Here is a 56806-nt window from a genome sequence, read left to right as displayed (position 1 = left end):
CACGAAGCCCGCCCACGGCGAGCTCACCCTCGACACGGCGACCGGGGCCATCACCTACACGCCGGCCGACGGTTTCTCGGGCACGGACTCGTTCCGCTACACGGCGACGGACACCGCCGGTGCGCCGACCACCGCCACGGTGACCATCACGGTCAACCCGACGATCGCGAACGACGCCACGACGACCGACGCCGGAACCCCGGTGAACGTCGACGTGCAGCACAACGACCGCGGCTCGGACCTGGTCACCACGATCGTCACCGGTCCGGCGAACGGCACCGCCGTGGTGGCCGAGGACGGCACCGTCGACTACACGCCGACCGCTGGCTTCTCCGGCACCGACTCGTTCACCTACACGGTGACCGACGGCTCGAAGGTCACCACTGGCCCGGCGACGGTCACCGTCACGGTCAAGCCGGTCGCGAACGGCGACACCGTGTCGACGAAGTCCGGCGAGGCGATGACCATCGCACCCGCGACGCTGACGAAGAACGACGCGGGCACCGGCCTGACCGTCACCGACGCGGCTGCCGTGCCGGACGCCGACGGCACCACGCACGGCGACGTCACGATCGACCCGGCCACCGGCACGATCACGTACACGCCGAAGCCCGGGTTCTCCGGCACCGACACCGTCACGTACACGGTGCGGGACGGCTCCGGCCAGACCACGACCGGCACGATCACGGTGGTCGTCGGCCCGAAGGCGGCTGCCGACACCGCGACCGCCACAGCCGGCTCGCCCCTGACCGTGGGCGGGGACGGGGACGACCGCGCGGGCGTGCTCGCCAACGACGCGGGCACGAAGCTCACCGCAACGGTCGACGAGGAGCCGACGAACGGTGACCTCGAGCTGGCGGCGGACGGGTCGTACACGTACACCCCGGAGGACGGCTTCTCGGGCACGGACACCTTCACGTACACGGCGAAGGACCCCTCCGGCGGGACGACCACGGGCGTCGTGACCATCACGGTCACGCCCGGCACCGAACCCGACGAGATCACGGTCAAGGCAGGCGGCAGCACGACGGTCACCTCGGCCGACCTGACCGGCAACGACCACGGCACCGGGCTGTCCGTGCTCGACATCCCCGTCGACGCGAGCGGCGAGCACGGCACCGCGACCCGCAACGAGGACGGCACCGTCACGTACACGCCGAAGCCGGGCTTCTCGGGCACCGACGAGTTCACGTACACGGTCACCGACCGCAACGGCCTCACGAACACCGGCACGGTCTCCGTCACCGTCACCCCCGTCACGGCGGGCGGCTCGACCACGGCCGACGCCGACGGCACGACCACGGTCCCGGCCGACAAGGGCGTGCTCGACGGCGCGACCGGCACCGACCTGCAGGTCACCGACAACACCAAGCCGTCGCACGGTGACGTCGTCGTCGACAAGGACGGCGGCTACACCTACACGCCCAAGCCCGGGTACTCCGGTCCGGACTCGTTCGACTACACCGTCACCGACGGCGCCGGGGGCACCACCACGGGCACCGTGACGATCGTCGTCGCCCCGAAGGCCGTCGCCGACACCGCGACCACCACCGCCTCGACCCCGGTCGACGTCGTGGTCACGGGCAACGACTCCGGCACGAAGCTCGCCGTCACCGCGGTGACCGAGCCCGGGCACGGCGCCGCGGCGATCACCGGGACCGGCACCGTCACCTACACGCCGACCGACGGCTTCTCCGGCACGGACACCTTCACCTACACGGTGACCGACCCGACCGGCGGCACCGCGAAGGCGACCGTCACCGTGACGGTCACACCCGTCGCGGTCGCAGACGCCCTGCACACCACCGCCGGCAGGGCACTGCCGATCACCGGGACCACCCTGACGGGCAACGACCACGGCACCACGCTCACGGTCACCGGCCACGGTCCCGCCGCGCACGGCGCCGTGACCGAGGGCACCGAGCCCGGATCGCTCGTCTACACGCCGAAGAAGGGCTTCTCCGGCACGGACACCTTCACCTACACCGTCACCGACGGCTCCGGTCAGACCACGACGGCGTCCGTGACGGTCCTCGTCGGCATCGCCGCCGTCGACCAGTGGCACACCATGCCGACCAACCAGGTGATGCGCGCGTCCACCGCCACCGGCGTCCTCGTCGGTGACTCCGGTTCCGGCCTGTGGGCATCGATGGAGACGAAGCCGCAGCACGGGCGACTCGCGCTGGCGAAGAACGGGTCGTACGTCTACACGCCGCCGGCGGACTGGTCCGGCCGTGACTGGTTCACCTACGCGGCGAACGACGCCGAGGGACACACCGCCCTCGCGCTCGTCGTCATCGACGTCACCCCGACGGCAGTGGACGACAAGGCCGCCACGACGGCGGGCAAGCCGGTCACCGTCGCGGGCCCCGGCGTGCTCGGCAACGACCACGGCACCGACCTGACGGTCGTGACCTCCGGCACGGCGAAGCACGGCACGGTCTCGGTCGCCGCGGACGGCACGTTCGTCTACACCCCGGCGAAGGGCTTCTCCGGCACCGACACCGTGACCTACCGGGCGCAGGACGCCTCCGGTCAGCGGGTCGACGCCACCGTCACCGTCACCGTCGGCATCGACGCGACGAAGGACGCCGGTCACACCTTCGCCGGCACCCCGGTCACGCGTGACGCCGCCCACGGTCTGCTCGCGAACGACCAGGGCACCGGCCTCACCGCCGCCCTGGACCGGAAGCCGGCCCACGGCACGGTGACCGTCCAGCGCACCGGTGCGTACGTCTACACCCCGGCCGACGGCTTCACCGGCACGGACACCTTCACCTACACGGTGACGGACGGCTCGGGGCAGACCACCACCGCCACCGCGACGATGACGGTCGTCGCCGCCGCGGTCGCGACGGACGACTCCGCCACCGGGATCGTCGGTCACGAGGTCACGATCGACCCGCTCGACAACGACTCCGGCACCGGCGGCGCCGCCTTCGAGACGGCGACGCTGCACCTGATCGACCCGAAGACGGGCAAGCCCGTCGACACGGTGGTCGTCGACGGCGAGGGCACCTGGACCGTCGGTCACGGACAGGTCGTCTTCACCCCGGCAGCGGGTCACACCGGCACCCTGTTCGTCGGCTACACCGTCACCGACACCGAGGGCCAGACCGTCACGGCGACCATCACGGTCACCTACCCGACGGGCGTCGCCGCCGCGGTCCACGTCGCGGAGCTCGCGTTCACCGGCACCACCGGCCTGGTCGGCCTGGGCCTCGGAGCGCTCGCCCTGATCCTGGCCGGTGTCCTGCTCTCGATGCGTCGGCGCACCGCCGACGAAGCAGCGGCGCCGGGCATCCGACGCAGCGCGCGTCCGTAACACCGGGATCGACCGGGAGGCCCGGATCACGTCAGCCGACAGGCGCACGTGATCCGGGCCTCCCGTCTTCCTGCCCCGGTCGCGTGCGCGCCCGGCCGCGCGTCGACCCGCCGGCTACGCCACGGGTTCGATGAGCTGCGGACCGTCGTTCTTCACGCTGTTCACGGTGCGCGCGACCTCGTACTGTTCCAGGCCTGCCGCGACCGCCAGCGACTCGTGGTCGAGGAGCGCCAGCAGGTCGTCGGTGCCGAGCCCGCCGGCGTCGCCGCGCAGCCAGTCGTCGTAGCCGTCGGGCGTGAGGAACGCCGGCATGCGGTCGTGCACCTCGCCCGGGGCCACGTGGGCGTCCCGCGTGATGATCGCCAGCGACAACCGCCACTTGTCCGGGTCGCCCTCGGGCTTCGTCGGGTCGGGCCAGGCGCTCACGATCCCGGCCATCGCCAGGGCACCGCCGGGTTCGTGGACGAAGTGCGGTTCCTTGCCGTCCTCGCGCACGACCCACTCGTAGTAGCCCTGCGCGGGCACGATGCACCGGTTCGTCGCGAAGGCCCGCTTGAACATGCCGCTCGTCGCGACCGTCTCGATGCGGGCGTTGATCGGCTTCGGGCGTTGCTTCTGGAAGTCCTTCGCCCAGCTCGGCACGAAGCCCCAGCTGATCTGCGGCAGCTCTCGTTCGCCGTGCCGCTGGCGGACGGCGTACACGGGGTCGGTCGGGGCCACGTTCCAGCTCGGAGCGAGGCCGGCGTGCACCTCGCCGGTGTCCTCGTCGACGTGCTCGGTCCGGGCCGCGAGCTCACCCATGAGCTCGGGCAACAGATCAGCCGTGGTGTCGGAGACGACGAACCTTCCACACATGCGCCCAGTGTGCCCGTCGCCGCCGACAGTCGCGCGGGCGGTGCTGTTCCCGTGCCCCGTATCCCCGCTTCGTGAGCAGAAATGGTCGGGTCCCGTCACGCCACCCGACCATTTCTGCTCACGAAGTCGGGCCGGCGGGGACCTCGAGAGGCTGCGCGGCGAACACGGCTCAGTCGCCCGGCAGCGAGAGCTTGCTGCCCTTCGGTGTGCCGGGCCGGCCGCGGGCGGGCGGAGTCGGCGGGACGGGCGGGAGGGCCTGGGCCTCGACGCGGAGCTGCTCCTGACGGCCGAGGGTGCGGATGCCCCCGATGGCGGTGACGGCACCGCTCGCCGGGATGAGGATCCAGACCGCGGAGAGCCCGATGATGTCGTCGTTCGTCGAGATCGTCAAGACGTTGAGCAGCACGGTCGCGAGGAACGCGAGCGCCCACCCTCCCAGCAGCAGGTACCCGCGGAACGCTGCCCGGACCAGCAGGTCGCGGGTCTCGGGCATCCTGTCCAGGACGGCGTCACGGTGCTTCGGGTCGAGCGGGGGAGGACTGCGCCGGTAGTAGCGGGCGATGGCCTCTTGGGTGCGCCAGCCGATGCCCGGGATCGGCGGGACGTTCCAACCCTTCGGTCCGATCGGTACGAAGCACGCGCCGATGAGTCCGATGCCGGAGGCGAACAGCACTGCCACCACGATCGCAGCGGCGACGGGGACGGAGCCGTCGTCGAAGATCAGTCCGAGAATGACGAGTCCCGCCAGTGCGACGACGGCCACGATCCCGCCGACGAGCACGATGCGACGGCGGCGCTGCACGCTGACGAGAGCGGGCAGCCGCTCCCGGTACACCTGCCACCCGATCCCGAACACGTGTCATGTCTACCCGCGCGCGACGCGGAGTGGCTCGGCCGGTCGGTACTTCGTGAGCAGAAATGGTCGAGTGCGCCCGCGCGACCCGACCATTTCTGCTCACGAAGTGCGCCGCCGGGCACCCCCCGGACACGCCCGGCGGCACCGGCGTGCGCGGCCGCCCGGTCCCGGTACCCCGGGCACGCGCAGCACACGTCCAGGTAGTCGCGATGACCTCGGCTCCATGAGTCTCGACATCGTCTACACCGCAGCCGCCCACGCCACCGGAGGCGGCCGCGACGGGCACGTCCGCAGCGAGGACGACCGGCTCGACCTGGACACCCGCCCGCCCAAGGAGATGGGTGGCAGCGGCGAGGGCACCAACCCCGAGCAGCTGTTCGCCGCCGGGTACGCCGCGTGCTTCCTCGGCGCCCTGCACGCTGCGGGCAAGGAGCTCGACCTCGACACCACCGGTGCCGAGGTCTCCGCCGAGGTCGGCATCGGCGGCACCGGCAACGGCGCCTTCGGCCTGGCGGTCGAGCTCGACGTCTACGCCCCGGCCGCGCCGCAGGAGCAGCGCCAGCGCCTGGCCGAGCGTGCGCACGAGATCTGCCCGTACTCGAACGCCACCCGCGGCAACATCACCGTCACGCTGTCGATCGTCGACTAGCGTTCCGGCGTGGTCACCGACGAGACGCGCTGCCCCTGCCTGAGCGGCAACCCCTACGGCGAGTGCTGCGGCCCCCTGCACGGCGGCGCGGCCGCGCCGACCGCGGAGCGCCTGATGCGCTCCCGCTTCAGCGCGTTCGCACTGGGCCTGCCCGAGTACCTGCTGCTCACCTGGCACCCGCGCACCCGACCGGCGGGTCTCCAGTTGGACCCGTCCCAGCGCTGGACCCGGTTGGACGTCTTGACGACGACCTCGGGAGGCCCGTTCGACTCCCGGGGCACGGTCGCGTTCCGCGCGTGGTGGCGTTCCGACGACGAGCGCGGCACTCTCGAGGAGACGAGCGAGTTCGTCCGCGAGCAGGGACGATGGTTCTACGTGGACGGGGTCGTCGCCTGACGGCTCCGCACCGCGCCAGCTGACAGGAGTCGACATGCCCGAACGCGACCTCACCCGCTTCGGCGACCGGACCACGGCTGCCGAGGTCGTCGACGGCCTCGACCTGACGGGGCGCACGGCGATCGTCACCGGTGCTGCGTCCGGCATCGGTGTGGAGACCGCCCGAGCACTCGCCGGAGCCGGGGCACGCGTGACGCTCGCCGTGCGGGACGTCGACGCCGGCCGACGGGTGGCGGACGACATCGCCCGGACGACGGGGGCGGACGCACCGGCCGTCGTCGAGCTGCACCTGGACCGCCCGGCCTCCGTCGAGGCCTTCACCGCAGCGTGGTCGGGGCCGCTCGACGTGCTCGTCGCCAACGCGGGCATCATGGACGCGCCCGAGTCGTACACGCCCGCCGGGTGGGAGTCGCAGTTCGCGACGAACCACCTCGGGCACTTCGCCCTCGCGCTCGGGCTGCACGACGCACTGGCCGCCTCGGGTTCGGCACGGATCGTCTCGGTGTCGTCGAGCGGACACGGCGGTTCGCCGGTCGTGTTCGACGACCTGTTCTTCCGCCGACGTCGCTACGAGCCCGGGCTCGCGTACGGGCAGTCGAAGACCGCCAACGTGCTGTTCGCCGTCGCTGCCGGCCGACGGTGGGCCGCCGACGGCATCACCGCGAACGCCCTGATGCCCGGCGGGATCTGGACCGGGCTGCAGAAGCACTGGGACCCGGAGGTCCTGGCGGCCACGAAGATCGCCGCGGCCGACGCGGTGAAGTCCCCGGAGCAGGGAGCCGCGACCTCGGTCCTGCTCGCCACCGCACCCGAACTCGACGGGGTCACTGGTCGCTACTTCGAGGACTGCCACGAAGCAGCGGTGGTGGAGCGGATCGAGGACGGCCTGCACGGCGTGCTGCCCTGGGCGCTCGACCCGAACCAGGCCGACCGGCTGTGGGACGTGTCCGTCGCCTTGCTCGACGCCGAGGCGCGGTCCCGCGGCTGACCGCGGGGCGCCGGCGTCGGCTAGCTGCTGATGACGGCGGGCAGGCCGACGGCGGTGCGCATCGAACGGCGAACGGCGGCCTCGTCGGGGAGGAGTTCGTCCTCGTCACCGGTCAGGAAGAAACGGATCTGCCCGATGGCCTGCTCGGTGAGCATGTCGAGGCCGTTCAGCACCCTGCCGCCGGCATCGGCCCAGCGCGACGCGGCGGCGGTCGGCCACGGCTCGTAGGCGACGTCGAACAGCACGGCGTCCGACCCCGACGGCACCAGCTCGAGCGGGTCGGCCGCGCCGCCGGGCAGCGTCGACAGGACGAACCCGTGGCGGGTGCCGGGCAGGTCGGTGAGCGGCAGGACCTCGAGCGAGACGCCGAGCCGCACGGCCAGCTCCACGAGCGCGCCGGCCTTCGCGGTGTCGCGCAGGAACACCCGCACGAGCGACGCCCCGAGCCGCACCGCCGCCGTGAGGGCGCTCGCCGCGGTCGCCCCGCCACCGAGGATCGTCGCCTCGCCGGGCAGGTGTCCGAGGGCCTCGACCGGGCGGACGAGTCCCTGGACGTCGGTGTTGGCGCCCGCGCGGACGACGGCGGACCCCTCGCGTCGGAACGCGACCGTGTTCGCGACCCCGAGCTCGTCGACGAGCGGGGTCGTGCGGTCCAGGAGCGGCAGCACCTCGCGCTTGAGCGGCATCGTGAGACTCAGCCCGCGCCACTCGGGACCCAGCCCCGCGACGAACGCGTCGAGCCCGCCGGACGCGACCTCGTGCCTCCCGTACGACCACCCCAGCCCGAGTGCGGCGTAGGCCGCTTCGTGGAGCGTGGGGGAGAGCGAATGCGCGATGGGGGAGCCGAGCACCGCGAGGCGCGTGCGGTCTGGATCTGGGGCGGCCACGATCACCCAGCCTATCCAGCTGATTTCCTGTACGCCCCGTTAGGTTAGGCTACCCTTCGTGATCCGCTCATCCCTTCGTCTCCGACGTGTCCTCGCCGCTGCGGCTGCCGTCGTCGCAGCCTCCCTCGTCCTCGCCGGCTGTGCCTCCGGCTCCGGTTCGTCCGAGTCGTCCTCGGCGTCGTCGTCCGACGGTGCCTTCCCGGTGTCCATCACCACGGCACTCGGCACCACGACGATCGACTCGCAGCCCAAGCGCGTCGTCGCACTCGGCTGGGGCGACGCCGAGACGGCCCTCGAACTCGGCGTGCAGCCGGTCGGTGCGAGCGACTGGCTCGCCTTCGGTGGCGACGGCGTCGGCCCGTGGCTCAAGGACGCCTACACGAAGTCGCCGAAGATCATCCAGACGCTCGAGCCCAGCTACGAGGACATCCTCAAGCTGAACCCGGACCTGATCCTCGACGTGAAGTCGTCGGGTGACAAGGACCGCTACGACAAGCTGTCCGCGATCGCGCCGACCGTCGCGATCCCGAAGGGCGGCGAGAACTACCTCGCCTCGACCGAGCAGCAGACCACGATGATCGCGAAGGCACTCGGCAAGGAGTCCGAGGGCAAGAAGCTGCTCTCCGACCTCGACGACGCCTACGCCGCGGCCCGCAAGGCCCACCCGGACTTCGAGGGCAAGTCCGCCGTCGTCGGCGCGTACAGCTCCGAGGGCTTCGGCGCGTACGCCTCCACCGACAGCCGCTCGTCGTTCATGAAGAACCTCGGGTTCACGATCCCGTCGGCCATCGACAAGGAGGCCGGCAAGGCGTTCTCCGTCACGCTGTCCGACGAGAACCTCGACCTGCTCGACGCGGACCTGACCCTGGTGCTGCCGATCTACGTCGACGCGTCGAAGGCCGAGTCGGACCCGCTGTTCCAGAAGGTGCCGTCGGTCGAGGCCGGCCACTACATCGTGTTCGACGACAAAGACGTGTCGTCGGCGTTCTCGATGGGCACGACCGCTGCGATCGAGTGGGCGCTCGACAAGCTGCCCGCGCAGTTCGAGGACAAGCTCGGCTGACCTGGACTGACCTGTCCTCCACCGCGAAAGCGACAGGGTGCCGCCGATGTTCGGCGGCACCCTGTCGCTTTCGCGGGGTGTTCGGGGCTGACGGTGTGGTCGGAACGACTCAGACCGGGAAGCTCGAGCCGAGCAGCGCGAACAGCAGGGCGATCAGGGGGAGCGTGCCCTGTTTGAACGCCGAGTTGAGGTACTTGCGGCCGGAGCCGACCAGGATCACCGCGGCGCCGAGCATGCTCGCGGTCGAGAACACCACGAGGGTCCAGCCGGTCACGGTGTTGCCCGCGAGCACCAGCACGACACCGAGGATCGCCCCGATCGCCAGGAACAGGTTGTAGAACCCCTGGTTGAACGCGAGGGAGCGGGTCGCGTCGGCCTCGGTCTCGGACGCGATGCCGAACACCTTGCGGGCGCGTGGACTCGTCCAGATGATGGATTCGAGGAACCAGATGTACACGTGGACGAGGCCAGCGAGGACCGCACACACGCCCGAGATCACGAGCAAGACCGACATGTGCTCATTCTCGCAGGCGTCGGCAGGGTTCGGCTGCGCGTCCGCCAGTAGGCTCGGGGCATGAGCGACGACGTCACCCCGCCCGAGCCCGAAGCGACGGCCGTCGCCGAACTCCGGAGCATTCGGCAGAGCATCGACAACATCGACGCCGCCGTCATCCACATGCTCGCCGAGCGCTTCAAGTACACGCAGCGGGTGGGGCACCTGAAGGCCGAATCGGGCATGCCCGCCGCGGACCCGGACCGCGAACAGGTCCAGGTCGCACGGCTCCGGAGCCTCGCCGCCGAGGCGCACCTCGACCCCGCCTTCGCCGAGAAGTTCCTCAACTTCATCGTCGCCGAGGTCATCCACCACCACGAGCGCATCGCCGGACGCGACGAATGAGCGTCGACCTGCCGACCCTCCTCGTCGGTTCCTACACGGCCACCGGTGGCGGGAACGCGACCGGTATCTCCCTGGTCGACGGCGGCGCTGCCCGCGCGGGCGCTCGTACCGTCGCGGTGCTCGACGATCCCTCGTTCCTCGCCGTTTCGGGCGACCGTGTCTACGCCGTGTCCGAGACGAACGAGGGCGGCGTCTCCGCCTTCCGGCTGCAGAACGGCGCGCTCGAACACCTGTGGGACGCCTCCGCCGGCGGTGACGCCCCGTGCCACGTGCGGGTCGACCCGTCCGGGGCGCTCGTCGTCACCAACTACGTCTCCGGCACGGTGACCGCCATCTCGCTCGCGGCGGCCGAGTCGTTCTCCGCCTCGGTGCTCGCGAGCGACGGCGTCGTCCTGCCCGCCGACGGCGTGCACGGACAGACCGACCGGCTCGCCGTCCCCGCCTCCGCGATCGCGGTCGCGACGCTCCCCGCCGGCACCGGCCCGGTGCAGGACCGGCAGGACGCGCCGCACGCCCACCAGTCCGTGGCGACGCCGGACGGCACCGTGCTCGTCGCGGACCTCGGCGGCGACGCGCTGCACGAGTTCCGCGTGGCCGTGTCGGCCGATGGCGTTCCCACGATCGAGCCGTTGCGCGTGCACCACGTGGCGGCCGGTGTCGGTCCGCGGCACCTGGCCTGGTACGCAGGCGACCTGTTCGTCGCCGGTGAGCTCGACGGCGCGGTCCACCGACTCCGCCGCGATGAGTCCGGATCACTCGTCACGATCGCCTCGACCCCGACGTTCGAGGGAGCGGTGGGGGAGTCGCTCCTCAGCCACATCGAGGTCGACGACGCCGGACTCGTGACCGTCGCCGTCCGTGGCCGCGACCGGATCGTGGTGCTCGACGCTGCCGACGGTGGGCTCGCGCTCATCGGGTCCGCGTCGTGCGGCGGCGCCTGGCCACGGCACTTCGCCCGGGTGCCCGGGTACGTGCTCGTCGCCAACGAACGGTCGGACGCCATCGCCGTGCTGCCGGTCGGTACGGACGGCGTGCCGGGCGAGGCCGTCGAGCAGATCGCCGTCGGCACCCCGGCCTGCATCGTCACGCTCTGAGCGCCCGAGCGCCCGAGCGCCTGAGCGCCTGAGCGCCTGAGCGTCTGAGCGTCTGACGGCTGCGTGCGGTTGCCTGCCCGACGCCGGTTCGGCGCGGGCGGGTCTAGCGCTCGATCAGGTTCTCGAACGGGCGACCGTCGGCCAGCGCGGCGACCTGTCGGCGCATCAGTTCGATCGACCGTGGGACGCTCAGGTCGGTGTTGCCCCCGACGTGCGGCGTCAGCACCGTGTTCGGGGTCGTCCACAGCGGGTGGCCGTCCGTGAGGGGCTCCGGGTCGGTGACGTCGAGTGCCGCGAACAGCCGCTCGGACTGCAGCTCCGCCACGAGTGCATCGGTGTCGACGACCTTGCCGCGGGCGACGTTCACCACCAGGGCGCCGTCGGGGAGGGCAGCCAGGAGCTCGGCGTCGACCAGCCGTTCGGTCTCGTCCGTCAGCGGCGCGATGAGCACCAGGACATCCGTCGTCGGCGCCAGTTCCAGCAGCTCATCGAACGCGTGCACGTGGCGGCCGTCCTGCTCGCGAGCGGTGCGCGCCACCACCGTGACCTCGGTGCGGAACGCCTGGAAGCGGGTGGCGATCCCGGAGCCGATCGCGCCGTACCCGACGACCGTGACCCGGCGGTCGGCCAGCGAGCGGGTCTCCCGGGCGTCCCAGACGCCGTTCGCGCGGTCGGCCTGGAACGCCGAGATCTCCCGCAGCGAGGTCAGCGCCAACCCGACGGCGAGCTCGGCGGTCTCGTCGTCGTGGATGCCCCGACCGTTCGCCAGCTGGGCGTGACCGGGCACGTGCGGCACCGCGTGCTCGTAGCCGGCGCTCGGGAGCTGCAGGAGCTCGAGCGCCGGCAGGTCGTGCACGAACTGCCAGCGGTGCCGTCCACCGAAGTAGAACGGCAGGAACGTGATGGCGACGTCGTCCGGGCGACCGTACGGCGCCTCGACGTCCCACACGTCCAGCTCGATGCCGTCCGGCACGGGGCCGAACCGGTCGACGAGTTCCGCGAAGGGCAGGGTGACGATGGGCACGCGGTGTCCGCCGGGCCTAGGAGTCCGTGCGCGGCGAGAAGGCACCGTCGGAGTCGAGCGGCCCGCGGCCGACGTACCCCTCGGTGACGTCCTCGACGATCACGTCGCCGAAGCGGGCCGGCAGCGTCGCGTTGTGGGTGCTGCGGAGCTCGTCCAGCGTCGCCGTGAACGCACCCTGGACCTCGAGCGCGTTCGACGTGGCGTCGGTCACGCCGATGCGCAGGACCGGGAAGCCCCGGCCGTCGCACAGGCCCTGGAAGCGGACGTCGTCCTCGCGCCGGACGGTCACGATGACGCGACCGGTCGACTCGGAGAACAGCGCGGTCGCCGTGTCGACGCCGTCGCGCGATTCGAGCTCGTCGAGCACCACGCGGGCACCGAGACCGAAGCGGAGCACCGACTCGGCGAGCGACTGGCCGAGGCCACCGTCCGCCAGGTCGTGCGCGCTCGTCAGCAGCTGCTCGCCGCTCGCGGCGAAGAGCAGCTCGGCGAGCTCCTTCTCGCGTCCGAGGTCCACTGCCGGCGGACGACCGCCGAGGTGTCCGTGCACCGTGCCGGCCCAGGCCGACCCGTCGAGCTCGAGGCTCGTCGTGCCGAGCAGGTAGATGTTGTGGCCGTCGTCCTGCCAGCCCGACGGGACGCGCTTGGCGACGTCGTCGATGACACCGAGCACACCGACGACCGGGGTCGGGTGGATCGGGGTGGTGCCGGTCTGGTTGTAGAACGACACGTTGCCGCCGGTGACCGGGATGCCGAGCTCCATGCAGCCGTCGGCCAGGCCCTCGACCGCCTCGGAGAACTGCCACATGACCTCGGGGTTCTCGGGGGAGCCGAAGTTCAGGCAGTCGGTGACCGCGGCGGGGACGGCACCGGTGACGGCGACGTTCCGGTACGCCTCGGCCAGGGCCAGGCGCGCACCCTGCTTCGGGTCGAGCTGGCAGTAGCGGCCGTTGGCGTCGGTCGCGATCGCGACACCGAGCCCGGTCTCCTCGTCGACGCGGATCATGCCGCCGTCGTCGGGGAAGGAGAGCGCGGTGTTGCCGAGCACGTAGGTGTCGTACTGGTTCGTGACCCAGTTCTTCGACGACAGGTTCGGCGAACCGAGCAGGCTGAGGAACTGCGCCTTGAGCGCGGGGCCGTCGGCCGGCCGGTCGAGCGAGGCAGCGGTGTCGGCCTGCAGCGCGTCGATCCAGGTCGGGTAGGCGACCGGGCGGTCGTAGACCGGGCCGTCGACGGCGACGGTGCGCGGGTCGACGTTCACGATCTCCTGGCCCTGCCAGTCGATGACGAGACGGCCGGTGCCGGTGACCTCGCCCAGGACGCTGGTCTCGACCTCCCACTTGCCGACGACGCTCAGGAACTCGTCGAGCTTGTCGGGGCGGACGACCGCCATCATGCGCTCCTGGCTCTCCGACATCAGGATCTCCTCGGCCGTGAGCGTGGGGTCGCGCAGCAGGACGTCGTCGAGCGAGATGTGCATGCCGCCGTCGCCGTTGCTCGCGAGCTCGGACGTGGCGCAGGAGATGCCCGCGGCGCCGAGGTCCTGGATGCCCTCGACCAGTTCCTTCTGGAACAGCTCGAGGCAGCACTCGATCAGGACCTTCTCGGCGAAGGGGTCACCGACCTGGACGGCGGGACGCTTGGTCGGGCCGCCCTCGGTGAAGGTGTCGGACGCCAGGATCGATGCGCCGCCGATGCCGTCGCCACCGGTGCGGGCACCGAACAGCACGACCTTGTTGCCGGCGCCGGACGCGTTCGCCAGGTGCAGGTCCTCGTGCCGCAGGACACCGACCGCCAGGGCGTTGACCAGCGGGTTGCCCTGGTACACCGGGTCGAAGTACGTCTCGCCGCCGATGTTCGGCAGGCCGAGGCAGTTGCCGTAGAACGAGATGCCGCCGACGACGCCGTGCACGACGCGTGCGGTGTCCTCGTGGTCGATCGCGCCGAAGCGGAGCTGGTCCATGACGGCGACCGGGCGTGCACCCATCGAGATGATGTCGCGGACGATGCCGCCGACACCGGTCGCGGCGCCCTGGTACGGCTCGACGTAGGACGGGTGGTTGTGCGACTCGACCTTGAAGGTCACCGCCCAGCCGTTCCCGACGTCGACGACACCGGCGTTCTCGCCCATGCCCACCATCAGGTTCTTCGTCATCTCCGGCGTGACCTTCTTGCCGAACTGACGGAGGTAGTTCTTCGAGGACTTGTAGGAGCAGTGCTCGGACCACATGACGGAGTACATCGCCAGCTCGCCCGAGGTGGGGCGGCGGCCGAGGATCTCCTTGATGCGGGCGTACTCGTCCGGCTTCAGGCCGAGCGCGTCGTACGGCTGGTCCTTGTCGGGAGTCGCCGCGGCATCCTGCACGGTGTCGGGCTTCGGGCGCACGTAAGTCGTCACGGTGTTGTCGTTCCCTGTCACTGGAGTCGCGGTCGTCACTTGACGAGCGTCGACTCGATCACGGAGGTGAAGAAGGTGAGGCCGTCCGTGCCGGAGGCCATGGCAGCGGCGGTGTCCGGGCCGAAGCCGGGCTCGGTCGCGTGCTCGGGGTGCGGCATCAGGCCCACGACGTTGCCGCGCTCGTTCGAGACGCCGGCGATGTCGTCGATCGAACCGTTCGGGTTCACGCCCACGTAGCGGAACACGACCTGGCCGTTGTCCTCGATGCGCTTGATCTCGTCGGCGTCGGCGACGAACCGGCCGTCGGCGTTCTTGAGCGGGATCGTGATCTCCTGCTGCGCGGTGAACCCCGAGGTCCAGGCCGTCGAGGTGGTCTCGACGCGGAGCTTCTGGTCGCGGCGGATGAACTGCTGGTGCGCGTTGCGGGTGTGCGCCCCGGGGACCAGACGGGCCTCGGCCAGCATCTGGAAGCCGTTGCAGATGCCGAGCACGGGCATGCCCTTGCCGGCGGCGTCGATGACCTCGGCCATGATCGGCGCCTTCGCGGCGATCGCACCGGCGCGCAGGTAGTCGCCGTACGAGAACCCGCCGGGCAGCACGATCGCGTCGACGCCCTGCAGGTCGTGGTCGCCGTGCCAGAGGGCGACGGGGTCGGCGCCGGCGAGACGGACCGCGCGCTGGGCGTCGCGGTCGTCGAGCGAGCCGGGGAAGGTGATGACGCCGATGCGCATCCGGGTCACTGGCCTTCGACGGTCACGGAGACGACGTCCTCGATGACCGCGTTCGAGAAGACGTCGGCGGCGATGTCGCGGACCTCGGCCAGCTTGGCGTCGTCGACGGGGCCGTCGACGGTCACCTCGAAACGCTTGCCGATGCGGACGTTGGTCAGGTCGGCCTTGCCCAGGCGCGCGAGGGCGTTGCCCACCGCCTTGCCCTGGGGGTCGAGGATCTCAGCCTTGGGCATGACCTCGACGACGATCGTTGGCACGTGTTCTCTCCAGCACTTCAGGGGTGGGGGGACGCGACCAGTCTACGGGGCGCGCGCGACACGCCGGGACGGATCCGGGCCTCCTGTGGAGGGGAAACTGTGCGTTTGCTCACGTGTGTTCCACTCCGTATATTCGAAGTCGAATAGTCCAGTCCGAAGACTGCCGCATCGATCAGCCAGGAGGCACGGATGGCGTCGCTCACACCGCTCGCATTCGCCGCGCTCGACCTGCTGAACGAGGCGCCGATGCACCCGTACGAGATGTTCCAGACGATGCTCCACCGGCAGGAGGAGCGGAACGTCAAGGTCCGCCCGGGCACCCTGTACCACCAGGTCGGCCGCCTAGCCGAACTCGGGTTCGCCCAGGTCGTGGGCACCGACCGCGACGGCAACCGTCCGGAGCGCACCACCTACACGATCACCGACGCCGGCCGCGCAGCGCTCGCCGACGGCCTCCGCCGCATGGTGGCCGAGCCCGCCGACGAGTACCCGGAGTTCCACCTGGCGCTCTCCGTCCTCGAGAACCTGCCGCAGGCCGAGGCGGTCGATGCCGTCCGGGCACGGATCGTCGCGCTCGAACGGGAGCGCGACGACTACGACGAGGCGCTCCAGCGCGTGCACGCCAAGCAGCTCACCGAGCGCTACTGGCTCGACGTGTCGTACGTCCGTGCGATGCTCGCCGCGCAGATCGAGTGGCTCAGCACCACCGTCGACCGCATCGCCAGCGGCGACCTCCCCTGGGACGGCCCGGCCGTCCCCGCAGACACTGACTTCCCCACGAACAGCAAGGACACCACTCGATGACCACCGTCACGCCTCCGCGGACGACCGAGAAGAAGCCGTGGCCCGCCCTCTGGGCGCTCGTCGTCGGCTTCTTCATGATCCTCGTCGACTCGACCATCGTGTCGGTCGCCACCCCCACCATCGCCCAGAAGCTCGACGCGGACATCAACGCCGTGATCTGGGTGACGAGCGCGTACCTGCTCGCCTACGCCGTGCCGCTGCTCATCACGGGCCGGCTCGGTGACCGCTTCGGCCCGAAGGTCATGTACCAGATCGGCCTCGTGGTCTTCACGCTGGCCAGCCTGTGGTGCGGCCTGGCCGGCTCGATCGAGGTGCTCATCGTCGCCCGCGTCGTGCAGGGCCTCGGCGCCGCGATGATGAGCCCGCAGACGATGTCCGTCATCACGCGCATCTTCCCGCCGCAGAAGCGCGGCGCGGCGATGGGTCTCTGGGGCGCCGTCGCCGGTGTCGCCTCGCTCGTCGGCCCGATCGTCGGCGGCCTGCTCGTCGACGGCTTCGGGTGGGAGTGGATCTTCTTCGTGAACGTCCCCGTGGGTGTCGTCGCGTTCGTCCTGGCGCAGCGCTTCGTGCCGTCGTTCGACCGCCACGGCCACCGCTTCGACTACCTCGGGATCTTCCTGTCCGCGGTCGGTCTGTTCCTGCTCGTGTTCGGCATCCAAGAGGGCGAGACCTACGACTGGGGCACCATCGCCGGCCCGATCTCGGTGTGGGGCCTGATCATCGCCGGCCTGGTCGTCCTCGCCGGGTTCGTGGTCTGGCAGGGTACGCAGAAGGGCGAGCCGCTGCTGCCCCTCGGCCTGTTCAAGGACCGCAACTTCACGCTCGCCAACGTCGCCATCACGGCCGTCGGTGTCGCGATCGCCTCGTTCGCCCTGCCGATCATGCTCTGGGCGCAGGACGTCCTGCGCTTCTCGCCGACCCAGGCTGCGCTGCTCCTCGTGCCGCAGGCCGTGCTGTCCGCCGGCCTCGCCCCGCTCGTCGGCAAGAACCTCAACCGCTGGAACCCGCGCTGGGTCGCCGCGTTCGGCCTCGCCTGCTTCTCGGCCGGGCTGTTCTGGTTCGGCGCCCTGCTGTCGTCGAGCGCCGACTGGGGATGGGTGCTCCTGCCGAGCGCGCTCCTCGGCATCGCGAACGCCTGCATGTGGGGCCCGCTGTCCGTCTCGGCGACCCGCAACCTGCCGCCGAAGCTGGCCGGTGCCGGCTCGGGCGTCTACAACACCACGCGGCAGATCGGTGCGGTCCTCGGGTCGGCCGGCATCGCCGCGCTGATGGAGGCCCGGATCACCGCGAACTTCCCGTCCTCGACCGGCGGGGTGTCCGCGGGCGGAGCCGAGCAGCAGGTCGGCGCACTGCCGGGTGCACTGCTCGAGCCGTTCTCGCGGGCCATGGGCGAGTCGCTGTTCCTGCCGGCGATCGTGCTCATCGCGGCGATCGTGGCGGCGCTGTTCCTGGCGAAGCCGAAGCAGACCGTCGCCTGGCAGCAGACCGGTGGCGTGACCACTCAGCCGGGCGCCGAGGGCACTGCCCCGACCGAGGGCGACGCGAAGCCGACCGCGCACGGTGCGCACGCTGCGGCCGCTGCTCCGGCGACGCCCGAGGCCGAGCTCGCGGGCATCGACCACCACGGCAAGCACGCCGACGCCTGACCCGCGCCGACCACACGGGCCCCGGGCTGCTCACACGAGCGGCCCGGGGCTCGCGTGCGTCCGGGGTCGCGGCGTGGTCGTTGCGGCCGCGGGGTTGCGACACCGTCGATGTCGTACGACAACGGTCTTGTCGCTGCCCCGCGTCGGCAGCGGTTGCGGCCGCGGGGGTGCGACACCGTCGATGTCGTACGACGTCGACGATGTCGTTCCGGGTCAGCGCCGCCGCCGCCCGCCCCGCGCTCACCCGCGGCGCCGCAGGTGCGCCCGCGTCAGCTCGTCGATCTGCTCGTCGGTCAGGGCGTCGACGGCGTGGGCCTCGCGGCGGTCGGTCCGCTGCCACCGGATGAACAGCGAGATGAGCACGGGGATGTCCGCCACCTCGGCGATGAACCACAGCAGGTCGCCCGCCAGGTGCTGATCGCGCAGCGGGGACGGGAACCACGGCTGCCCGACCGCCTGCACCACCGAGCCGTCGAGCACGTGGTTCGTGATCCGCAGCACGATGCCCGGCACCGCGTCGATCATCAGCTCGACGAACGCGAGCAGGAACTCCGCGGTGACGAACGTCGACGACCGCAGCACCCCGGGCTCGGACAGCGGGGCGAGCAGTCCGAAGCCGAGCGCCGGCACCGTCACCGTGATGACGACGGCCCAGACGGACGATTCCCGCAGCGTCGCCGCGAACGGTGTCAGCAACAGGCCGAACAGGACGAGGGCGACCAGCGGCGCGACGATCGCGTTGCCGAGCAGGCGCACTGGACGCGACCGCATGGCGGCGTCGGCGGCGTGCGCGAGGTGATCCGGGCCTCCTGTCCGGAGCAACGACACGGGCGCACCGAGCGCGGCGAAGGTGGGGACCGCGAAGAAGAGCAGGGCGGACCGCAGGACGAACGCCCACCGCAGCTGCTGGTCGTACACGCCGACGATGCCGAACTGCAGGATGCCGAACAACGCCAGCGCCGCGACGAAGGCGAGGGTGCGCCACCAGGGCCAGTGTGCGCCGCGACGTGCGGCGCCGACCACCCACCAGCCGTAGGCGACCGTGGCGACGACGATCATCACCGCTGACAGGGGGTCGAACCGCCAGGTGCTCCAGAACTCGGGTGTCGACGGCGTCGGGTGCCTCCTGCGGATCGGCCTCGTGCCATCCTCTGCCCGGCGTGTGTGCCGGGGCAGACCCGAGCGGCTCCGATCGGTGAGAACCGGTTCAGATCCGGGTGACGCCCCTGGCCGGCGTGGTCCGCGAGAGCAACCACACCCCGATCGGCACCGCGACGGCGCCGATGACCGCGACCCCGAACGACAGGTGCAGCTGCATCACGAGGAACGCCGGACCGATCGTGCAGACCGCCGCGACGGCGACGACGGGCCACGACGGACGGTCGGCCGAGGGCAGCAGGCGGGGGAGCGGGCGGTCGAACCAGCGCAGCGCCCGAGCGACCCCGAGCGCGACGGCGAGCACCACGACCACTGCGACGACGCGGGACGCCCACCACGGACCGGAGCCCGGCGTCGGGAACGGCAACCCGACCAGCAGGGCGACCCCGTTCAGCGCGATGAAGAGCGGCAGGTGCCAGAGGTAGATGGTCATGCCGTCCCGACCGAGCACGAACACGGCGCCGAGCGCGGCCCGGGTGCGCATCAGGCGGGTGAGCGGGGCGTGCACGAGCTGGACCAGGCAGGCCTGTGCGATCGCGAGGAACGCCAGCGGGAGCATCGGCGGGTTGAGGTCCTGCAGCATGTCCGGTGCCCACAGCCCGATCGAGGTCATCGGGACGAGCAGGGCGTAGGCGGCGACCGCCACCGCGAGCAGGAGCGCCTTCGACCGCCGCGCGAACCAGCCGCCGGCCCAGAGGAACCCGAGCTGCTGGGCGAAGAGCCACACCGGTCCGAGGTTGAGCAGTCCGACCTCGGCGACCCCGGTGGCCAGGCGGACCGCGTCGACCGCTCCGGCGAGCAGCAGCAGGACGCCGAGGGTGGCCCACGGTGCCCGCTCGTGCAGGCGCATCATCAGTGGCACGCAGCACTGCGTGATGCCGTACGCGGCGAGGAACCAGAGCGGCGAACCGATGCCGAACGCGACCTCGGCGAGGAGGTCCGGCGGGGTGCCGGCGGCCGTCGCCACCCCGAGCCCGAGTGCGAGGAACACGAACAGCGGGACCGCCGGCCGGAACAGGCGCACCAGCCGGGTGGCCAGGTAGTCGCGCGCGGGGCTCGGTGCACCGCGGGCGACGGTGCTGCGCCAGCCGGTCGCGCTCGCGAAGCCGCCGACCACGAAGAAGAGGGGCATCACCTGCCCGACCCAGGTGGCGGCGACGTACCACGGGAGCTCCTGCAGGGGGCTCGTCACCCGCACCCCCTGGTCGTCGGCGGCGACGCCGACCATCGTGACGTGCACGATGACGACGAGGACGACGCAGGCCGTCCGGATGAGGTCGACGACCAGGTCCCGCTTCGCGATGATCCCCCGGACGTCCGGTGCACTGTTCGCCTGTTCAGGCAGACCTTGGCTCGTGGACATGTCCGGACGCTAGCGTGCGGAACGGTCGGTCCAGGGTCGCCCCAGCTGATCGCGACCGGATCGTGACACTTCGTATTCCGGTAGCGGCATGCGTCCTCGCGCTGACCGCCGGCAGAAGCTCGTGTACAGTGGCCACGTTGTCTTGATTCCTGCAAAAGAAAGGCTCAGCATGGACGCCGACGCCGATCTGCTCCGCACCTCGGGCCTCCGGGTGACGACACCGCGACTCGCGGTACTGCGCGCGACCGAGTCGATGCCGCACGCCACCGCCGACGACATCGTCACGGCACTCACCGCCGAACTCCCGACGACCAGCCACCAGGCCGTCTACGGGGTCCTCGCCGCACTCACCGGCGTCGGGCTCGTCCGACGCATCGAGCCGGCAGGCAGCCCCGCGCGCTACGAGCGACGGACCGGGGACAACCACCACCACATCGTCTGCACGCTGTGCGGCGCGATCGAGGACGTCGACTGCGCCGTCGGACACTCGCCCTGTCTGACCCCGTCGGACGCGCACGGCTTCGCCGTCACCACCGCCGAGGTCACCTACTGGGGCATCTGCGAGCGCTGCGCCGCGGCCGAGCGCGACGACGCAGGCGCAGAGGCGCCCAGCCCAGGCGCAGACGCGCCCGGCACAGGCGCAGGCGCAGGCGCCCCCGACGCAGGCGCAAGCGCAGTCGCCCCCGACGCCCCGCGCGTCCCCTGAACCACCCGAGCACCCCTGACCGAACCAACCGTTCCACCCAAGGAGGAACCGTGTCCGACCAGAACACGACCGGCACCCCGTCCGGCACCCCCACCACCACGACCAACTCCGGCGCTCCCGTCTCGAGCGACGAGCACTCGATGGGCGTCGGGGCCGACGGCCCCCTCGCGCTGCACGACCACTACCTGGTCGAGAAGCTCGCCCAGTTCAACCGCGAGCGCGTGCCGGAGCGCGTCGTCCACGCGAAGGGCGGCGGAGCGTTCGGTACCTTCACCGTCACGCAGGACATCAGCAAGTACACCCGCGCCGCGTTCCTGCAGCCGGGCCAGCAGACCGAGATGCTCACGCGCTTCTCGTCCGTCGCTGGCGAGCAGGGTTCGCCCGACACGTGGCGCGACCCCCGCGGCTTCGCGCTGAAGTTCTACACGTCCGAGGGCAACTACGACCTCGTCGGCAACAACACCCCGGTCTTCTTCATCCGCGACGGCATCAAGTTCCCCGACTTCATCCGCTCGCAGAAGCGTCTGCCCGGATCGCACCTGCGCGACCACGACATGCAGTGGGACTTCTGGACCCTGTCGCCCGAGTCGGCGCACCAGGTCACTTGGCTCATGGGTGACCGTGGCCTGCCGGCGAGCTGGCGCGAGATGGACGGCTTCGGGTCGCACACGTACCAGTGGATCAACGCTGAGGGTGAGCGCTTCTGGGTGAAGTACCACTTCCTGACCGAGCAGGGCCACAAGACCCTGACGCAGGAGGACGCCGACCGCATCGCCGGTGAGGACGCGGACTTCCACATCCGTGACCTGCACGCCGCGATCGAGCGTGGCGACTTCCCGCGCTGGACGCTCAAGGTGCAGATCATGCCCTACGCGGACGCCGAGTCGTACCGGTTCAACCCGTTCGACCTGACGAAGGTGTGGCCGCACGCCGACTACCCGCTCATCGAGGTCGGCACGATGGAGCTCAACCGCAACCCGGAGAACTACTTCGCGCAGATCGAGCAGGCGACGTTCGCACCGTCGAACTTCGTGCCCGGCATCGCGGCGAGCCCCGACAAGATGCTCCTGGCGCGCATCTTCAGCTACGCGGACGCCCACCGCTACCGCGTCGGCACGAACCACGCGCAGCTGCCGGTGAACGCCCCGAAGAACGAGGTGCACTCGTACTCGAAGGACGGCGCCATGCGCTTCGACTTCCAGAAGTCCGAGGTGCCGGTGTACGCCCCGAACTCGCTCGGTGGCGCGCACGCCGACCCGACCGCGACCGACGACGTGCCCGGTTGGGAGTCGGACGGCGCGCTGCAGCGCTCCGCGGCGACCCTGCACCCGGAGGACGACGACTTCGGCCAGGCCGGCACGATGGTCCGCGAGGTCCTCGACGACGCCGCCCGTGAGCGCCTGGTCGGCAACATCGCCGGTCACGTCTCGAAGGTGACGCGTGACGACCTGCGCGAGCGTGTCTTCGCGTACTGGACGAACGTCGACGCCGACCTCGGTGCGCGCGTGCGCGCCGCGGTCGTGCCGAGCGCGCCGGGTTCGAACGAGGACCCGGAGACGGTTGCGGTCGAGGCGTAAGCCCCGCTCCACCATCTGACGGACGGGAGGCACGGTGCCAGCTGGCACCGTGCCTCCCGTCCGTTCGTGGTTGCGTTCTAGACCTCTTGGCCGTTCAGCCAGATCGGGCCGGCCGGCCAGTCCTCGAGCGCTGCGGCCACCGGCCGCACCATCCAGCCGCCCTGTTCCGTGTTCGTGATGCCGGCGCCCTCGGCGGTGAACGCCGAGAAGGTGCCGACGACCTCGGGGAACTCGTGCCAGCCGAGCTTCGCGTAGAAGGGGATGCGGTTCTCGCCTGCGCCGAGGAAGCCGTACGGTACCGCGAGTCCGTCGAGCACGGCGTGGGTGCGCTCCATGAGCTCCCGGCCCTTGCCCGATCCCTGCAGCCGGGGCGACACGGCGACGAGACCGGTGTCCCCGACGAGCACGTCGCGCCCGCCGACCGTGATGAACATGCGGCGGATCCCGACGTGCGCCAGGACGACGCCGTCCTGGTCGCGGGCGAGGACCCGGCGCTCGGGCTGCATGCCGGACCAGCTGCGGCCGCCCACGTACCAGTGGGACCAGTCCGGGAACGCCTGCGCCAGCAGTGCTGCGATCGCTTCGTGGTCGGGGAGCGAGAGGGAGCTCTCCTCGACCACCTCCCACCGGATGTCATCAGTCACGCGTCCATCCTGCACGGATGTGGGGGAGGTCGTTGCGTCCGCTTGGTCCGGCAAAGCGACAGATCGCCGCGAACCGTTCGCAGCGATCTGTCGCTTTGGCGGGTGCCTCGCGCCGGGGTCGCGTGGATCTGTCGCTCTGGTGCAGCCGATGACCCCATTTGGTTGACGCGTCAACCAAATGGGCGCACACTGGTGCCATGCACACGCAGGACCTCCTCGCCGCCGACACCGGGATGGGTGCCGTCACCCTCCGCGTCGCGAACCTCGACCGGATGATCGGCTACTACCGCGACGGCGTCCAGCTCGCGCTGCTCTCGAACGAGGGCGGCGTCGCCGTGCTGGGGCGACCGGGCGCCGGTGGTCTGGCGATCCCGATCGTGATCCTCGAGCACGCGCCGTCGATGCAGCACGCGTCCCCCCACGACGCCGGCCTGTTCCACACTGCGATCCTGTTCGACACCCGGGCAGACCTGGCCGCGGCGCTGTACTCGGTCGCGACGAAGTTCCCGCAGAGCTTCACCGGCAGCGCCGACCACCTGGTGAGCAACGCGTTCTACTTCACCGATCCCGAGGGCAACGGCGTCGAGCTGTACTGGGACCGCGACCGCACCGAGTGGTCGTGGACGCACGGCATGGTCGACATGGACACGAAGTACGTCGACCCGAACGCGTTCCTGCAGGAGCACCTGACGCAGGACGCCCTGGACACCGCCGCGGCACGCCCGGGCAAGGTCGGCCACGTGCACCTGTCGGTCGGCGACGTCGCCAGCGCGAAGGCGTTCTACGTCGACAAGCTCGGCTTCGCGACGACGGCCGGGTGGGGTGAGGCCCTGTTCGTCAGCGCCGGCGGGTACCACCACCACATGGCGATGAACACCTGGAACTCCCGCGGGGCCGGGCGCCGCCAGCTCGCCCTCGGGCTCGGACTCGTGCGGATCGAGGTGCCGGGAGCCGACGACCTCGGCGCCCTCGTGTCGCGCATGCACGACACCGGGGTGCAGACCGCGGACGACGGCCGGACGGTCGCGTTCGAGGACCCGTGGGCGAACCGCATCGAGGTGACCGCGCCCGGTCGCGGCTGACGAGCGGGTCGCGAGGGGCCGAGTCTCGGGCTGCGCGACACTCCTCGCGCCCGAAGCCCCGAGAAGTGTCGCTGACCCCGAATCTCGGCGCCGGCTGACCGGTCACGCGCGGTTCGAGATCCCGCCGTCCGACGTCAGCAGCTGCCCGTTCACCCAGGCGCCCTGCTCCGAGCAGAGGAACCCGACGAGCGCCGCGGTGTCCGACGGTCGACCGAGCCGGCCGAGCGGCGTTCCCTCGACCGCCCAGCGCTTGACGTCGTCGGACATCCACCCGGTGTCGTTCGGGCCGGGGTTCACGACGTTCGCGCTGACGCCCAGGCTGCCGAGCTCCTTCGCGGCGCCGAACACGATGCGGTCGAGCGCACCCTTCGAAGCCCCGTACGGCAGGTTGTACGCGATGTGGTCGCTCGTCAGTGCGACGATCCGCCGACGGTCGCGTGGTGCGGCGTCGCCGGCGCGCTCGAGTGCGGCCGCGTACGCCTGCACGAGCAGGAACGGCGCGCGGGCGTTGACGGCGAAGTGCCGGTCCCACGACTCGACCGTCGTGGTCCGGAAGTCCGAGTCCACCGATTCGCAGTGCGACATCACCAGCGCGGTGACGGGCGCGCCCGCCTCCGTCTCGGCACGGCCGACCAGCGCGGCAGCCTGTTCCGGGTCCTCCAGGTCGACCGGGAGGCGCGTCACGCGTGCACCCGCCGACTCGCACTCCTGCACGACGGACTCGACCCCGTCGGGATCTGCCCCACCGCTCACGCGGTCGTCGTACGGGCCCCACCACGAGATGGCCAGGTCCCAGCCGTCGGTCGCCAGCCGGGTGGCGAGCGCCGCGCCGATACCGGCTCTGCGGCCCACGCCGGTCACCAGGGCGAGTGGTCGTGCGGACGTCATACGGGCCTCCTCTTCGGTGCTCCGTCGCACCGATCGCCACCCAGTCTGCCGGAACCGGGCACGCTCGTGGCCATCGCACTCGGCGTCCTGTCGGCGAGGACCGGCGCGCGAGGGCCAAGATGGACGGATGCCACGCACACGACCACCGCTCGGACGCGGACCCCGCGGCGGTCGTCCGGACCCGCGCGACCTGCCGATCGAGCACGTGCGCGACCGGATGTCGTCCTACATCTACGGCAACATCACGGTGCTCGCCGCCGCGATCGCCGTCGACCCCGCCGCGATCCACCACGGCTCGGCGATCTGGGCCGTCCTGGCGACCGCGGTGCTGACCTACCTGGCGCACGTCCTCGCGCACCTGGTGGCGCACGGGCTCGGCGGCGACGAGTCCGAGACCGACGACGCCCGGCGCGAATCGGTCGCGACCATCATGCGGAACGCCAACCCCATCGCGACGTCCGGGCTCATCCCCGCGGTGCTGTACGCGGTGGCGTGGGCCGGGTGGATCCCGGCGGGGTGGGCGCAGACGGCGGCCCTCGTCATCCTGGTGGTGCGCATCGGGATGGTCGGCGTCTTCGTGCAGCGGTTCAGCGGCAGGCGCCCCACGTTCCTCGGGCTCTGGGGCGGCATCGTGCTGGCCGCCGTGGCGTTCGTGATCGGTCTCGTGAAGGTGGTGTTGACGCATTGAGTGCCGCCGAGTCCGAACCGAAGCCGAAGCGGGCCGGCTGGAAGTTCCTCCGCGACCTGGTGGTCATCGTCGTCGTGGCGCTGCTGGCGTCGTTCCTGGTGAAGACCTACCTGGTCCGGGCCTTCTCCATCCCGTCCGGGTCGATGGAGAACACGCTGCTCATCGGCGACCGCGTGCTCGTCAACGAACTCGTCCCCGGCGCCGTCCCGCTGCAGCGCGGTGACGTCGTCGTGTTCCAGGACCCGGGCGGCTGGCTCGGTACCGGGCAGGGCGACGACCTGATCAAGCGCGTCATCGGCCTGCCGGGCGACACGGTGTCGTGCTGCGGCACCGGCGGTCACCTGTCGGTGAACGGACACCCGGTCGACGAGCCGTACGTGGTGCCCGAGATCGGGTCGGACCGGGTCTCCGGCACCGACTTCGACATCACCGTGCCGGAGGGGCGCATCTGGGTGATGGGCGACAACCGGTACAACTCGGCGGACTCCCGTGTGCACGGCACGGTGCCGGTCGACGACGTGGTCGGTCGTGCGTTCATCACCACGTGGCCGGTGTCACGGTGGACGGTGCTCTCGCGGTACGCCGACGAGTGGGACCAGGTGCCGGACCCATGACGACTCCCGACGCTGTGCCCATGGACGCTGTGCCCATGGACTACGTGACCGGGGGTGACGCGGACCTGTCGATCCGGCGCATCGGGACGCACGGACACCGGTCCGGCACGATCGGGCCCCGTCCGGACCACGTGGTCTTCTGGCTCGCCGACGGCCGTGCCCACCTGACCGCGGACGACGGCTCGAGCTGGGACGTCGGCGCCGAACGCCCGATGATGCTCTCAGCGTCGCTGGCGTACGGCTTCGACACCGACGCCACAGCCATGACCCTGCTGCACCTGGCGCCGGCCCTGCTCGGCGACCGCGACGGCGTGGCCGAGTTCCGCCAGCCGGACGCCGCCGACCCCCGGATCGAGCCGCTCCGGGCACTGCTCCGCGACGTCACCGATCGGGTGCTCGACCCGGCGCTGCCGGGCGACGAGCGGGCCGCGGTGAACCGGCGCATCGCCACCGTCGTGCTGTCCACGTTCGCGCCGTCGCGGTCGGACGTCGAGCACCGGATGCGCCGCGCGATCCGCTTCGTGCACGACGAGGCCGGCCGGCCGCTCTCGGTGGCCGACATCGCGGCCTCGTGCGGCCTGACCGAGCGCGGCGTGCAGGCCCTCTTCCGCCGGCGTCTCGCGGTGACGCCGATGCAGTACCTGCGCGAGGTCCGACTCGACCGGGTCCACCTCGAGCTCGGACGTTCGCGCTCCGGAGCGCTGCTGGTGAGCGACGTCGCCCGACGGTGGCAGTTCACGCACCTCGGACGCTTCGCCGCGCACTACCGCGCACGCTTCGGCGAGCAGCCGCACGAGACCATCGCACGAGGACCCGGCGCCGTCTGAGAACGGCGGTTCTCGCGTTCATTGCGGGTTCCGGCTATCCTGCATCCGTGGATGCGCGACGGTCCGGTCTGGGTCAGTACCTCCGCGCCCGTCGGGCACTCGTCCAGCCCGAGGACGTCGGACTCGCCCGCGAGCCCGGACGCCGCGTCGAGGGGCTGCGGCGCGAAGAGGTCGCCCGGCTCGCCGGCATCAGCGCCGAGTACTACCTCCGGCTCGAGCGCGGCCGTGACCACCAGCCGTCCGATCAGGTCCTGGTGGCCCTGGCCCGGGCACTGCGGCTCGACGGTGAAGCGCTCGACTACGTGCGACGGATCGCCCACGCCGAGCGCCGACGGCCCCTCGGCATCGACCCGCCGGGCATCGACGACTCGGTCCGTGCGCTGCTGGCGCAGTGGGCGCACACCCCGGCGTTCGTGATGGACCGGAACCAGGACATCATCCTGTCCAACGCGCTGGCGAGCGCACTCGGACCCGGGTACATGGAGCCGGGCGCCAACCTCGTCCTGCAGATCTTCACCGAAGCCTCGCGGCAGCACGCCGTGGACTGGGAGCCGACCGCGCACCGCGTCGTCGCCGCCCTGCGCCTGCACGCCGAACCCGAGGACCCCCGTCTGCAGGAGATCGTCGGGACGCTCACCCTGCAGGACCCGGACTTCGCCCGCATCTGGGCACGGCACGACGTCGCCGTCCAGCGCACGGGGACCTCACGGCACTGGATCGACCCGATCGGGTGGATCGAGTTCCGCTGGCAGAACTTCGCGATCCCCGGCAGCTCGCACGTGCTCGTCACCTTCTGGGCCGACCCGGGCACCCCGGCAGCGGCGGCCGTCGCCTACCTCGCGGCGCAACTCCGACCCGACGCGCGGCGGACGAGTGCCGACGCACTGCGCACGGCACCGGTCGACGGCGAACCGATCAGCGGCTGAGCACCGCGCGCAGGGCGTCGAGGTGCGCGGCAGCGTCGTCGTCCGCAGCGGTCCAGACCACCAGCACGTGCTCGGAGTCCTCCTGCCGCCGGAACTGCTCCCACCGCAGCAGGACCCGTCCGACGAGCGGGTTGTCGAACGTCGTCACGCCACGGTGCGCAGGTCGGTCGGCGCCGGCCGCCCACTCGCTCGCGAAGGCCGGGCTCCTGGCCATCAACTCACCGAGGAGCTGGCGGAACCGCGTGTCCGCCTCGTGCTGCTCGAGCGAGTCCCGGAAGGTCGCCGCGGTGCGGTGGGCCTCGGCCTCCCACCCGGCGACCGAGTCCTCGACGTGCGGGTTCAGGAACGTGAACCGCGCCAGGTTCGTGCCGACCGTCAACGACGCCGAGACCGCTCCGGCGAGCCGGTTCGCCGCCACGACGTCGAGGTAGCGGTCGAAGACGACGGCCGGCTCGGCGAGTGCGTCCACGAAGTCCTGGGCCGACGTCGTCGTCGTGCCGTCCCCGTTGTCCATCTTGCTCACGCTAGACGTTCCCCTCGGGGCGAAAGGGGTCCCGCGAGGACCCGGCTCGGCCGACGGCGTGCCCGCCCGCACGCACCACGCGGCGTTTCCGACGGTGCCGGGGCCGCCACCAGGGTGCGGCGGGGCCGGTCGCTGCGCTGCCTGGGCACGGCAGGGACAGGACGGCCTGGTCCGGACGGCCCTAGCGTGACGACGCCGGCACCCCCGCCCGGCACCGCGCCAGCCCGCAGGAGGCCGCCCATGACCGCACCGACCATCGTCCTCGTCCACGGCGCCTTCGCGGACGCCGCCAGCTGGGCCCCCGTCACCCGGGAGCTCCTCGACCGCGGCCACACCGTGCTCGTGCCGCCCGTGTACAACCGCAGCCTCGCCGAGGACGCCGCCTCGATCCGGGCCGTGGCCGAGCACGTCGACGGCCCCGTCGTCCTCGCCGGGCACTCCTACGGCGGCGCCGTGATCACCGTCGCGGGCGAGGCCGCGAACGTCGTCGGGCTCGTCTACGTCGCCGGGTACGTCCTGGACGTCGGCGAGAGCCTCGGCCAGCTGCAGGGCGGGTTCCCGGACTCCGACCTCGCCGCCAACCTCGTGTACACCCCGTACCCGGTCGCCGGAGCCGAGGACGGCACCGACGTCTCGGTCGCGATCGACGCGTTCCCGGCCGTCTTCGCCGGTGGTCTCGACCCGCGGATCGCCGAGGTCCTCGCCGTGTCGCAGCGCCCGTTGTCCGGCGCCGCGTTCGGCGAGCCCGCCTCGGCCGCCGCCTGGAAGACGACCCCGGCGTGGGCCATCGTGTCGTCCGAGGACCACACCATCAACCCCGACGTCGAGCGTTTCGGGTACACCCGCGCCGGCATCACCGACGTGACGGAGCTCCCCGCACCGCACCTCGTCATGCAGACCCACCCGCGGGACGTCGCCGACGTCATCGAGCGCGCGGCCACGGCCACCGCCACGTCCTGACGCGGCCCACCGCCGACGACGCGACCAGCGATCTGCAGGCGACCAGGCCGGGAGGCACGGCGCGCGTCGGACGCGCACCGTGCCTCCCGGACGGTCCCCGGCCCCACCCCGAGGAGGCGACGTGACCGCCGAACCCACCACGACGAACCGTGGCGGTGCGCTCGCGCCGCTCGCGATCCCGGTCTTCCGCGCCCTGTGGATCGCGGTGCTCGTCAGCAACGTCGGCAGCTGGATGCAGACGGTCGGCGCGCAGTGGCTGCTCGTCGACGAGCACGCGGCGCCCGTCGTCGTCGCCCTCGTGCAGACCGCGTCGAGCTTGCCGGTCCTGCTCATCGGGATCCCGGCGGGCGTGATCGGCGAGTTCGTCGACCGTCGAAAGCTCCTCATCGGGGTGCAGGCGTTCCAGGTGGTCGTCGGGGTCGCGATGACCGTGCTCACCGCGACGGGACAGATGACGCCGGCGCTCCTGCTCACCGTCACGTTCCTGCTCGGCACCGCGTCGGCCCTGCAGCTGCCCGCGTACCAGGCCCTCGTGCCCGAGATCGTGCCGCGGGCGATGATCACCGACGCGGCGGCGCTCAGCTCGGTCGGCGTCAACGTGGCCCGGTCGATCGGTCCGGCGCTCGCCGGGGTGGTGATCGCGCAGCTCGGGGTGCCGTTCGTGTTCGCGGCGAACGCGCTGTCGTTCGCACTGTTCCTCGTGGTCCTCGTCACGTGGCGCGGGTACCGACGGCCGGAGACCCGGGCGGAACCGTTCATCGACGCCACCCGGGCCGGACTCCGGTACGTCCTGCACGCCGGGGTCGTCCGCCGGCTCCTCCTGCAGCTGGCGGCGTTCATGGTGCCGGCGAACGCCCTGTGGGCGCTCCTGCCGCTGGTCGCGGACGGGCCGCTCGGACTCACCTCCGGCGGCTACGGGCTGCTGCTGGCCGCGGTCGGCATCGGCTCGGTCGGTGGCGCGTTCGCGATGCCGGCGATCCGCGCGCGGATCGGCACCGGCGGCACGGTCGGGGTCGCCTCGGTGGTGTTCGGCGCGACGATGGTCGTCGTCGCGCTCGTCCCGGTGCTGTCCGTGGTCCTCGTCGCGCTGGTCGTCGGCGGCGTCGCGTGGATCGGGGTCGTCACCACCCTGAACGGCACGGTGCAGGCGTTCCTGCCCGCCTGGGTCCGAGCGCGGGGACTGGCCGCCTACCAGCTCGTCCTGTTCGGCAGCACCGCGGTCGGTGCGGCGCTCGCCGGGGTCGTGGCCACGCCGTTCGGCGTCGTCGGGGTGCTCGCCGGGGCCGGGGTGGTCACCGCCCTGAGCGCCGTGCTGATCGTCGTGTCGGGGTTCCCGGCGCTCACCGACCGGCAGCGCGCCGTCGCACCGATGCCGTTCGGCGACGTCACGATCGTGCCGGACGACCACGCCGACGCCACGGGCGAGACCCTGGTGCTCGTGCACTGGACCGTGCCGGACGGCGCCGTCGACACCTTCCGCGCCGCCGCCGCGCTCCTCGGGCACAGTCGGCGGCGGACGGGCGCCCGCGACTGGAACCTGTACCGGGACACCGCGGCCGGGCCCGACGCGTGGGTCGAGGCGTTCCGGGTCGGGTCCTGGCAGGAGCACGTCGACCAGCACGAGGTCCGGCAGACCGGCGACGACGCACGGACCCTCGAGGCCGTCCGCCAGGTCGCGGGGGAGCCCCGCGTCGAGCACCTGGTGGCGCCGGGGGTCAGCAGCCCGTCGTCGTCAGCGTGACCGTCGCGACGGCGTCGTTCGTCACCGTCGTCGTCTGGGGGCAGAGCTCGCCAGCACGCACCGTGACCGTGCCGAGCGGGACGCCCGCGAAGTCCGCGGTGCCGCCGGGGAACACCCGCTGGTGCTCCGACAGCTTGCCCGTCGACGCGAAGACCTTCACCTCGTACGGGTGGTCGGCGGCGTTGTCCGACACCGTGACCGAGACCTGGCCGGTGGAGTCGTGGGCGCCGCACCCCGCGAGCGTCAGCAGGGCCGCCGCGGCGAGGGCGACGGTGGGCAGGACGCGGCGGGACACGCGTCCAGGGTAGTCCGGCGCCGGATCGGTCCGGACCGGGGACGACCGTCGCGTCCGCTCGGCGTGCCTGCCCCGTGGACTGGGGTGGTGCGTCCTCCGTAGTGGGGACAGGCCCTGTCCGGTTGGCGCGTTAGCGTGGGTGCATGCACCCGGAGACCGCGACGACCGTCCCAGTCACCAGCGCGCCCGACGCCGTGCGCCGAGCAGCACTGCTCGCCGCGCTCGACGTGGTCGAGGGCGGTGCCGAGGAACGGTTCGACCGGATCACCCGCATCGCGCGTGAGGCCCTCGGCGTGTCCGGCTCGTTCCTGAACCTGGCGGGCGACACCTCGCTGACGATCAAGTCCCAGCAGAGCGACGCCCACTTCGGACCGGTCATCCCGCTGCAGGACACCTTCTGCGGGCGCACGATGGGGGAACGCGGCCCCGTGCTGGTGCCCGACGCGCGCATCGACGCCCGCTACTCCGACATGCCGATGGTCGTCGGCGACCCGAACGTCCGCTTCTACGCCGGCGTGCCACTGCGGCTCGGCGACGACGACGTCAAGGTCGGCACCCTCTGCCTCATCGACCCCGAACCGCGGACCCTCGACGCCGACGAGCTCGCCCTGCTCCAGGAGCTCGGCGTCTGGGCCGAGCGGGAACTGGCCGCCGGTGCCGACGAGGACCGCCTGCGCTCGGTGCTCGCGGGGCTCGAACCCGGCACGGTCGACGTGCCCGGCTACCGGATCGCGGGCCTGTCCGTTCCGCACGGCGTCGTCTCCGGCGACTTCCACGACTGGCACCGTTCCGGTGACGACGCGGTGCACCTGACGGTGGCCGACGTCATGGGCAAGGGCATGTCGGCCGGGCTGCTCGCCGCGAACATCCGCGGCGCCCTGCTCGCCCGCGGCGACGTGGCACCCGACGTCGCCGTCGCCGAGCTCGAGGCGCAGGTCGCACCCGACCTCAGCCGCGCCGAGTCCTTCGCGACGCTGTTCCACGGCCGACTCACCCCCTCGACCGGTCGGATCGACTTCACCGACGCCGGACACGGGCTCGTCCTGCAGCTCCGCGACGACGGCGCCGAGCGGATCCTGCGCTCGTCGGACCTGCCGATCGGGCTGCACCCGGCGGGCATCGAACGTGCCTCGGGATCACTCGTCATGCGGCCGGGTGACGTGGTCATCGTGGTCAGCGACGGCGCGCTCGAGCTGTGGGACTCCACGCTCGCGTCGCTGTCGCAGCTCGGGGCGCTCTACCGCGAGTCGCCGGACGTCGCGACGTTCCTGCAGCGGGTGCGTTCGCGTGCGGTCGACCACGACCCGGGCGACGACCTGACCGTCGTCGTGGTCGCGCGCGACCTCTGACGACGGGTCGTCGGCGGTCGCCGGCGGTCGTCTTGCTCGCTCGGCGCCGGCGGTCGCCCGGCTCGCTAGGCGCCGAGGCGCTCGATGAGCTCGGCGTAGCGCGCGGCGGTGCGGGACACGATCGCCTCGGGCAGCACCGGCGGCGTGCCCTGGCGGTCCCAGTTGGCGCTGAGCCAGTCGCGCACGATCTGCTTGTCGAAGGAGTCCGTGCGACCGTCGGCGCGGGCGTCCCAGTACCGGCTCGAGTCGCTCGTCAGGACCTCGTCCGCGATCCGGATCCGGCCGTCGGCGTCCTGTCCGAACTCGAACTTGGTGTCCGCGATCACGACGTCGCGCTCGAGGGCGATCGCCGCCGCCTCGGTGTACACGTGCAGCGACAGGTCACGCAGCGTCGCCGCGACGTCCGCACCGACCAGGTCCACGGTCTGCTCGTACGAGATGTTCTCGTCGTGCTCGCCCTGCGCTGCCTTGTAGGCGGGCGTGTAGATCGGCTCGGGCAGCCGGTCGCCGTTCGACAGCCCCTGGGGCAGGGCGACGCCGCAGACGCTGCCGGTCTGCTGGTACTCGGCCCAGCCGCTGCCGACCAGGTACCCGCGCACAACGCACTCGACGGGGAACATCTCGAGCGGCATGACGTGCATCGACCGCGACTCGACCTCGGCCGGCACGGGGGTGCCGCCGGACGACGGGCCGATGATGTGGTTCGGCACGTCGCTCAGCTGCGTGAACCAGAACCGCGACAGGCGGGTGAGCAGCTCGCCCTTGCCCGGGATCGGCGGCTCGAGCGCGAAGTCGTACGCGCTGACCCGGTCGGACGCCACGAGCAGCAGCTCGGACGCGCTCCGGATGTCGGGGGTGCCGGTCGGCACGTACAGCTCGCGGACCTTGCCCGACGAGACGTGGTCCCAGCCGGCGATCACGGGCGCGCCGCTCATCGGGTGACCTTCGCGGCGATGTCGGTGCGGTACTGCGCGCCCTGCAGGGTGATGTCGCCGAGTCCCGCGTAGGCGCGCTCCCGCGCCTGCGCGAAGTCGGAGCCGACCGCGACGACGCTGAGCACGCGGCCGCCGGTGGCGACGAGGGTGTCGTCGAGCACCCCGGTGGCGGCGTGGGCGACGGAGACGCCGTCGCGGGCGTTCGCGGCGTCGATGCCGGTGATGGGCCGGCCCGTCTGCGGGTTCTCCGGGTAGCCCTCGCTCGCCAGCACCACGGTCACGGCGGCTTCGTCGCGGAACTCCGGCGCCGGGGTGCTCCCGAGTCGACCGGTCGCGGCGGCGAGCAGCAGTCCGCTCAGCGGCGTCGCCAGGCGGGGGAGGACCACCTGGGTCTCCGGGTCGCCGAAGCGTGCGTTGAACTCGATGACCCGGACGCCCTGCTCCGTGACGATGAGGCCGCAGTAGAGCAGGCCGACGAACGGCGTGCCCTCGTGCTCGAGGCGACGGACGGTGGGCAGCGCGACCAGCTCGGTGACCTCGTCGACGAAGGCCTGTTCGGACGCCCAACGATCGGCCAGCCACGGCAACGGCGAGTACGCGCCCATGCCGCCGGTGTTCGGCCCGAGGTCGCCGTCGGCCAGGCGCTTGTAGTCCTGCGCGGGGCTGAGCGGCCGGACGTCGTGCCCGTCGCTCAGGAAGAACAGCGAGACCTCTTCGCCGTCGAGGAACTCCTCGACCACGACGTGCCCGTGCTGCAGCCAGTAGGTGGCGTGGTCGATGGCGGCCTCACGGTCCTCGGTCACGAGGACGCCCTTGCCGGCGGCGAGGCCGTCGGCCTTCACGACGTACGGTGCGCCGAGCTCGTCGATCGCCGCGACGGCCTCCGCTGCCGTGCCGGCGTACACCGGGCGACCGGTCGGCACGTTCGCCTCGGACATGATCCGCTTGGCGAAGGCCTTCGAGCCCTCGAGCTGCGCGGCGGCCTTGCCGGGCCCGAAGACCGGGATGCCCCGGGTGCGGACCGGGTCGGCCACGCCGGCGATGAGCGGTGCCTCGGGCCCGACGACGACCAGTTCGACGCCGTTCTCGATCGCGTACTCGGCGACGAGGGCACCGTTCGTGGGGTCGAGGGAGACGGTCTCGACGTCGGCGGCGATGCCGGCGTTGCCGGGAGCGGCCGTGATGACGTGGCCCGCCCGCTCAGCGAGGAGGGCCGTGATGATCGCGTGCTCGCGGGCACCGGAACCGAGGACGAGGATTCGCACCCGATCACCCTACCGATGAGGACTCGCCCGCCGCGAGGCGACGGCTAGCCTGTGGAGATGCCACCCAGGAGGATCGAGGACGCCGTCGGGCGCGCCGCACTGACCGCGGTGCAGCAGGGCGACACGGCGAGGGCGACCGTCGCGACGGCCGTCCGGTGGACCCTGCAGCGTCTCGCCGACGACGTGCCCGGCAACAGCGTCGAGGTCCGGGTGCCGCCGTTCGCCGCAGTCCAGGCCGTCCCCGGCCCCCGACACACCCGTGGCACGCCGCCGAACGTGGTGGAGACGGACGCCACGACGTGGCTCGCGCTCGCCACCGCGGAGCTGACCTGGGACGAGGCGGTCGCGCAGTCGCGCGTCAGCGCGTCCGGATCGCGTGCGGACCTGACGGCGTTCCTGCCGGTGCGGGTCGCGCTCTAGTCGCGTCGAGCACTCCCTAGGCGGACGAACCGAATTAGGTAGTCCCTACCGATGCGGGCGCATGCACTGCGAACCTACGCTTGAAGTCGCCGGGATTCGGACCCGACCCGAACGGGTCCGAACCCGGCGACAGGGACCAAGGTACGCGAAGTTCCACACAACGTGTCAACCGGAGCGGCGCGTCGTGCTGCAATGCGCAACGTTCTTGCGTGACAGGGTGGCTCAGAAGAGGCCGGCGAGCTCCGACCGCGCGTGCAGGTCCCACTTGGCGAACACCCGTGACAGGTGTGCGTCGATCGTCCTGGTGGAGAGTCCGAGCGCCTCGCCGATGAGGCGGTTGCTCATCCCCTGCGCCGCGAGCTCGGCGACCTGGTACTCGCGGTTCGTGAGCGGTGGCTTCGGCCGACCGGCCGTGACCGCCATGCCGTGCGACGCGAGCACCCCCTGCGCCGCGATCACCCGCGTGCGGTCGTGGGCGGTCAGGGCGTCGGCGTACTCGACGATCGCCGCGGCGAGCGGCCCGTCGACCCGGGCTGCCGCCTCGCGCATCCGACCGAGCGAGGCGCCGGTCTCGCGTCCGTGCAGCATGTCCATCGCGTAGTGCAGCGTCTGCGCGTACATGACGTGCGTCCACGCGCCGCTCGCGGTGGCGCGGTCGATGATGTCGTCGGCATGGCGGAGTCCCGCGGGGTTGCCGAGTACCGCCTCGGTCCAGGCGATCGTCACCGCGACCTGCTCCCCGGTGATCCGCATCGCCCGCTGCGGGGTGGCCCGCGCACGGTCGAGGGCACGCGTCGCGTCCTCGGTGCGGCCGGCGTAGGCGTACGCCATCGCGAGCCGTGCCCACGGGTAGGCCGCGAAGCCGCCGTGGTCCGCGACGTCGTAGCGCTCGCAGGCCGCCGAGAACGCCGCGATCGCGTCGTCCCAGCGCCGTTGCCCGATGGCGAGGTTGCCGTCGCCGATGAGCTCGAGGGTGAAGTCGTACTTCAGGTACGGGTTGGAGCGTCGGACCGGCACCTCGGTGAGCAGGTCGGCGAGGTCGCCCCGCCAGACCTGCACCTGGTGCAGCACCGACACGATCTCGCCGACGCTCCAGGGGGCGTCTTCAAGGTGTTCGACCGCGGTGGCCAGGGCGCGGCGGCCGAGGGCCGAGGCGTCGTCGAGCCGGCCGGCCGTGGCGAGGGCCATGATCGCGCAGGGGGCGACGCTGAGGAAGGCGAACGGGATGGTCGGGGCGTGCACGATGCCGCTGCGCTCGAGCTCGACCCGGACCTCGTCGAAGCGCCCGCCCCAGCCGAGGTGCGCGAGCCGCAGCAGCCGGAGCCGTTCGACCGCTTCGCCGGACACCAGGCGGCTGGCGACGTCGGTGAGCGCCACCGCGGCCAGTACGTCGTCGTCGTGGAACTGCCGGATGTTGGCGAGGATCTCGCAGGCCTCGACCACGAACGCGTCGTCCACCGAGGCGTGGTCCGCACGGACGACCGCCCAGGCCGCCTCGGCGTCGGCACGACCGGCCTCGCGCCCGGTGCTGTACGAGTACGCCAGGGACCGCAGGCAGCGCGCGGCGACCTGCTCGTTCGGGTGCAGGGTCCGCCGGAGTGCGGCGGAGGTCAGGGCGATCGCGCTCTCGTGCTCCTGCAGCCGCACCGCGACCTGCGCCGCGTCGAGCAGCTGCTCGACCGGGGGCACGACACCGCAGTCGAGGGCCCAGAGCGCCGACCGCAACCGTGCGGCGGGCGGAGCGCCCTCGGGACTGTCGGCGCGGAAGGCGTTCGCGCGGGCGAACAGCGCCGTGCGCCGTGCCACCGGGACCAGGGCGCGGATGACCTCGCCGACGAGCGGGTGCTGCGGACGGGCCACCGCGGCGCCGTCGTCGAGCGAGTCGATCCGGACCAGACCGAGTGCGACCACGCGGTCGACGTCGCCGCCGCTGACCAGACCGAGCAGCCGCGCGAGCGGGATCGGGTCGGCGAGTGCCACGATGTCGACGACGTCGCGCAGGTCCTCCGGCAGTGCGCCGAGCTCGGTCCGGTACATGTCGGCGAGGCTGTTCGACGCGGTGACCCGCCCCCGCCAGTACCACCCGGACGCCGTGTGCTCGAGGGCGCCGGAGGTACGGGCGGCCCGGACCACCTCGCGCAGGTAGAGCGGGTTGCCGGCGGTTGCGCGGTGCACCCGCTCGGCCGACGCGTTCTCGAGCTGCGAGCCGAGCGCCTCGGCCACCAGGGCCGACGTCTCGCGCAGGCTGAGCGGTTCGAGGTCGATGCGCTCGAGCAGGTCGTCCTGCCACAGGGCGCGGAGCGGTTCCGACAGCGCGGTGAAGTCGCGGCAGGTCAGGACGAGCCGAACGCCCTGGTGTCGGACGAGCCACGCCACGTACCGGGCGGAGATCGCGTCGAGGTGGTCGGCGTCGTCGACGCGCAGCAGGACGTCACGGTCCGCGAGGTCGGAGATCGCCCGGAGACGCTGCTCGGCCCCGGAGTCGTCGGACAGCTCGGACAGGGTCGCCGGCAGCTCGCCGAAGCGGTCCGAGATCGCCCCGAAGGGCATCGACCGCCCGGTGGCGACGGCGGTGATGGGCACCACGACCGTGCGGCCGGAGCCGTCCCGTCCGGCGACGCGGTCGGTGACGCGGGCCGCGACGGTGCTCTTGCCGAGACCGGGAGCGCCGACGAGCGCGACGCTCCACCGGTGCTCCGCGACGACGGACACGGCACGGTCCTCCTCGCGACGCTGCATCACGGGCCAGGTCACGCGCGCCGGGATGCCGGGGGTGCGGCCTCGCCCCCGTACGGTCCGTTCTCGCATCCGTGTCACCTCCTGCCCATGGGATACCAAGCGGTACGGATCATCCTCTCCCGGATCGGAGTGCGCGCACAGGCCGGGGGACGTCCCACAGTGGGGGACAATGGGTGGGTGAGCAACACCGATCGACCCGACGACCAGCCGGTCCCGGCCCCCGCGCCGAACGCCGTCTCCACCTCCGACGAGGTCACGATCCGTCGTGCGCCGAAGTTCGGGGTGTTCATCGTCGGCGGCGCGGTGCTCGGGTTCATCGCGACCCTGATCGTCGTCTCGCTCACCATGAACCTCGGTGGCCAGCAGGAAGAGTCGAGCTTCGGCAGCCTGGTGGGCTACTTCAGCCTGTGGGGCGTCACGATCGGCGCCTTCGTCGGCGCGGTCGTCGCCGTCGTGTTCGACCGGGTCTTCGCCCGGCGCGCGGCCCGCCTGACGGCGGAGCGCGTCGAGGTCGAGCTGCCGCCCGAGACGGTCGAGGGCGAGATCGACGAGCACGGCGACCAGCGGCCGTAGCCGCCGCCGTCTCCGGACGGGAGGCCCGGTGCCAGCTGGCACCGGGCCTCCCGTCCGTCTGGTGGTCGCGATCGCGACCCCCACTCAGCTGAGCTGGTTCGCCTCGACCCAGGACAGGTACTCCGGGCTCACGGTGCCCGTGACGTACTCGCCCGTGAAGCAGCTCATCTCGAGGTCGGTCACGTCCGAGCCCTCGATGATGGCGTCCCGCATGTCGCCGATCTCCTGGTAGATCAGGTGGTCGCTGCCGAGCACCTTGTTGATCTCCGGGATCTTCCGGTCGTGCGCGATGAGCTCGTCGCGCGTCGGCATGTTGATGCCGTAGACGTGCGGGAACCGGACCGGGGGAGCGGCGCTCGTGAAGGTGACCTCGTTCGCACCGGCGGCGCGGGCCATCTCCACGATCTCCTTGCTCGTCGTGCCGCGCACGATCGAGTCGTCGACGATCAGGATGTTCTTGCCCTTGAACTCCGACGACATCGCGTTGAGCTTCTGCCGGACGGACCGCTTGCGCTCCGCCTGGCCCGGCATGATGAACGTCCGGCCGACGTAGCGGTTCTTGTAGAACCCCTCGCGGTACTCGATGCCGAGCTTCCGCGCGACCTGCATGGCCGCGGGGCGCGACGAGTCCGGGATCGGCATCACGACGTCGATGTCACCGGTCGGTGCGTACTGCTCGATGGTGTCCGCCAGCCGGTTGCCGAGGCGCAGGCGGGCGTCGTACACCGAGATGCCGTTCATGACGGAGTCGGGACGCGCCAGGTACACGTACTCGAACGAGCACGGCACGAGCCGCGGGTTCTTCGCGCACTGCCGGGCGTGCATCTGCCCGTTCATCTCGATGAAGATCGCCTCACCCGGGGCGACGTCGCGGACGATCTCGTAGCCGCCGGACTCGAGCACCAGCGACTCGCTCGCGACGACCCATTCGGGCTGGCCGGCCTCGTCGAACTTGTGCCCGAGGATGAGCGGCCGGATGCCGAACGGGTCGCGGAAGGCCAGGAGCCCGTGGCCGGCGATCGTCGCGATCGTGGCGTACGAGCCCTCGACGCGCTCGTGCACGCGCTCGACGGCGTCGAAGACCTGCCCGGCGTCGAGGTCCGTGCCGCGGACCTGCCCCTGCAGCTCGTGCGCCAGCACGTTCACCAGGAGCTCGGTGTCGCTCGTCGTGTTCAGGTGCCGACGGTCGATGTCGAACAGCTCGCGCGTGAGTTCTCGCGTGTTGGTGAGGTTGCCGTTGTGCACGAGGACGATGCCGTACGGCGCGTTCACGTAGAACGGCTGCGCTTCTTCCTCGTTGCTCGCCGCGCCCTTGGTGGCGTAGCGCACGTGGCCAAGGCCCATGGTGCCGAGGAGCGCGCGCATGTCACGGGTGCGGAACGCTTCCCGCACGTGGCCGCGGGTCTTGTGCATGTGGTGCACGTGACCCTCGACCGTGGCGATGCCCGTCGAGTCCTGCCCGCGGTGCTGCAGGAGGAGCAGTGCGTCGTAGATGGATTGGTTGGCGGGGCCCTGTGCAACGAGGCCGACGATGCCGCACATTCGCGGGTGTGCTCCAGACCGTAGAATCGGGGGGTACCGAACAAGTCTGCCATGTCACCGCGAAGGACTCCGCATGCCCAACCCGTACGCCGAAGCCGGAGTGGACACCGCCGCCGGTGACCTCGCCGTCGAACTCATGAAGTCCGCCGTCGCGGCGACCCACAACAGTCACGTGCTGGGCGGCGTCGGCGGCTTCGCCGGACTCTACGACGTGTCCTTCCTGAAGGACTTCGCACACCCGTTGCTCGCGACCTCGACCGACGGCGTCGGCACCAAGGTCGCCATCGCGCAGGCGATCGACAAGCACGACACCATCGGGCAGGACCTGGTCGGCATGGTCGTCGACGACATCGTCGTGGTCGGCGCGAAGCCGCTGTTCATGACCGACTACATCGCCTGCGGGCGTGTCGTCCCGAACCGCATCGCGGACATCGTCGCCGGCATCGCCCGCGGCTGCTCGGCGACGGGCACCGCACTGGTCGGTGGCGAGACCGCCGAGCACCCGGGGCTGCTCGGTCCGGACGACTACGACGTGGCCGGCGCCGCGACGGGTGTCGTCGAGGCCGGTTCGCAGCTCGGCGCCCACCTGGTGCAGGACGGCGACGTCGTGCTCGCGATCGAGTCGTCCGGGCTGCACTCGAACGGGTACTCGCTCGTCCGGCACATCCTCGCGTCGCGCGGGGTCGGGTACACGGACCAGCTGCCCGAGTTCGGCGGCGTGTCCGTCGGCGAAGCCCTGCTCGAGCCCACCCGCCTGTACACGACGCCGCTGCTGGAGCTGCTCGAGCAGCACCCGGGCGCCGTGCACTCCCTGTCGCACGTGACCGGTGGTGGCATCGCCGCGAACCTGGCGCGCGTCCTGCCCGTCGGCTCCTGGATCGAGGTCGACCGCTCGACCTGGCAACCGCTCCCCGTCTTCCGGGTGCTCGCCGACATGGCAGGGACGCCGATCGAGGACACCGAGGGCACCTGGAACCTGGGCATCGGCATGTTCGCCGTGGTGTCCGCCAGCGCCGCGGTGGACGTCATCGAGTCGCTCGGCGTGGCAGGGATGCCCGCCTGGCCCGTCGGCACGATCGCCACGTCGGCCCGCGACCTGTCCGGCTTCGAGCAGGGTGCCAAGGGTGTCGACGGTGGCGCGGTGCGGCTCGTCGGGAGCTACGCCGCCTGACCCGGGCTGGTCGCGGTCGCACGGACCGCGCTCGGACGTGGTCCGGGCAGCAGTGTCTGCGACCGCGACGTCCGTCTGGCGACCTCGGCTCCCGGTTGCCCGGGCACGCAGAAACGCCGCGCTGCCCGAGGGCGCGCGGCGTGACGGCGATGCAGGTCAGGCGGACTTGTTCTGGTCCGCTTCGGTCTCGAACTCGTCCGCGTCGTCTGCCGCCTCGGGACCGTACTGGTCCGCCCAGCGGTCGACGAGATCGTCATCGGAGTGTTGTCCGGCGGAGAGCTCCTGCTCGAGTGCACCGTAGTTCGTCTGCGGGCTGAAGTACTTCAGCTCGCGGGCAACCTTGGTGTGCTTCGCCTTTTGACGGCCGCGCCCCATGCGTGACCCCCTCGTTCGGCTCTGGTCCGGTCCTGGCGAATGACGGAAGATCACTCGGGGAACCAGACGGTTCGTGGTTTGAAATCTGCCGATCACTCTACCATGTACCTCGATCTGGACGTCGCCGCGACGGCTCCGCGCACAGGAGAATCGAAGTGATGACCGAACCCCTCGAGAACCCAGTCGACCAGCACGCCCGTGTGGTCGTGATCGGTGCGGGGCAGGCCGGACTGTCCGTGGGATACCACCTGCGCCGCCTGGGGCTCGTGCCGGGCACCGACCTGGTGTTGCTCGACCGTGCCCCGAGCACGGGTGGTGCCTGGCAGTTCCGGTGGGAGGCCCTGCGGCTCGGCGCGGCGCACCGCGTGCACGACCTGCCCGGGATGCGGGCCATGGGTCTGCAGTTCGACGACGCCGATCGGTCACGACCCGCCCGGGACGTCGTGGGGGAGTACTACCGGCGGTTCGAGCAGCACTACGACCTGCGGGTCCGACGTCCGGTCTCGGTCTCGTCGGTCTCCCGGCTGGACGGCGACACGGCAGCTGGCGCACTCTGCGTCACGACGCGGTCCGCCGACGGCACGGAGACCCGGATCCGCGCCGACGTCGTGGTGAACGCGTCGGGGACCTGGGGCACGCCGTTCGTGCCGTGGTACCCGGGCCGCGGTGTGTTCCGCGGACGACAACTCGACACCACCGACTACCGGAGCGCCGCGGACTTCGCGCGGCAGGACGTCGTCGTGGTCGGCGGCGGGACGAGTGCCATCGGCTTCCTGCTCGAGCTCGACGGTGTCGCCCGGTCCACCCACTGGTTCACGCGGCGGCCGGTGGTGTGGGCGGACACCGCGTCGCTCGACCTCGAGTCCGCGGTCGCGGCCGTCGACGAGCAGGACCGGGCCGCCCGTGCCGGCGAGGTGCTGCCGAGCATCGTCAGCGGCACCGGCGTCCCGGTCTCGCGGCGGATCCGGGCGGGCATCGACCGGGGGATCCTGCGCGACCAGCCGATGTTCACCCGGATGGACGAGACCGGCGTGGTCACGGCCGACGGCACGCACGTGCACGCCGACGCGGTGCTCTGGGCGACCGGGTTCCGAGCCGACCTGCGGCACCTCGCGCCGTTGCACCTGCGGACCGCGGCCGGCGGGGTCGTCGTGGCGGACGGGCGATCGGTCGACGAGCCGCGGCTGTTCCTGGCGGGCTACGGGCCGCAGGCGTCGACGATCGGTGCGAACCGGGCCGGACGGCTCATCGCCCGCCAGGTGATGGACGTGCTCGCCGCCACGTGAGCCCGATGCCCTCGCATCGTGCGGGGTTCGTCGGGCGGTGCGGGGTCGGCGGACTGCGCACGGTGCGAGGTTCGTCGGGCGGTGCGGGGTCGGCGGACCGCGCACGGTGCGAGGTTCGTCGGGCGGTGCGGGGTTGCCAGCGCGGTGCGAGGCTCTGTCGGCGCACCGAGCGCTCAACCTCGCACGGGCACACGAAGCGCGCACCGTGCGCAGCGTGACGGGGCGGCCGCAGGCAGCACCGCCGCGACGCGGGTCAGGCGGGGAGGGGCTCCTGCACGCCACGACGCCGGCGGGACGCGAGCAGGAACACGGCGTCGAGCGAGAACCGCCCGGGTCCGGTCAGCGCCACGACGAGCGACCCGACCGCCAGGACGAGCACGTACTCGAAGCCGCCGTCCTGCGAGTAGAAGCCGGACGACGCGTGCGCGAGCAACCCCGCGACGACCATGTCGACGGCGAGCAGGACACCCACGACGCGGGTCGCGACGCCGAGCACGAGCAGCACGCCGCCGACGAGTTCGAGACCGGCCACCAGGGGCGCGGCGACGTCGGCGAGCGGAACGCCCATGCCGGAGAAGCCCTGGGCGACGTTCGGGATGCCCTGGGCGAACTTCTGCGCGCCGTGCGCGATGAACACCACCCCGAGGACGATGCGGAGCGCGGTCAGGCCGATGGAGGTCGATGTCGTTCGCATGGCCACGAAGGTATCCGGTGACACGTCATCGAAGCCCCTCGTCCGGGGGTCTGCCCGGATATGACCAGAACATGCCCAGGCTGGGGTCCGCCGAAGGGCGGACCCCCACTCAGGAACCCGACGAGTCCGTGCCGCGTCCGGTCTGCTGCTGCAGGCGGTCGATGTGCTCCGAGGCCTCGGCCTTCGTGAGGTCGGCGGAGAGCTCCTCGCCGGCTTCGCGGGCCAGGGTGTCGAGGTAGCTGCGCTGCGGTCCGGTCATCGGCTCGTCACCGGTGACCCACTGCTCGGGGTCCTTGCTCGCGTCGGTCGACGGGTCCGGACGGGCGCCGCCGAGGGTCTCTTCTGCATCACTCATGCCGGGGACGCTACGCCGCACCCCCGACGCGCCGCGCAGCCGCCTGTCCCCCGTCAGGCCGGGGTGGCCGTGTAGCGCACCAGGTCCGGGCCGACCGCACTCGTGGCGATCGGCACCGCGCGCCCGTCGCGCCGGACCCAGATCGTCGCGGCCTGCTCGTCGATCCGCTCGACCTCGTGCAGCGAGCCGTCGAGCAGTACCGTCGCGGACACCACGACCCGGCCGCTGGACGGCCGCGGGGGCAGCCCGGGGACGTCGTCGTCGTGGGCCGCGTACTCGCCGGGCTGCAGGAACGGGGACACCGGAGCGGTCACGACCTCGAAGCCCTCGTCGACCTCGGAGACCGCCACGAGCCGCACCGCCTGGTCCGTCGGCAGCGGGACGTCGACGACCCAGGGCGCGTCGGAACCGGCCAGTGCGCGGAAGGCAGGCCGACCGTCGGGGGCGAGCCGTGCCTCCAGGCCGTCGATCCGGACCCGTCCGCGACCGCGCGAATCGGCGTACAGGCCGGGCTCGATGCCGGACTGCCGCGCCTCGAGGCGCGTGATGACCACGCGGTCCGGGCGGTACCAGTCGCGCAGCGTCGACGGGTCCACCCAGCCGACGCTGGGGACGCCGCGCGCCAGCGCTGCCGACTCGTCGGCAGCGCGCTCGTCGAGCGCACCCAGGGGGTGTTCGCCGCGCACCGCGACGAGTCCTTCGTGGGGGCTGCCCGCGGCGGGCTCGTGGTCCAGCACCTCGACGCGCTTCGACACCTTGCCGCCGTGGCCGTCGAACGTGGCGAACGTCCGCAGGTCCGTGATCGTCATGACGTCAGATGCTACGACTCGTCGCCCCGGCGCGGCGAGGTCGGCACGAGCGCGTGCAGCTCACCCGTGCAGAGCGCGGGGTCGACGCCCTCGGCGGGACCCGCCGGACGAGTGGCCCGACGCGGCTGCGGACCGTTCCGCGGCTGCAGGCTGTTCCGCTGCGCCGACCGGGCCAGGCGGTCGTCGGCCGAGCCGTCGACCGGTGCCGCGGCCGAGCCCGCTCCGGACCGGCGGAGCGGTGGGCGCACCGGTTCGCCACGACGCTCCTGGCCGGGCAGCGGACGCGACCGGCGGCCGTAGAGCAGTTCCGACGAGTCGAGCAGCCACGGCACGAGCGCGACGGTGACGCCGTGCACGAGCAGGAGCTTCTTGCGGATGCGACGGCCGCGGTGGTTGTGGAGCAGGCCCTCCCACCAGTGGCCGACGATGAAGATCGGCGTGTAGACGGTGACGACCTCGGAGCCGTGCTCGAGCCGGTGCGCCTTGATGTACTTGATGAGCGGCATCGAGATGTCGCGGTACGGACTCGGCACGATGGTCAGCGGCATCCGGATGCCGTACTCGGCCCACTGGTCGCGCAGGTGCTGGGCGTCGGCGTCGTCGATCGCGACGTGGACCGCCTCGCAGCTGGCGTGCTCGGCAGCGATCGCGTAGTCGATGGCCTTCAGCACGGGCTTCTGCAGCTTGTTCACCAGCACGACCGCGTGGTCGCCGGTCGCGCCGAACTCGGTCTCGACGTCGGCCTCGATCTCGTGCGAGACGTCGCGGTAGTACCGGTTCACCCCGAGCATGAGCACGTACAGGATCGGCATGATCAGGAAGACGAGCCAGGCACCGTGCGTGAACTTGGTGATCGTGACGATGACCAGGACGACCAGCGTGAAGGTGGCGCCGATCGCGTTGATGGTGCGTGAGCGCAGCACCTGCGCGCGGTTGACGGACGGGTCCCCGGTGCCGGTCCGGTCTGCCCGCAGCAGGCGCGTCCAGTGCACGACCATGCCCGTCTGACCGAGCGTGAACGAGACGAAGACGCCGATGATGTACAGCTGGATGAGGCTCGTGACGTTCGCCCGGTAGACCACGAGCAGCGCTGCCGCGACGAGCGCCAGCACGATGACACCGTTCGAGTAGATGAGCCGGTCGCCGCGGGTGGACAGGGCCTTCGGGGCGTACGAGTCGCGGGCCAGGATCGAACCGAGCAGCGGGAAGCCGTTGAAGGCCGTGTTCGCGGCGAGGAGCAGGACCGCGGCCGTCGTCGCCTGGATGACGAAGAACAGCACCGAGTTGTCGCCGAACGTCGCCGCCGCGATCTGGGCGATGAGGGACCGTTGCGGCGTCGAGGCGCAGTCGGCGAACCCCTGCAGGTCGCAGGCGCGTTCGGCGTAGTGCACGCGGGACACGAGCGCGAGGGTGATGAGCCCGATGAACAGGACGATCGCGATGCCGCCCATCGCCACCAGGGTCGCCTGCGCGTTCTTGATCTTCGGGCGCCGGAAGGCCTGCACGCCGTTCGCGATGGCCTCGACGCCCGTGAGCGCCGAGCAGCCGGACGCGAACGCGCGCAGGAGCAGCAGGATGAACGCCGCCTGGGTGGTGTGCTCCACGTTGTCGACGGTGTAGCCGGCGGACTCGGCGACGGGAGCGTGCCCGGTGGCGACCCGGACCAGGCCGGTGACGACCATCACGAAGACGGACGCCACGAACAGGTAGGTGGGGACGGCGAAGGCCTTGCTCGACTCCCGCACGCCGCGCAGGTTCGTGGCGGCGAGGAGCACGACGAACACGAGCGCGAGTTCGACGCGGACGTCGTTCAGCATCGGCAGCGCCGAGATGATGTTGTCCACGCCGGACGCCACCGACACCGCGACCGTCATCACGTAGTCGACGAGCAGTGCGCTCGCGACGACCAGGCCGGCCTTCTCGCCGAGGTTCCGGTGCGCCACCTCGTAGTCGCCACCACCCGACGGGTACGCCTTGATGAGCTGCCGGTACGACGCGACGACCACGACGAGCAGCAGCACGACGAGCGCGGCCACCCACGGTGCGAACGTCAGGAACGACATGCCGCCGAGCAGCAGGATCATCAGGAGTTCCTGCGGTGCGTACGCGACGGAGGACAGCGGGTCACTCGCGAAGATCGGCAGGGCCAGGTGCTTCGGGAGGAGCTGTCCTTCGAGCTTCTCGGAGGGGAGGGGATCCCCGATCAGTCGCGCTTTCAGCGACCGGACCTCGTTCGTCACGAGCGGCAAACCTACTCAGTTCCGGGCGGGAGTCAACACGGGTGCCCGGGCGGTCATTCCCGGTCGGGCGCACGTCGCCCGCTCCGACTCCGGGCGGCCCCTTGCGGTTGACGCCGCGTCAACCTCTACGGTGAGGTGCATGAGGGATCCGTCAGACAACGCCGCCGCAGCTGCGAAAGCGCCCCACGGCATCGCCGACGTTGCGCGATCCGCCGGGGTGTCGAGTCGCACGCTCCGCCACTACGACGCCATCGGACTGCTGCCGGCCACCGCCGTCGGCGACGGCGGACTCCGCCGCTACGACGACCGGGCACTCGTCCGGCTGCAGCGCATCCTGCTGCTGCGCGGCACGGGCCTCGGTCTGTCCGAGATCGGCCGGCGGCTCGACACCGAGCCGGACGACGCGTCGGCGCTCGCCGCGCACGTCGTCGGCCTCGAGCGCGAGCGGGACCGGCTCGCCCGGCAGCTGGCAGCCGTCCGCACCACCATCGCCCGCATCGAGCACGGTGAGCGTCTGGCGGTGGTGGACGTGTTGGACGGGTTCGCCCCCGTGCCGTGACGGAACCAGGTTCCGGTCACGACACCACGGATCGGCGTGGTGCTGTGTCCGGAACCTGGTTCCGAGGGCGGGTGGTGCGGAGGGCGGCCGGGAGGCGCGGGGCGCGACCGCCTGGCGGGCTCGGGCCGTCAGAGCGACTTGCGCAGGGCCTCCAGGCCGTCCCGCAGACGCGTCACGGTGTCCGCGCGGAGCGTGCCGCGGGTCGCGCGCCGACGCAGGTCCGCGCGGACCTGCTGCCGGAACGACGACAGCGCCATCTCGAGCTCGCGCAGGGCACGGGCGCTCTCGGACGGGACCGAGACGGGGTCCTCGTGGGCGCCGGTGCCGGGGCTCTCCGCCGAGGCGGCGAGGTCGGCACGGAGCGAGCGCATCGCCTCGCCGACCGAGGCGCGGACGCCGTCGGCCAGGGACTTCACCGAGTCGGCGACCCCGGACTCGACCGCGGCGATCTCGTCGGCACGCGCCGCGAGTTCGGTGCGACCGGCCTCGGTGATCGCGTAGACGGTCTTGCGGCCGTCGGCGGTCTTCGAGACCAGGCCCTCTTCTTCGAGCTTCGCGAGGCGCGGGTACACGGTGCCGGCGCTCGGCACGTAGGTGCCGCCGAACCGGTCGCCGAGGGCCTGGATGAGCTCGTAGCCGTGCATCGGGTGGTCCGCCAGCAGCACGAGCAGGTACAGGCGGAGGTGGCCGTGGGCGAAGACGGGACTCATTCGGGCACCTCGCCGTCGTTGGTCGGTGTGGTGTCGGCGGCGGGAGCAGTACCGGAAACCCCGCCGGGCACCTCGCCGTCGTTGGTCGGGGCGGCCGGGGTGGTCGGTGCAGTCGGCGGAGCCGGGGTGGTCGGTGCGGTCGGGGTCGTCGGGGCCGCGGTCGGTTCCGCTGCCGCCGGCGGGGCGTGCAGGACCGCGATGTCGCCGGACACCGAGTTCACCCGCAGGTCGAGCCACTGGCCGGCCAGCTCGCCGCCCTGCTTGACGTAGGAGCCGCGCACACCGCGGATCTCGGAGTCGTCGAACTGCAGCTTGCCCGACGCCGTGCTGACGGTGCACTGGTAGGCGACGCCGTCCTCGAGCCGGACGCTCACGCCGCCGGAGACCGTGTTGACGCGCGCCGACTCCGGCACGCCGTGCAGGTCGAGCACGACGTCGGCCGACACACCGTCCGCCTGGAACCGCGGGATCTCACCCGTGGCCACGACGTCACCCGAGACCGTGTGGACCGTCAGGGCGCCGTCGAGCTCGCGGATGGTCGTCGCGCCGGAGACGGCGTTGACCGTGACGTCGCCGGCGACACCGTCGACGACGAGGTCGCCGGACACCGTGTTGAGCATCGCGCCGCGGTTCGTGCCGGACAGCAGGGCGCCCGCCGAGACGACGCCCAGGGTGACCGAGGCGTCGCGGGGGACCAGGATGCTGACGTCCGCGAGTGCCTTGCCGCGGAACGACTTGAGGAACCCGATGGGGTCGTCCCACCGGATCTGCGGGTGGTCGACGGTGAGCGTGTCGCCGTCGACCTCGATCTTCAGCTGCTTGCCGGACACGCTGTGGACCTCGACCCGTGCGGTGGGTTCGTCGTGTGCGACGACGTCCACCTGACCACCGACGAGTCCGACACGGAGTGTGCGGACGATGCCGGTGTCGATGACCTTGGGCTCGTCGACGAGCCACTTCTCCTGCGCCATGGTGCTTCCTCCAACTCGCGATGTATCGCGTCTGTGGAAGTCACGTTATATCGCGACTCGCGACTCCGCAAGGGATTCGCGCACGACCCGCCGCTCGGGGCTCCACGGGAACCGCCGGAAGAACGGCATGAGCGGCTGCACCATCGGGCCGATCGCGAAGGCGGCGATGACGGTGCCGGCCCCGACGTTCCCGCCGAGGATCCACCCGACGATGACGACCGACACCTCCACCAGGGTGCGCGCGAGCCAGAGCGGCCAGCCGAGGCGCTCGTGCAGCCCGACCATCAGGCCGTCGCGGGCCCCGGTGCCGAACCCCGCGCCGATGTAGAACGCCGTCGCGATCGCGAGCAGCACCAGGCCCCCGGCGAACAGGGCGATCCGGGCGAGCAGGCCGGAGGGCTCCGGCACGAGCCAGAGCACCAGGTCGGCGCTCGGTCCGATCGCCAGGGCGTTCAGCAGGGTGCCGATGCCCGGCTTCTGCCGCAGGGGGATCCAGAGCAGCAGGATCACGCCGCTCGACACGACGGTGATGACGCCGAACGACCACGGCACCACGTTCTCGAGGCCCTGCGTCAGGACGGTCCACGACGAGACGCCGACGACCGCTCGGACCTGCAGCGCGGTGGAGGCGCCGTAGAGGAACAGGCCGACGAAGAGCTGGACGAAGCGGAACGTGAGGGCGGTGCTGCGGGGCATGGGTTCATCGTCCGCTCCGATTGGACTGCTGGTCGAGAGCCAATCGCGCTACCGTGGACCCATGACCCCCGTGCTGCTGAGTGCCCGTTCTGCTGCCCTGCTGCTCACCGACTGGCGTGACGGCACCGATGCACCGGCCTACGAGGCACTGTCCGACGCCATCCGGGTGCTCGTCATCGACGGCCGGGTCGCGCAGGGGGTGCGGCTCCCGGCGGAGCGCGGGCTCGCCGCCGCCCTCGGTGTCTCCCGCACCACCGTGGCGAACGCGTACGCCCGGCTGCGGTCCGACGGGTTCGTCGTGTCCGTCCGCGGCTCCGGCAGCGTGGTCCACCTGCCGGCGTCGCTCATCGGTCGCCCGGACCCGGAACGGCTCGGCGGCGTGGTCGACGACGAACTGCTGGACCTGCGCAAGGCCGCGTTGCACTCGGCTCCCGGGGTCGCCGAAGCGGTCGAGCGGGCGGTGCGGCACGTGCCAGCGGCGCTCGCCGGTATCGGGTACGACACCGTGGGCGACCCCGGGCTCAGAGCCGCCATCGCCGACCGGTACACCGCGCGCGGGCTGCCGACCGACCCGTCCCAGGTGATCGTGACGATCGGCGCGCAGCACGCCATCGCCCTGCTCGCCCGGGTGCTCGTCCGCCGCGGTGACGCCGTGCTCGTCGAGTCGCCGACCTACCCGCACGCGCACGAGGCGTTCCGCGAGGCCGGCGGACGACTCGTCGGCGTCCCGGTCGACGCGCGGACCGGGTGGGACGCCGCCGCGCTCGAGACGACGTTGCGCCGGACCGCCCCGGCCGTCGCCTACGTCATGCCCGAGCTGCACAACCCGACCGGTGCGACCATGACCGCGTCGACCCGCCAGCTCCTGCTGTCGGTCGCGGCGTCGGTCGGCACGACGGTGATCGCCGACGAGACGATGGGCGAGCTCCGCATCGAGGGCTCGCCGTCGCTGCCGTTGGCAGCGGCGGACCCGTCGGGGGCGTCGGTCGTGATGATCGGGTCGGCCGACAAGGTCTTCTGGGGCGGCCTGCGGATCGGGTGGATCCGCGCTGCACCGGCGCTCCTGCAGCGGCTGCTCGCCGCCCGCCCGACGGGCGACCTCGGCACGCCCGTGCTCGACCAGTTGGTCGCGCGGGAGCTGGTCCCACGGACGGCGGCCGTCCTGGAGGCGCGGCGCGAGTCCCTGCGACAGGGTCGCGACGACGTCGTGGGCGCGCTCAGGGCACGGCTCCCGGAGTGGGACGTCCCGTCGCCGGCGGGCGGGTTGACGACGTGGGTGGGCCTCGGGCGGCCGGTGTCGAGTGCGCTCGTGCTCGCCGCGCGGTCCGAGGGGGTGGTGCTGGCCTCGGGCGGGGTGTTCGGCCCCGACGGTGGGTTCGAACGGTTCCTGCGGGTGCCGTTCACGATGGCGCCGGCGGACCGCGGGCGTCTGGTGGACGTGCTCGAACGGGCGTGGGCGCGGGTGGGCGGGGAGTCGACCGGGGTGCGGGGCTCGCTCGCCGCGGTGGTCTGACGCCGGCACGTCATCCTCTGGGGTGAAGATGCACCCGCCATGTCGCTCCCCGGGGTGATGTGGCCCGGGACGGCTGCGGCGATGCTGATGCCATGAACGCGACCCTGTCCGCCGGTGCTCCGGCCGCTGCTGCGTCTCCGACGTCGTCCTCGTCGGCACCCTGCCCCGCGGTACCCGCCGTGGTGCGCGTCACGATGGCCCTGAGCGGTGCGCTGCTCGCCGGCGTCCTCACCTCGTTCGGGCAGGCCGTGCCTGCACTGTCGTCCGTCGCGAACTCGGCCGGCCCCTGGTTCCTCGTCGCCGTGGCGCTCTGCATCGGCGCCGGGGTCCGTGCCGGCCGGTTCGCCCTGCCGCTCGCGATGGCCCTCGGCGTCGTGTTGCTCGAACTCATGCACGTCGGGTACTGGGCCACGACGAACCTGCGCGGGTACCCCGACTCCCTCTCGTTGACGAACCCGTGGGTCCTGCTCGGCATCCCCGCCGGGCTGCTCGCCGGCGCGGTCGCGGTGTCCGTCCGGTCCCGTGACGCCCGCTGGCGTGCCGGCGCGTTCGGGGTCACCGCCGCGATCCTGATCGGCGAGGGGGTCCGCGCGCTGCTGCAGGTGGTGGCCACGACCGGACCGGTCACCTGGGTGGTCGAGATCGTCGTCGGTGTCCTGCTCCTGGCCGTCGGGGTGGGCACCGCACGCTCGTCCGTCGGCCGTGTGGTCGGACTGGGCACGGGAGTCGTCGGCACCGTCGGCGTGCTCGGGGCGTACCTGCTGCTGGGCGGCTGATCCGACGGCCTGATGCGGGCGCGCACGGGCTGCGGCTGCGAGGATCGATGACGTGCACCTCCTCTCGGTCTTCAGCCTCCGCAACCGGGCCCTCATCGCGCTCGTCACCGTCGTCGTCGCGATCTTCGGCGGCATCGCGCTGTCGAACCTCAAGCAGGAGCTGATCCCGAGCGTCGAGTTCCCGCAGGTCGCGATCGTCAGCGCGTACCCCGGTGCCACGCCCGAGGTCGTGTCGAACGACGTCTCGACGAAGATCGAGCAGGCGATCCAGGTCGTGCCGGACCTCGAGTCCACCAGCGCGACCTCGTCCACCGGACAGAGCGTGGTGTCGGCGTCGTTCCAGTACGGATCGAACCTGGCCAGCGCCGAGGACAAGATCCAGACCGCGGTCAACGCGCTGTCGCTGCCCGACTCGGTGCAGACGCAGATCGTCACCGGGTCCTTCGACGACCTGCCGGTGCTGCAGGTCGCGGTCTCGGCGTCCGGCAACCAGGAGCAGCTCGTCGACCGGCTGCAGGCCTCGGCGATCCCCGACCTCGAGAAGCTCGACGGCGTGCGGCAGGCGGACGTCTTCGGCAACCCGGGCCGTCGCGTCGTCATCACGCCCGACCAGGACGAGCTCGCCGCCCGGGGACTCACCCAGACGGCGATCTCGGACGCGCTCGACGACAACGGCACCCTGATCCCCGGCGGCACGATCACCGAGGACGGCTCGACGCTGTCCGTGCAGACGGGCGAGCGGATCGCCTCGCTCAAGGACATCCGCGCCCTGCCCCTGACGAGCTCGTCGAGTTCGTCGAGCTCGTCGGGTTCGGACGGGTCCGGGTCGGGCGCCGCTGGCGCCGACGGGACCGCATCGTCCGGTGACGGCACGGCTGCGGGTGCCACCGGTACGGGTGCGACCGCTGCTGCTCCCACCGGCGACGCTGCGACGGACACGTCCACGACCGCGGCCACGCCGACCGACACCACGCTGGGCGACGTCGCGAAGGTCGCCATCACCGAGTCGCCGCGCACCTCCATCAGCCGCGTGGACGGGCAGCAGGCGCTGACGATCTCGATCACGAAGACGCAGGAAGCGAACACCGTCGACGTCTCGAACACCGTGCGCGACGCCCTGCCCGGCATCGAGGACAAGATCGAGGGCGACCCCAGCTTCACCGTCGTGTTCGACCAGGCCCCCTACATCCAGCAGTCCATCGACTCCCTGGCCGAAGAGGGCCTGCTCGGGCTCGCCTTCGCGGTGATCGTCATCCTGGTGTTCCTGCTGTCGTGGCGCTCCACGCTCGTCACCGCGATCTCGATCCCGACGTCGGTGCTGCTCGCCGCGATCGGCATGCGCGCCGCCGGGTACACGCTCAACATCATCACGCTGGCGGCCCTCACGATCGCGATCGGCCGCGTGGTCGACGACTCCATCGTCGTCATCGAGAACATCAAGCGGCACATGCAGCCGGGCGTCGACCGCGGCCAGGCCGTGCGGGACGCCGTGCGCGAGGTCGCCGGTGCGGTCACCGCGTCGACCCTGACCACCGTCGCGGTGTTCCTGCCGGTGGCCTTCGTCGCCGAACTCGTGGGGGAGTTGTTCCGGCCGTTCGCCGTGACGGTCACCCTGGCGCTCGTCGCGTCGCTGTTCGTCTCGCTCACCATCGTCCCGGTGCTGGCGTACTGGTGGCTGCGCCCGCCGAAGGCCAAGCCGGGCGACGCGACCACGGCAGCGGAAGCGCACACGGACGCGGAGGCGGCACCGTCGGCGATCGATGCCGAGCGCGAGCACGAGGGCGTCCGCTCGGAGGGTGCGCTCGCCTCCGCGGCGGATCTGCACGACGCCGGCCGGGTGGACCGTCTGCGCCGCGTCTACCTGCCGGTGCTCCGGTGGGTCGTCCGGAAGCCGGTCGTCGTCATCCTCCTCGCCGTGATCGTGCTCGGCGGAACGGTCGCCACGCTGCCGTTCGTCACCACGAACTACCTCGGCGACTCGGGGCAGAACACGTTCACGGTCACGCAGGACCTGAAAGCCGGTTCGAGCCTCGCCGTCCAGTCCGAGTCCGCACGCAAGGTCGAGCGGGCACTGCAGGACGTCGACGGCGTCGAGACCGTGCAGACCACCATCGGCACGAGCGGCCAGTCGATCCAGGCGGCGTTCGGCGGGGGCGGCAGCGCCTCGGTGCAGTACGCCGTGACGACCGACGCCGAGGCCGACCAGCCGACGATCCAGGCCGACGCCCGGAAGTCGATCGGGGTGATCGAGGACGTCGGCGAGGTCACCATCGCGTCCTCCGGCGGCGGGTTCGGTGGGAGCAGCGACATCGAGGTCGACGTCACCGCGCCGACCCAGTCGCAGCTCGAGACGGCGTCGCGCCAGGTGCTGAAGACCATGCAGTCGGTCCCGGACACCACGGGCGCCACGAGCAACCTGTCCGCCGCGGAACCGTTCCTCGCCGTCCGGGTCGACCGGCAGAAGGCCGCGTCGCTGGGCCTCACCGAGACCCAGGTGGGTGGCCTCGTCGCGGCCGCCGTCTCACCGCGGGACACCGGCAGCATCGAGATCGACGACGCGACGCTCGACGTCTACATCGCCGACCCCGAGCCGCCGACGACCATCGCCGCACTCCGTGCCCTCGACGTCCCGACGAGCACCGGCACCGTCCCGCTGTCCGACGTCGCCACGGTCGAGGAGTCCGAGGGTCCGACCACCGTCACCACGACGAACGCGGCCCGCACCGCCACGATCACCGTGACGCCCGACGCCACCAACCTCGGTGCCGCCGTGCAGTCCGTCACGACCGCCGTCGACGAGCTCGACCTGCCGAAGGGAGCGACCGCCTCCATCGGTGGCGTCGCCGCCAGTCAGTCGTCGGCGTTCTCGCAGCTCGGGCTCGCGGTGCTGGTCGCCGTGCTGATCGTCTACGTGATCATGGTCGCGACGTTCCGGAGCCTGCTCCAGCCGCTGCTGCTGCTCGTGTCGGTGCCGTTCGCGGCGACGGGCGCGATCCTGCTGCAGATCGCGTCCGGCGTCCCGATCGGCGTCGCGTCGCTGATCGGTCTGCTCATGCTCGTCGGCATCGTCGTGACGAACGCGATCGTGCTCATCGACCTCGTCAACCAGTACCGACGGCGCGGGTTGCGGGTGCGCGAGGCGTTGATCGAGGGCGCCACGCGACGCCTCCGTCCGATCCTGATGACGGCGATGGCGACGATCTTCGCGCTGCTGCCGATGGCGATCGGCCTGACCGGCAAGTCCGGGTTCATCTCGCAGCCGCTGGCACTGGTCGTGATCGGCGGCCTGGTGTCCTCGACACTGCTGACGCTCGTGGTGCTGCCGGCGCTGTACTTCGTGGTCGAGCGAGCCCGGGAGCGGCGGGCCGACCGGCGTGCGGCTGCGGCGGCCGCGGCGGACTAGCGGCGGTCCGGGCTAGCGGCGGTACTCGGCGTCGACGGCCGCGATGGCGGCGGTCGTGAGCGGCACGGGGACCGTGGCCGGCACGACGGGCGCAGTGGCCCGGTGGTCAGCACGCTCCTCGCGCTCGACGGCCCGGAACCACGACACGAGCACGCAGGTGAGCGTGACCAGGAAGACGACACCGGCGCCCTGCGCGAACACGGCCATCTGCCCGGTTGCGGCCGCGTACCCGCCGAAGGCCATGGTGGCGGCGAACGACAGCCCGAGCAGCAACTCCGCAGAGGTCTGCAGCGCGGAACGGTCCCAACGGGTCGCAGCGGCGCGGGCAGGGCGGGTCGAGGTGTCGGTCACCCCCGAAGTCTGCGGCGTGGCGCCGATCGGCAGTAGTCCCGACTCCGGGTGCCACCCACCCGGGGCACGCGGCGGTGTGCGTTGCAGCGAGCGCACCGGCGCCCCCTCCCGCCCGTGTCCCCGCGCCCGTTCCCGTTCCCGCGAAAGCGACACTTCCCCGCCGAACACCGGCGGCACAGAGACGCTTTCGCGGCACGGACGGCCGCTCGTC

The 56806-nt window shown here is 71.8% G+C and carries 53 protein-coding genes and 1 pseudogene (1 of these 54 running past the window's edge); 27 read left to right on the top strand and 27 right to left on the bottom strand.

All coding sequences use genetic code 11. The features are described from left to right. Window positions 1-3325 carry the 3' portion of an Ig-like domain-containing protein gene (locus ACVKXF_RS00825; RefSeq protein WP_456794549.1) on the top strand. It extends 2174 nt beyond the left edge of the window, so 3325 of the gene's 5499 nt are visible here — the last part of the coding sequence; its start codon lies beyond the left edge, outside the window; the stop codon is at window positions 3323-3325. Between the two features lie 114 nt (window positions 3326-3439). Here ACVKXF_RS00825 and ACVKXF_RS00820 read toward each other — a convergent pair whose 3' ends face one another. Both ACVKXF_RS00820 and ACVKXF_RS00815 read right to left on the bottom strand, forming a co-directional pair. After that, a complete protein-coding gene (locus ACVKXF_RS00820; protein WP_456794548.1) occupies window positions 3440-4180 on the bottom strand; it encodes an SOS response-associated peptidase in 741 nt (246 codons plus the stop codon). Window positions 4181-4349: 169 nt separating this feature from the next. Further along, the gene (locus ACVKXF_RS00815; protein WP_456794547.1) at window positions 4350-5036 is read right to left on the bottom strand and encodes a hypothetical protein; all 687 of its coding nucleotides are present in this window, start codon (window positions 5034-5036) and stop codon (window positions 4350-4352) included. Between the two features lie 223 nt (window positions 5037-5259). On the opposite strand from ACVKXF_RS00815, the gene ACVKXF_RS00810 reads away from it, so the two are divergent. Genes ACVKXF_RS00810 through ACVKXF_RS00800 form a run of 3 tightly spaced genes read left to right on the top strand, consistent with a single transcriptional unit; the run spans window position 5260 to window position 7069 of the window. Next, the gene (locus ACVKXF_RS00810) at window positions 5260-5685 is read left to right on the top strand and encodes an organic hydroperoxide resistance protein (protein ID WP_123310325.1); all 426 of its coding nucleotides are present in this window, start codon (window positions 5260-5262) and stop codon (window positions 5683-5685) included. Between the two features lie 9 nt (window positions 5686-5694). Then, complete coding sequence (locus ACVKXF_RS00805; RefSeq protein WP_456794546.1) at window positions 5695-6081, top strand: YchJ family protein; 387 nt, start codon at window positions 5695-5697, stop codon at window positions 6079-6081. A gap of 34 nt (window positions 6082-6115) precedes the next feature. Further along, window positions 6116-7069 carry an SDR family NAD(P)-dependent oxidoreductase gene (locus tag ACVKXF_RS00800; RefSeq protein WP_456794545.1) on the top strand — a complete coding sequence of 318 codons (954 nt, stop codon included), beginning with the start codon at window positions 6116-6118 and terminating at the stop codon, window positions 7067-7069. Between the two features lie 20 nt (window positions 7070-7089). Here the strand turns inward: ACVKXF_RS00800 and ACVKXF_RS00795 are convergent, their stop codons facing one another. Beyond that, window positions 7090-7956 carry a shikimate dehydrogenase family protein gene (locus ACVKXF_RS00795; RefSeq protein ID WP_456794544.1) on the bottom strand — a complete coding sequence of 289 codons (867 nt, stop codon included), beginning with the start codon at window positions 7954-7956 and terminating at the stop codon, window positions 7090-7092. A 58-nt stretch (window positions 7957-8014) separates the two neighbouring features. Between ACVKXF_RS00795 and ACVKXF_RS00790 the strand changes: the two genes are divergently transcribed. After that, window positions 8015-9019, top strand: coding sequence for an iron-siderophore ABC transporter substrate-binding protein (locus tag ACVKXF_RS00790; RefSeq protein ID WP_456794543.1), 1005 nt, complete (start codon window positions 8015-8017; stop codon window positions 9017-9019). A gap of 109 nt (window positions 9020-9128) precedes the next feature. Here ACVKXF_RS00790 and ACVKXF_RS00785 read toward each other — a convergent pair whose 3' ends face one another. After that, window positions 9129-9533: a DUF1304 domain-containing protein gene (locus ACVKXF_RS00785; RefSeq protein WP_123310317.1), complete on the bottom strand. Its 405-nt coding sequence runs from the start codon at window positions 9531-9533 to the stop codon at window positions 9129-9131. Between the two features lie 60 nt (window positions 9534-9593). Here ACVKXF_RS00785 and ACVKXF_RS00780 point away from each other — a divergent pair, with 60 nt between their 5' ends. Both ACVKXF_RS00780 and ACVKXF_RS00775 read left to right on the top strand, forming a co-directional pair. Beyond that, a complete protein-coding gene (locus ACVKXF_RS00780) occupies window positions 9594-9917 on the top strand; it encodes a chorismate mutase (protein WP_111085595.1) in 324 nt (107 codons plus the stop codon). Continuing rightward, window positions 9914-11011, top strand: coding sequence for a lactonase family protein (locus tag ACVKXF_RS00775; RefSeq protein ID WP_456794542.1), 1098 nt, complete (start codon window positions 9914-9916; stop codon window positions 11009-11011). Before ACVKXF_RS00780 ends, ACVKXF_RS00775 begins: the two co-directional genes overlap by 4 nt. A 103-nt stretch (window positions 11012-11114) precedes the next feature. Here ACVKXF_RS00775 and ACVKXF_RS00770 read toward each other — a convergent pair whose 3' ends face one another. From ACVKXF_RS00770 to purS, 4 genes are read right to left on the bottom strand one after another with little or no spacing between them, the layout of a single operon-like run. Further along, entirely contained in the window at window positions 11115-12035 is a 921-nt protein-coding gene (locus ACVKXF_RS00770; protein ID WP_456794541.1) for a 2-hydroxyacid dehydrogenase, read from the bottom strand. Between the two features lie 16 nt (window positions 12036-12051). Next, window positions 12052-14433, bottom strand: a complete 2382-nt coding sequence (purL, locus tag ACVKXF_RS00765; protein ID WP_456794540.1) for a phosphoribosylformylglycinamidine synthase subunit PurL — start codon at window positions 14431-14433, stop codon at window positions 12052-12054. A 35-nt stretch (window positions 14434-14468) separates the two neighbouring features. Beyond that, window positions 14469-15164, bottom strand: coding sequence for a phosphoribosylformylglycinamidine synthase subunit PurQ (gene purQ / locus ACVKXF_RS00760; RefSeq protein WP_111085606.1), 696 nt, complete (start codon window positions 15162-15164; stop codon window positions 14469-14471). Between the two features lie 5 nt (window positions 15165-15169). Then, the gene (gene purS, locus ACVKXF_RS00755; protein WP_017886272.1) at window positions 15170-15421 is read right to left on the bottom strand and encodes a phosphoribosylformylglycinamidine synthase subunit PurS; all 252 of its coding nucleotides are present in this window, start codon (window positions 15419-15421) and stop codon (window positions 15170-15172) included. Between the two features lie 189 nt (window positions 15422-15610). Between purS and ACVKXF_RS00750 the strand changes: the two genes are divergently transcribed. Together ACVKXF_RS00750 and ACVKXF_RS00745 are read left to right on the top strand one after the other, a co-directional pair. Next, a complete protein-coding gene (locus ACVKXF_RS00750; protein WP_123310311.1) occupies window positions 15611-16225 on the top strand; it encodes a PadR family transcriptional regulator in 615 nt (204 codons plus the stop codon). After that, on the top strand, window positions 16222-17871 hold the full coding sequence (locus ACVKXF_RS00745; RefSeq protein WP_396290140.1) for a DHA2 family efflux MFS transporter permease subunit: 1650 nt from the start codon (window positions 16222-16224) through the stop codon (window positions 17869-17871). Before ACVKXF_RS00750 ends, ACVKXF_RS00745 begins: the two co-directional genes overlap by 4 nt. Window positions 17872-18111: 240 nt before the next feature. Here the strand turns inward: ACVKXF_RS00745 and ACVKXF_RS00740 are convergent, their stop codons facing one another. Further along, complete coding sequence (locus ACVKXF_RS00740) at window positions 18112-18930, bottom strand: cytochrome c oxidase assembly protein (protein WP_456794892.1); 819 nt, start codon at window positions 18928-18930, stop codon at window positions 18112-18114. Window positions 18931-19078: 148 nt separating this feature from the next. Continuing rightward, window positions 19079-20392, bottom strand: a complete 1314-nt coding sequence (locus ACVKXF_RS00735; RefSeq protein WP_456794539.1) for an acyltransferase family protein — start codon at window positions 20390-20392, stop codon at window positions 19079-19081. Window positions 20393-20561: 169 nt separating this feature from the next. Between ACVKXF_RS00735 and ACVKXF_RS00730 the strand changes: the two are divergent. After that, a pseudogene (locus ACVKXF_RS00730) lies at window positions 20562-20984 on the top strand (Fur family transcriptional regulator); the annotation flags it as partial. A 164-nt stretch (window positions 20985-21148) separates the two neighbouring features. Beyond that, window positions 21149-22675: a catalase gene (locus ACVKXF_RS00725; RefSeq protein ID WP_123310303.1), complete on the top strand. Its 1527-nt coding sequence runs from the start codon at window positions 21149-21151 to the stop codon at window positions 22673-22675. 77 nt (window positions 22676-22752) lie between these two features. Here ACVKXF_RS00725 and ACVKXF_RS00720 read toward each other — a convergent pair whose 3' ends face one another. Beyond that, window positions 22753-23319 (bottom strand): GNAT family N-acetyltransferase, encoded by a 567-nt coding sequence (locus tag ACVKXF_RS00720; protein ID WP_159573594.1) that lies wholly within the window; start codon window positions 23317-23319, stop codon window positions 22753-22755. A 197-nt stretch (window positions 23320-23516) separates the two neighbouring features. Here ACVKXF_RS00720 and ACVKXF_RS00715 point away from each other — a divergent pair, with 197 nt between their 5' ends. After that, window positions 23517-24401, top strand: coding sequence for a VOC family protein (locus tag ACVKXF_RS00715; RefSeq protein ID WP_456794538.1), 885 nt, complete (start codon window positions 23517-23519; stop codon window positions 24399-24401). 102 nt (window positions 24402-24503) lie between these two features. On the opposite strand, the gene ACVKXF_RS00710 is transcribed toward ACVKXF_RS00715, so the two are convergent. Then, window positions 24504-25289 carry an SDR family oxidoreductase gene (locus ACVKXF_RS00710; RefSeq protein ID WP_456794537.1) on the bottom strand — a complete coding sequence of 262 codons (786 nt, stop codon included), beginning with the start codon at window positions 25287-25289 and terminating at the stop codon, window positions 24504-24506. Window positions 25290-25416: 127 nt separating this feature from the next. Here ACVKXF_RS00710 and ACVKXF_RS00705 point away from each other — a divergent pair, with 127 nt between their 5' ends. The 4 genes from ACVKXF_RS00705 to ACVKXF_RS00690 are packed head-to-tail and all read left to right on the top strand — an operon-like array spanning window position 25417 to window position 28344. Further along, a complete protein-coding gene (locus ACVKXF_RS00705; RefSeq protein WP_340197921.1) occupies window positions 25417-25977 on the top strand; it encodes a hypothetical protein in 561 nt (186 codons plus the stop codon). Then, window positions 25974-26591, top strand: a complete 618-nt coding sequence (lepB, locus tag ACVKXF_RS00700; protein ID WP_456794536.1) for a signal peptidase I — start codon at window positions 25974-25976, stop codon at window positions 26589-26591. The genes ACVKXF_RS00705 and lepB overlap by 4 nt, the downstream gene beginning before the upstream one ends. Window positions 26592-26611: 20 nt before the next feature. After that, on the top strand, window positions 26612-27418 hold the full coding sequence (locus ACVKXF_RS00695) for a helix-turn-helix transcriptional regulator (RefSeq protein WP_456794535.1): 807 nt from the start codon (window positions 26612-26614) through the stop codon (window positions 27416-27418). 47 nt (window positions 27419-27465) lie between these two features. Then, the gene (locus tag ACVKXF_RS00690) at window positions 27466-28344 is read left to right on the top strand and encodes a helix-turn-helix domain-containing protein (protein ID WP_456794534.1); all 879 of its coding nucleotides are present in this window, start codon (window positions 27466-27468) and stop codon (window positions 28342-28344) included. On the opposite strand, the gene ACVKXF_RS00685 is transcribed toward ACVKXF_RS00690, so the two are convergent. Continuing rightward, window positions 28334-28858, bottom strand: coding sequence for an MmyB family transcriptional regulator (locus ACVKXF_RS00685; protein WP_456794533.1), 525 nt, complete (start codon window positions 28856-28858; stop codon window positions 28334-28336). The genes ACVKXF_RS00690 and ACVKXF_RS00685 overlap by 11 nt on opposite strands. Window positions 28859-29107: 249 nt before the next feature. On the opposite strand from ACVKXF_RS00685, the gene ACVKXF_RS00680 reads away from it, so the two are divergent. Both ACVKXF_RS00680 and ACVKXF_RS00675 read left to right on the top strand, forming a co-directional pair. Then, entirely contained in the window at window positions 29108-29827 is a 720-nt protein-coding gene (locus ACVKXF_RS00680; RefSeq protein ID WP_340197917.1) for an alpha/beta fold hydrolase, read from the top strand. Between the two features lie 121 nt (window positions 29828-29948). Then, a complete protein-coding gene (locus tag ACVKXF_RS00675; RefSeq protein WP_456794532.1) occupies window positions 29949-31568 on the top strand; it encodes an MFS transporter in 1620 nt (539 codons plus the stop codon). Here the strand turns inward: ACVKXF_RS00675 and ACVKXF_RS00670 are convergent. After that, window positions 31543-31863 (bottom strand): hypothetical protein, encoded by a 321-nt coding sequence (locus ACVKXF_RS00670; protein WP_123310283.1) that lies wholly within the window; start codon window positions 31861-31863, stop codon window positions 31543-31545. The genes ACVKXF_RS00675 and ACVKXF_RS00670 overlap by 26 nt on opposite strands. 143 nt (window positions 31864-32006) lie before the next feature. Between ACVKXF_RS00670 and ACVKXF_RS00665 the strand changes: the two genes are divergently transcribed. Then, the gene (locus ACVKXF_RS00665; protein WP_123310281.1) at window positions 32007-33212 is read left to right on the top strand and encodes a PP2C family protein-serine/threonine phosphatase; all 1206 of its coding nucleotides are present in this window, start codon (window positions 32007-32009) and stop codon (window positions 33210-33212) included. A gap of 65 nt (window positions 33213-33277) precedes the next feature. On the opposite strand, the gene ACVKXF_RS00660 is transcribed toward ACVKXF_RS00665, so the two are convergent. Together ACVKXF_RS00660 and purD are read right to left on the bottom strand one after the other, a co-directional pair. Further along, on the bottom strand, window positions 33278-34147 hold the full coding sequence (locus ACVKXF_RS00660) for a phosphoribosylaminoimidazolesuccinocarboxamide synthase (RefSeq protein ID WP_456794531.1): 870 nt from the start codon (window positions 34145-34147) through the stop codon (window positions 33278-33280). Beyond that, a complete protein-coding gene (purD, locus tag ACVKXF_RS00655) occupies window positions 34144-35412 on the bottom strand; it encodes a phosphoribosylamine--glycine ligase (RefSeq protein ID WP_456794530.1) in 1269 nt (422 codons plus the stop codon). Before purD ends, ACVKXF_RS00660 begins: the two co-directional genes overlap by 4 nt. A gap of 57 nt (window positions 35413-35469) precedes the next feature. On the opposite strand from purD, the gene ACVKXF_RS00650 reads away from it, so the two are divergent. Beyond that, window positions 35470-35832 (top strand): sterol carrier family protein, encoded by a 363-nt coding sequence (locus ACVKXF_RS00650; RefSeq protein ID WP_123312142.1) that lies wholly within the window; start codon window positions 35470-35472, stop codon window positions 35830-35832. 222 nt (window positions 35833-36054) lie between these two features. Here ACVKXF_RS00650 and ACVKXF_RS00645 read toward each other — a convergent pair whose 3' ends face one another. After that, complete coding sequence (locus tag ACVKXF_RS00645) at window positions 36055-38586, bottom strand: LuxR C-terminal-related transcriptional regulator (protein WP_456794529.1); 2532 nt, start codon at window positions 38584-38586, stop codon at window positions 36055-36057. Window positions 38587-38748: 162 nt separating this feature from the next. On the opposite strand from ACVKXF_RS00645, the gene ACVKXF_RS00640 reads away from it, so the two are divergent. After that, window positions 38749-39144, top strand: coding sequence for a hypothetical protein (locus tag ACVKXF_RS00640; protein WP_131846932.1), 396 nt, complete (start codon window positions 38749-38751; stop codon window positions 39142-39144). 84 nt (window positions 39145-39228) lie between these two features. Here ACVKXF_RS00640 and purF read toward each other — a convergent pair whose 3' ends face one another. Next, on the bottom strand, window positions 39229-40686 hold the full coding sequence (gene purF, locus ACVKXF_RS00635) for an amidophosphoribosyltransferase (RefSeq protein ID WP_123310271.1): 1458 nt from the start codon (window positions 40684-40686) through the stop codon (window positions 39229-39231). 73 nt (window positions 40687-40759) lie between these two features. Between purF and purM the strand changes: the two genes are divergently transcribed. Next, window positions 40760-41857, top strand: coding sequence for a phosphoribosylformylglycinamidine cyclo-ligase (gene purM, locus ACVKXF_RS00630; protein WP_340197913.1), 1098 nt, complete (start codon window positions 40760-40762; stop codon window positions 41855-41857). Between the two features lie 156 nt (window positions 41858-42013). Here the strand turns inward: purM and ACVKXF_RS00625 are convergent, their stop codons facing one another. Further along, window positions 42014-42232: a DUF3073 domain-containing protein gene (locus ACVKXF_RS00625; RefSeq protein ID WP_123310266.1), complete on the bottom strand. Its 219-nt coding sequence runs from the start codon at window positions 42230-42232 to the stop codon at window positions 42014-42016. Between the two features lie 158 nt (window positions 42233-42390). Here ACVKXF_RS00625 and ACVKXF_RS00620 point away from each other — a divergent pair, with 158 nt between their 5' ends. Continuing rightward, a complete protein-coding gene (locus tag ACVKXF_RS00620; RefSeq protein WP_456794528.1) occupies window positions 42391-43518 on the top strand; it encodes an NAD(P)-binding domain-containing protein in 1128 nt (375 codons plus the stop codon). 253 nt (window positions 43519-43771) lie between these two features. Here ACVKXF_RS00620 and ACVKXF_RS00615 read toward each other — a convergent pair whose 3' ends face one another. From ACVKXF_RS00615 to ACVKXF_RS00600, 4 genes are all read right to left on the bottom strand, one after another. Next, window positions 43772-44212, bottom strand: coding sequence for a DoxX family protein (locus ACVKXF_RS00615; RefSeq protein WP_123310262.1), 441 nt, complete (start codon window positions 44210-44212; stop codon window positions 43772-43774). 109 nt (window positions 44213-44321) lie between these two features. After that, a complete protein-coding gene (locus ACVKXF_RS00610; RefSeq protein ID WP_123310260.1) occupies window positions 44322-44567 on the bottom strand; it encodes a DUF3072 domain-containing protein in 246 nt (81 codons plus the stop codon). A gap of 53 nt (window positions 44568-44620) precedes the next feature. Beyond that, complete coding sequence (locus tag ACVKXF_RS00605; protein WP_340197911.1) at window positions 44621-45376, bottom strand: hypothetical protein; 756 nt, start codon at window positions 45374-45376, stop codon at window positions 44621-44623. 11 nt (window positions 45377-45387) lie between these two features. Continuing rightward, window positions 45388-47625 (bottom strand): APC family permease, encoded by a 2238-nt coding sequence (locus ACVKXF_RS00600; protein ID WP_340197910.1) that lies wholly within the window; start codon window positions 47623-47625, stop codon window positions 45388-45390. Window positions 47626-47755: 130 nt separating this feature from the next. On the opposite strand from ACVKXF_RS00600, the gene ACVKXF_RS00595 reads away from it, so the two are divergent. After that, window positions 47756-48175 carry a MerR family transcriptional regulator gene (locus ACVKXF_RS00595; RefSeq protein ID WP_123310254.1) on the top strand — a complete coding sequence of 140 codons (420 nt, stop codon included), beginning with the start codon at window positions 47756-47758 and terminating at the stop codon, window positions 48173-48175. Window positions 48176-48303: 128 nt separating this feature from the next. On the opposite strand, the gene ACVKXF_RS00590 is transcribed toward ACVKXF_RS00595, so the two are convergent. The 3 genes from ACVKXF_RS00590 to yczE are packed head-to-tail and all read right to left on the bottom strand — an operon-like array spanning window position 48304 to window position 50552. Beyond that, window positions 48304-48885 carry a PadR family transcriptional regulator gene (locus tag ACVKXF_RS00590; protein ID WP_123310252.1) on the bottom strand — a complete coding sequence of 194 codons (582 nt, stop codon included), beginning with the start codon at window positions 48883-48885 and terminating at the stop codon, window positions 48304-48306. Then, window positions 48882-49856, bottom strand: a complete 975-nt coding sequence (locus ACVKXF_RS00585; RefSeq protein WP_456794527.1) for a DUF4097 family beta strand repeat-containing protein — start codon at window positions 49854-49856, stop codon at window positions 48882-48884. Before ACVKXF_RS00585 ends, ACVKXF_RS00590 begins: the two co-directional genes overlap by 4 nt. A 45-nt stretch (window positions 49857-49901) precedes the next feature. Then, window positions 49902-50552 (bottom strand): membrane protein YczE, encoded by a 651-nt coding sequence (gene yczE, locus ACVKXF_RS00580; protein WP_456794526.1) that lies wholly within the window; start codon window positions 50550-50552, stop codon window positions 49902-49904. Between the two features lie 61 nt (window positions 50553-50613). Between yczE and yczR the strand changes: the two genes are divergently transcribed. The 3 genes from yczR to ACVKXF_RS00565 all read left to right on the top strand — a co-directional run bounded on the left by yczR (window position 50614) and on the right by ACVKXF_RS00565 (window position 56244). Further along, complete coding sequence (gene yczR, locus ACVKXF_RS00575; RefSeq protein ID WP_456794525.1) at window positions 50614-52065, top strand: MocR-like transcription factor YczR; 1452 nt, start codon at window positions 50614-50616, stop codon at window positions 52063-52065. A 92-nt stretch (window positions 52066-52157) separates the two neighbouring features. Beyond that, a complete protein-coding gene (locus ACVKXF_RS00570; RefSeq protein WP_340197906.1) occupies window positions 52158-52841 on the top strand; it encodes a DUF6518 family protein in 684 nt (227 codons plus the stop codon). A 52-nt stretch (window positions 52842-52893) separates the two neighbouring features. Continuing rightward, window positions 52894-56244: an efflux RND transporter permease subunit gene (locus tag ACVKXF_RS00565; protein ID WP_456794524.1), complete on the top strand. Its 3351-nt coding sequence runs from the start codon at window positions 52894-52896 to the stop codon at window positions 56242-56244. A 12-nt stretch (window positions 56245-56256) separates the two neighbouring features. On the opposite strand, the gene ACVKXF_RS00560 is transcribed toward ACVKXF_RS00565, so the two are convergent. Further along, window positions 56257-56595 carry a hypothetical protein gene (locus ACVKXF_RS00560; protein WP_123310242.1) on the bottom strand — a complete coding sequence of 113 codons (339 nt, stop codon included), beginning with the start codon at window positions 56593-56595 and terminating at the stop codon, window positions 56257-56259. Between the last annotated feature and the right edge of the window lie 211 nt (window positions 56596-56806).

Source organism: Curtobacterium sp. PvP017 (assembly GCF_054060195.1).
The sequence above is the reverse complement of the archived record's forward strand: the minus strand, read 5'-3'. Positions and strand labels throughout refer to the sequence as shown.

Bases quoted from the DNA above. Each gene is read 5' to 3' on its own strand.
- yczR (WP_456794525.1), top strand. From the start codon at position 50,614: ATGACCCCCGTGCTGCTGAGTGCCCGTTCTGCTGCCCTGCTGCTCACC.
- ACVKXF_RS00680 (WP_340197917.1), top strand. From the start codon at position 29,108: ATGACCGCACCGACCATCGTCCTCGTCCACGGCGCCTTCGCGGACGCC.
- ACVKXF_RS00665 (WP_123310281.1), top strand. From the start codon at position 32,007: ATGCACCCGGAGACCGCGACGACCGTCCCAGTCACCAGCGCGCCCGAC.
- ACVKXF_RS00710 (WP_456794537.1), bottom strand. From the start codon at position 25,289: ATGACGTCCGCACGACCACTCGCCCTGGTGACCGGCGTGGGCCGCAGA.
- ACVKXF_RS00750 (WP_123310311.1), top strand. From the start codon at position 15,611: ATGGCGTCGCTCACACCGCTCGCATTCGCCGCGCTCGACCTGCTGAAC.
- ACVKXF_RS00590 (WP_123310252.1), bottom strand. From the start codon at position 48,885: ATGAGTCCCGTCTTCGCCCACGGCCACCTCCGCCTGTACCTGCTCGTG.
- ACVKXF_RS00780 (WP_111085595.1), top strand. From the start codon at position 9,594: ATGAGCGACGACGTCACCCCGCCCGAGCCCGAAGCGACGGCCGTCGCC.
- ACVKXF_RS00595 (WP_123310254.1), top strand. From the start codon at position 47,756: ATGAGGGATCCGTCAGACAACGCCGCCGCAGCTGCGAAAGCGCCCCAC.
- yczE (WP_456794526.1), bottom strand. From the start codon at position 50,552: ATGCCCCGCAGCACCGCCCTCACGTTCCGCTTCGTCCAGCTCTTCGTC.
- ACVKXF_RS00740 (WP_456794892.1), bottom strand. From the start codon at position 18,930: ATGATCGTCGTCGCCACGGTCGCCTACGGCTGGTGGGTGGTCGGCGCC.
- ACVKXF_RS00745 (WP_396290140.1), top strand. From the start codon at position 16,222: ATGACCACCGTCACGCCTCCGCGGACGACCGAGAAGAAGCCGTGGCCC.
- ACVKXF_RS00650 (WP_123312142.1), top strand. From the start codon at position 35,470: ATGCCACCCAGGAGGATCGAGGACGCCGTCGGGCGCGCCGCACTGACC.
- ACVKXF_RS00685 (WP_456794533.1), bottom strand. From the start codon at position 28,858: ATGGACAACGGGGACGGCACGACGACGACGTCGGCCCAGGACTTCGTG.
- ACVKXF_RS00615 (WP_123310262.1), bottom strand. From the start codon at position 44,212: ATGCGAACGACATCGACCTCCATCGGCCTGACCGCGCTCCGCATCGTC.
- ACVKXF_RS00695 (WP_456794535.1), top strand. From the start codon at position 26,612: ATGGACGCTGTGCCCATGGACTACGTGACCGGGGGTGACGCGGACCTG.
- ACVKXF_RS00735 (WP_456794539.1), bottom strand. From the start codon at position 20,392: ATGTCCACGAGCCAAGGTCTGCCTGAACAGGCGAACAGTGCACCGGAC.
- ACVKXF_RS00605 (WP_340197911.1), bottom strand. From the start codon at position 45,376: ATGACGATCACGGACCTGCGGACGTTCGCCACGTTCGACGGCCACGGC.
- ACVKXF_RS00775 (WP_456794542.1), top strand. From the start codon at position 9,914: ATGAGCGTCGACCTGCCGACCCTCCTCGTCGGTTCCTACACGGCCACC.
- ACVKXF_RS00785 (WP_123310317.1), bottom strand. From the start codon at position 9,533: ATGTCGGTCTTGCTCGTGATCTCGGGCGTGTGTGCGGTCCTCGCTGGC.
- ACVKXF_RS00625 (WP_123310266.1), bottom strand. From the start codon at position 42,232: ATGGGGCGCGGCCGTCAAAAGGCGAAGCACACCAAGGTTGCCCGCGAG.
- purQ (WP_111085606.1), bottom strand. From the start codon at position 15,164: ATGCGCATCGGCGTCATCACCTTCCCCGGCTCGCTCGACGACCGCGAC.
- ACVKXF_RS00715 (WP_456794538.1), top strand. From the start codon at position 23,517: ATGCACACGCAGGACCTCCTCGCCGCCGACACCGGGATGGGTGCCGTC.
- ACVKXF_RS00660 (WP_456794531.1), bottom strand. From the start codon at position 34,147: ATGAGCGGCGCGCCCGTGATCGCCGGCTGGGACCACGTCTCGTCGGGC.
- ACVKXF_RS00585 (WP_456794527.1), bottom strand. From the start codon at position 49,856: ATGGCGCAGGAGAAGTGGCTCGTCGACGAGCCCAAGGTCATCGACACC.
- ACVKXF_RS00610 (WP_123310260.1), bottom strand. From the start codon at position 44,567: ATGAGTGATGCAGAAGAGACCCTCGGCGGCGCCCGTCCGGACCCGTCG.
- purM (WP_340197913.1), top strand. From the start codon at position 40,760: ATGCCCAACCCGTACGCCGAAGCCGGAGTGGACACCGCCGCCGGTGAC.
- ACVKXF_RS00820 (WP_456794548.1), bottom strand. From the start codon at position 4,180: ATGTGTGGAAGGTTCGTCGTCTCCGACACCACGGCTGATCTGTTGCCC.
- ACVKXF_RS00570 (WP_340197906.1), top strand. From the start codon at position 52,158: ATGAACGCGACCCTGTCCGCCGGTGCTCCGGCCGCTGCTGCGTCTCCG.
- purF (WP_123310271.1), bottom strand. From the start codon at position 40,686: ATGTGCGGCATCGTCGGCCTCGTTGCACAGGGCCCCGCCAACCAATCC.
- ACVKXF_RS00810 (WP_123310325.1), top strand. From the start codon at position 5,260: ATGAGTCTCGACATCGTCTACACCGCAGCCGCCCACGCCACCGGAGGC.
- ACVKXF_RS00800 (WP_456794545.1), top strand. From the start codon at position 6,116: ATGCCCGAACGCGACCTCACCCGCTTCGGCGACCGGACCACGGCTGCC.
- ACVKXF_RS00705 (WP_340197921.1), top strand. From the start codon at position 25,417: ATGCCACGCACACGACCACCGCTCGGACGCGGACCCCGCGGCGGTCGT.
- ACVKXF_RS00620 (WP_456794528.1), top strand. From the start codon at position 42,391: ATGACCGAACCCCTCGAGAACCCAGTCGACCAGCACGCCCGTGTGGTC.